Source organism: Streptomyces minutiscleroticus (assembly GCF_014650875.1).
GTDB lineage: Bacteria > Actinomycetota > Actinomycetes > Streptomycetales > Streptomycetaceae > Streptomyces > Streptomyces minutiscleroticus.
This window is the reverse complement of sequence record NZ_BMVU01000036.1, coordinates 1-57,081: the sequence shown is the minus strand read 5'-3', so window position 1 is coordinate 57,081 and position 57,081 is coordinate 1. Positions and strand designations below refer to the sequence as shown.

Sequence of the window (57,081 nt, the reverse complement as noted above, 5' to 3'; positions counted from 1 at the left end):
GTCGCCGCCGCGCGGGCGGTGTTCTCCGAAGCCGGTACGGACGTCCCCGCCGGCCGGGTCGCCCGCCGGGCCGGGGTCGGCCTCGCCACGCTCTACCGGCGGTTCCCGACCCGCGAGGACCTCGTGAACGCCGCGTTCGCCGACCAGCACGCCGAGTGCCGCAGGATGCTGGAGCACGTCGAACGGCATCCGGACCCCTGGCGGGCCCTGCGGCACGCGCTCGCACGGCTCTGCGAGGATCAGGTGCACGACAAGGGGTTCACCGCCCGGGTGCTGACGGACCGCAGCGGCGAGAACCTCGAACGGTTCCGGGACGAGATCGGCCGCATCGACGCCCTGATCGGCCGGGCCCACACCGCGGGTACGCTGCGCCGCGACGTCGGCCGGGCGGAGTTCTGCCTGCTCGTCGCGGGCAACGCCGGTGTGATCGCCGCCGCGGGACCGGCCCCGCGGGCCGCCTCCCGCCGCTACGTCGACATGGTCCTGCGGTCCTTCACGGCACCGTCCCGCTGACGGCCCTCGGCGCGGTGCCCGCCGGCGGACACACGGTGCGGGCACCGGTGATCGCCCGCACCGCCGCCGGGCACACGGGCGATCGGCCGGCGGCGGCCCGTCCGGCAGGACCCGTACCGGTCCGCCGGCGGCCCGGCGGCCGGAACCCGCCGTCCCCGGCCCGTCCCTCCCACCGCAAGGAGACCCGTGCACACCTCCCACGGCCCCGCCGGCCGGCGGGGCCGCCTGAGCGCCCTTCCCACGCCGCTCGATCCCGCGCCCCGGCCGGCCGAGGCCGTCGGGCTCGGCCCCGACGACCTCGGCCGACCGGAGGCGGTGGCCGCGGCGGAGGGCGGCGTCGGCACGTTCGAGTGGCGACGGGCCCGTGCGGCCGTGCCCGGCGGCGGGAGGTCCGGGGGCGGGGGTTCTAGCGGCAGGTCCGGCCGGTGCCCGCGTGGTGGTCGGCGGCCAGGGAGGTCAGGGTGCGGCGGCAGATCTTGCCGGTGGCGGTGAGGGGCATGTCGGCGACGGGCAGCAGGAGTTCGGGGAGCTTGCGGCGTTCCAGGCCGCGGCGGTCCTCCAGGTAGGAGGTGAGGTCCGCCAGGGCCAGGGGGCGGCTGCCGGGGACCTGGCGGACGCAGGCGCACAGGCGCTGGCCCAGGTCGGCGTCCGGGACGGGGACGCAGACGACCTCGGCGACGGCCGGGTGGGTGCCCAGCTCCCGCTCGACCTGGGCGGGGCTGATGCTGTAGCCGCCGCGGTCGACGACCTCGGCCGTACGGCCGAGCAGGTGCAGCCGGCCGCGGTCGTCGAGGCAGCCGCGGTCGCCGGTGCGGACCCAGCCGTCGGCGGTGCGCCACATGGCGTCCAGACCGGGGTCGGCGACGTAGCTGAGCGGGGTCATCGGGCCCCGGGCGCAGATCCGGCCGGGGCGGCCGGGCGGCAGTTCGCGGTCCTGGTCGTCGAGGACGCGGATGGCGGCGACCGCGGGGTCGGGGCGCCCGGTGCCGGTCCCGGGCCCGAGCCCGGTGGCGCCGGTGTGGCAGTTCACGCCGTCGGTGGACCCGTACACGGTGATCAGGGGCCGGTGGAAGCGGTCCCGGCAGGCGGCGGCGGTGGTCTCCGGCAGGGCGGTGCAGCTGGAGACGAGGGCGTGCAGGCTCCCGGCGTCCTCGCCGGGGCGCGCGGGGTGGTCGGCCAGGCGACGCAGCAGGGTGGGGACGGCGAACAGGTGGGTCGGCCGGTGCCGGGCGATGGTGTCCCAGGTGGTGGCGGGGTCGTGGGAGTCCTGCAGGATCAGGGTGCCGCCGAGGGCGGCGAGGGTGACATAGGTGCCGCAGGAGCCGTAGGAGGAGGCCAGGGGGACGAGGAGCAGATTGCGCATGGGCCCGGGACGGCGCTTCAGGGCGCGCAGGTAGTTGGCGCGGCCCCCGGCCATGGCGTTGTGGGAGTAGGCGGCCATCTTCGGCTCGGACTCGGTGCCGGAGGAGACCAGGATGCGGGCCGGGGCCTCCGGGGCGACGGGCCGGGGGCGCAGCGGCGGGCCCGGTGCGCACAGCGAGCGGACGCCGGGCCCGCGGGGGCCGAAGGAGAACACGGCCCGCAGGTCCGGCAGCCGGTGGCGCAGGGCGAGGTCGGCCGGATCGGCGAGGACGGCGCCGCGGGCGCGGGAGCGGCGCAGCAGGCTGAGGGTGTCGCGGGTGCCGGGCCCCGCGGGGTAGGGCAGGGCCACGGCGCCGAGGGCGGCCACGGCCAGTTCGGCGGCCACCGCGTCGCGGCCGTTGGGCAGGCGCAGGGCGACGACGTCGCGGTGGTCGAGGCCGGCGTCGCGCAGCCGCCCGGCGATGCGCCGCACGCACAGGTCCAGGGTCCGGTAGTCCAGGGCGCCGGACGGGTCGACGACGGCCTGGCGGCGCGGGTGGCGGCGCACGTGCTCGGCGAACAGGCTGTACAGGTCGCGGTCGGGGCAGTGGCCGCGGGCGACCCAGGCACGGCGGTCGGCGGCGGGCACCAGGTCGCGGATCGCCAGGCCGTTGTTGGAGGTCCAGACAGTGGTCATGCGAATTCCCAGGGGGCGCGGGGGACGGCGTGGTCGGCGGTGGCCAGGGCGCGGTGGAAGCGCGGGTCCTGGACCAGGGCGCGCAGGTCCGTGCAGACCGCGGTGGCGTGGAGACCGGCCTCGGCCAGCCGGTGCAGCCACAGCCGGGTGGGCCGGTTGGACAGCCGGGCCAGGACCTCGTTCGGACCGGCCGAGGCGGCGAGGCCGACGGCGTGCGCGGTGCGCTGGAGCTGGGTGCGGGCGGCCGGGCCGAGCTGGAGGTACCCGTCGAGGGTGCGGGCGGGGCGGTCCAGCGGTGTGAAACGGGGCCGCTGGGGCGGACGCGGCAGGACGGCGGCGGCGGACAGCAGGCTGGAGTCCACCCGGCAGCCGCCCCCGGTACGGGTCCGGGTGAGCAGCGCGGCCAGGATCCCGTGGCCGCAGACCAGGCCGCCCAGCAGGTCGGTGAGGGTCATCAGGGAGGGGGCGGGCGGCTCGTCGGCACAGCGCACGGCGGCGGCCAGACCGCTGTGCGCCTGGACGAGGTAGTCGGTGCCCAGCGGAGGCGGGTGGGGCATGCGGTCGCCCCACCCGGAGGCCGCCGCGTAGACCAGGCCGGGCCGGGTGGCGTGCAGGTCGTCGGCGTCCAGCCGCCAGTGCGCGGCCTTGCCCGGGGCCCAGTTGTGCAGGAAGACGTCGGCGGTGGCCACCAGGTCGTGCACGGCCCGGCGGCCGGACGCGGTGGTCAGGTCGATCTCGGTGGTGGTCTTGCCGGCGTTCAGGGCGCTGAAGCGGGCCGAGCAGCGCCCGGCGATGGGCGGGACGCCGCGCATCGGATCGCCGCCGGGGGGTTCGATGCGCAGCACGTCGGCGCCGAGCAGGTGCAGGACGTGCCCGGCCAGGGGGCCCTGCACCCGGCGGGTGGACTCGACGACCCGTACGCCCTCCAGCGGCCGGTCGGGGGTGGGGCCCGCGCTCCCGCCGCCGCGGGCGCGGGGGTCGGGGCCGGGGCCGCACCGCGCGGTGAGGGCGAACGGCGGGACGTCCGGCGGGCCCGGGTCGCCGCGCACCGCCACCACGCTGACCCCGGCCTCGTCGGCGGCCGCGCGGACGGCGGAGAAGGCGGCCCGCCCGGCGGCGGTGTGCAGGGCGGTGGGCAGCGGGCAGGTGGCGGTGGCGAAGCGCTGCTGGAAGGGCCGCCAGCCCTGGGCGGCCGCGGTCCGGTCCGCGCCGAGCCGGTCCCAGAAGCCGCGCCAGCGCAGCGGGTCGAACGTCTCGCACTCGAAGCGCACCCCGTCGGCGCTGGTGAAGGTGGCGGTGCCGCGGCCGGGCGGCTCCGCCGGGCCGTCGTCGGTGGTGGCGGCCGCCAGGTACTGGGCCAGCGCCAGCAGGGCCGCCTGCCCCACCGAGGTGCGCACCCCGTACGTCCGTGCCCCGCGGGCGCGGGCGATCAGCGCGGCGAGCACGCCCTGCGCGGCCAGCACGCCGGCGGTGGCGGTGGCGTAGTCGACGGCCAGCGGGACGGGGCGGCCCGCCGCCCGGCCGTGGACGTGCATGATGCCGCAGGCGGCCTGGACGGCCCGCTCGTCGCCCAGGGGCAGGGCGATCGGCCCGGCCCAGCCGATGTGGCAGTCGACCGCGGAGGTGTCGGCGGCGACGGGCCGCAGCAGCCGGGCGGCGACGTCGGCCGCGACGGCCGGGGCGATCACGGGGCCTCGTCCGCGCGCGGGCGACGGCCCTGGACGGAGTACAGGACGCTGGAGGCGGCGCAGAAGGACGGATGGCGCATCAGGGACCGCACCCGGTGCAGTTCGTCCTCGGTCATGCCCGCGGCGATCAGCTGCTCGCGCAGGTGGTGGGTGTGGTGCACCTGGAGCTCCAGGACGGCCGACCCGGCGCTGCGCAGCAGGATGTGCGGCTGCGGGTCGAGGTCGGTCAGGCCGGCGGCGCGCAGGGCGGCCGGGGCGTGCCGGCCCCAGTGCGGATCGCCGCCCGCCGCCCGGAACACCGCCGACCGGGCGGCCAGGAACTTCGTGTACAGGCGCGCCGCCCGCCCGTCGGGCGTGAGCAGGGGCGGCTCGTAGGAGGTGTCGAGCTCGTCGACCTGCAGCAGGCCGCCCGGCGCCAGGGCCCGGACCAGGCGGTCGAGCACCTCGAGCCGCTCGGGCAGGTGCTGCAGCAGCAGCCGGGCGACGATCAGGTCGAAGGCGGCCTCGGGCAGCGGGTCGTGCCGGATGTCGTGGGCGGCCACGGTCAGCCGCGGGTGGGGGCTCGGCGGGGGCGCGGGCGGTACGAGGTCGGTGGCCAGCACGTGGCCGGTGGGCCCGACGCGGGCGGCGAGCCAGCGGGCCACGCTGCCGCCGCCCGAGCCGGCGTCCAGGCAGCGCCAGCCGGCGGTGACGCCGGCGGCGGCCAGCCGGGGCAGCGTGATCGGGTCGTAGGCGGCGGCCAGGCAGCGGTGCTGCGCGCCGAGCAGGGCCGGGTCGTTCTCGAAGCAGTAGCGGGAAGCGGGTGCCAGGGGCTGCACGGGAATGCCTTCCGTCGCGTGTCCGTGTGTGGGGAGGGGGCGGGACCTGCCGTGACGTTCCCTCCGGCCACTCGGAGGGTGGGACAGCGGGGCCCGGGCGGGCGGCGGTCCGGTCGGGTCCACCGGCCGGATCCGCAGGTGCAGGTGTGTCCGGGGAGTTCACTGGTCGGGTCCGCCGGTGTCGGTGTGTCCGGTCAGGTCCACCGGCCGGAGCCGCAGGTGTCGGTGCGTCCGGTCAGCTGCCGCAGCAGCGCGGTGCGGCGCACCTTGCCGGTGCCGGTGCGCGGCAGTTGCGGCCAGGTGAGCACCATGGGCGGCTGCAGCGGCGGCAGGCCGGCCACCGCGCCGCGCCACCGCCCGGCGTCCAGGGCGCCGTCCTCGGTGACGACCACCGGCAGCGGCGCCTCGCCGGGCCGGGCCAGCAGGACGACCTCCAGGGCCTCCGGGAGCCGGTCCTCCAGCAGGTCCTCGGTGCGCAGGCAGCTCAGCCGCTGGGCGCGGTCCACCTCGCGGTCCAGGAGCTCGACGCTGCCGTCGCGGTGGTGGACGCCGAGGTCGCCGGTGCTCCACCAGCGGCCGACGCGCTTGGCCTCCCACCGGTCGTCCTCGCCGACGTAGCCCAGGGCGCGGGCGGGGGTGCGGGCCAGCAGCAGGCCCGGGCGGCCGCGCGGCAGCGGACGCAGGGTGTCGGGGTCGACGACCCGCAGCCGCGTCCTGCCCGGCACGGGCCGGCCCAGACCGCGCGCGTCGGCGTCGGCTCCCGGCGGGCGCAGCGAGCGGCGGGTGTGGAAGCGGAAGGTCAGCGGCCCGGTCTCGGTCTGCCCCCAGCCCTGCATCCACACCGGGGCGCGGTGCGCGCTGGCCCGAAGGTAGGCGCGCAGGGTGGGCGGATGCACGGCGTCGTAGGTGCTGACGAACAGCCGTACGTCGCGGAAGGCGTTGTCCAGGCGCCGGGTCAGCGGCCGCAGGCGCACGTAGGTGGCGGGCAGGGCCTCCACGACGGTCGGCGGGTGGGCGCGCAGCAGCGGGTCGGCGGAGTGCGGGTCGGGGCGGCTGAGGACGGTCAGGGCGCGCGGGGCCAGGCACAGCACGCTGGCGGTCCAGCAGAAGGTGCGGCCGTGGGCGAAGGAGCTGGCGTTGGCCAGGACGTCGTCGCGGCGCAGCCCGACGCGGGGATAGCGCACGGCCTCGAAGCGGGCCAGCTTGCCGATGATGGTGCGGGTGGAGTGGACCACCAGTTTGGGTACGCCGGTGGTGCCCGAGGTGTGGTTGATCACCAGCGGGGCGTCGTCGTGCCTGCGCCGGGGACCGGGCGCAGGGCGGCCGCGGACGTCGTCCGGGCCCAGGGCGCCGGGCGCCGGGCCGTCGAGGGCCAGGACGGCGCCGGTGGTGCGGGCCGGGTCGCGGTCCGCGCGGCGGCAGCGCTCCAGCAGGGCGCGGGTGGTCACCAGCAGCGCGGGCCGCAGCCGGTGCAGCAGCACGGCGAGGGTGGCGGGCGGCAGGTGCGCGGACAGCTGGGCGGGCACCGCGCCCAGCCGCACCGCCGCGCAGGCCAGCAGGTCGTAGTCCCAGTGGTTGTCCTTGACGATCGCCACCCGGTCGCCGCGGCCCGCCCCGGCGGCGGCCAGCAGGCCCGCCGCGTCCTCGACCAGCGCGGCCAGCGCGTCCACGGTGTAGTCGGTCCCGCCGTCCGGGGCGAGGTCGAAGGGCCGGTCCAGGCGGACGCGGGTGGCGGTGCCGCGCTCGGCGCACTGGTCGAACAGCACGCCCATGTCATGCGGTTTCACGGATCGACTCCTCGTCTCGCGGGATGCGCCGCCCGAGCCGGGCCAGGACGCGGGAGGCGGCCAGGGCGCCGGAGCGCACCGCGCCCTCGCTGGAGGGCCGCAGCATCACCCAGTCACCGGCGTACTCCACCGGGCGCGGGCCGCGCGCCATGAAGGCGGGCCGCAGCCGCAGCGCCCGCGCGCTCGCCTCGGGCAGGCCGTGGGTGAAGGCGTGCACGAAGTACTGCCGTCCGGCCGAGGGCAGGTCGGGGACGTAGCGCCGGGCCGCCGCGGTGAGCCGGCCGACGACCTCGGTGTGCGGGGCGCGCAGCAGGCCGGGGACGGTGCGCGGGTCGGCCATCAGGGTCAGCAGGCCCTTGCCCGCCGGTGCCCGTCCCGGGTGCTTGACGTGGTCGGCGATGACGCACGACAGCACCCGGTCCTCGGCCCGCGGGGTGAGCAGGATGTACGCAGGACGGCCGCAGGCGGGAGCGAGCGGCCGGTCCAGCAGGCAGCTGACCTTCAGTACGGGGGTGAAGGCGCAGGCGGCCAGGTAGGCGGCCTCCTCCGGGGCGGGGGCCGCGTGCAGCCGGGCGGCGACCGGGGCGGGCACGGCCAGGACCGCCGCGCGGGCGGTGACGGTCTCGTCCCCCAGGTGCAGCCGGGCGCCGTCGCGGCCGGTGGCGACCCGGTGCACGGCGCGGCCGGTGACCACGTCGAGTCCGCCGGCCAGGCGGCGGGCGAGCAGGTCCATCCCGTCGCGGCAGGTCCGCCAGCCGGCCGCGGGCCCCACCGCCAGCAACAGGCTGACCAGCGGGGCCGCGGTGGAGCGTGCGGTGTCCCAGCCGAAGAAGGCGCCGCACAGCGGCTGCAGCAGGTAGTCGTGCACGTCCCGGTGGTAGCGGGCGGCGAACTCCGCGACGGTGGCGGTGCCCAGCGGCGTCCGCTCGGGACGGTCGCCGTCGAAGCCCGCCCGGCGGCGCGCGGCCCAGGCCAGCATCCGGGCCAGGTCGGCGCGGGCGGGCGGGGACAGCCCGGCGCCGGTCAGCACCGCGCGGCGGTCCGCGACCCCGGGGTGGGCGCGGCCGGCGCGCCAGGTGGCGACACCGGCGCCGATGCGCGGCACGTCGCCGCGCGGCACACCGAGCCGGTCCAGCAGCTCCCAGGTGGCGCGGTAGCCGTGCGGCGAGATCTGCTCGGCGCCGGTGTCGACGGTCCAGCCGTCGTGACGGAAGCTGTGCATACGGCCGCCGACGTGCGGCTGCTCCTCGTAGACGCGCACCGTCAGGCCGGCGCGGCGCAGTTCGTGCGCGGTGGTCAGCCCGGCGACGCCGGCTCCGACCACGGCCACGTCCAGCTGCGGTGTCATGCGGCGCCTCCCGGTGCGGCGGCGAGGAAGGCGGCCAGCAGGTTGGCGCCGGCCAGCAGCGCGGTGGCGACGCGGTGCGCGACGAAGCCCTGCCGGCGGGCCCGCATGATGTCGCCGTGCCGGAAGCCGGTCAGGTACTGCCGTACGCGCAGCGCGGTCACCGGCGCCATCCACAGCACGAACCACCACGGGGCGAGGCCGGTCGCGGAGGCGAGCGCGCCGAGCGCGAACTCGGCGGCCGACAGGACCCCGACGAAGACGGCGTTGCCCCGGGGCGTGGCCACGGAGGCCACGGTCAGCCGCCCCGCGGCGCGGTCCCCGCCGGCGTCGTTGGTGTTGGAGTAGACCCCGAACAGCAGCGGGCCGAAGCCGAACAGGACGCCCTGCACGAGGACGAACCCGGAGAAGGAGCCGGTGACCAGGCCGTACGGCGCGACCACCAGGGCGGCGCCGAGCGCGGCCAGGAACACCTCCTGGAACCCGCGGTAGCTGATCCTGAGCCCGTAGGAGTACTGGAGGGCGGTGACGAACGTCCCCGCGACCACCGCCAGCGCCCAGAGCGGGCGGTGCGGTGCGAGCGCGGCGGCCAGGCCCCACAGCGCGGCGCCGGCCGCGGCGGTGATGCAGGCGAACCCGAGCGCCTCGCGGACGGTGAGGGTCCCCGCGACCAGCGGCTTGCGCAGCCTCTTCCGGCGGGGGTGGTCCGGGCCGTAGTTGTGGGCGTCGCTGCCGTCGCGGAAGCCGGTCACGTCGTCCAGGGCGACCATCGCCATGATCACGAAGACCTCGCCGGCCAGGAACAGCGCCAGCGGTGCGGCGGCCGCGGCCAGGTGCCCGGCGGGCAGCGCCACCGCGAAGACCACCACGGCCATACCGAGGTAGTAGTCGTACACGTCGAGCTTGCCCAGCCGGGCGTAGCTGCGGACCTTGCGCTCCGGGCGGGCGCCGCGGGGCACGGGGACCGGGGCGTGGGGGGAGTGGGTGTGGTCGGTCATGGATGCCGCCTTCCTTCGGGTGGGGTCCGGGCGGTGGCAGTACGCGCACGGGACGGTGCGCGGTCAGTGGCGGACGAAGTCCTTCACGGCGGCGACGACCCGGTTCACCTGACCGTCCGTCAGGTGCGGGTACAGGGGCAGGGAGAGCATGTGCCGGGCGGCCCGCTCGGCGTGCGGCCACCGGTCGCCCGGCGCGGTGTACGGCGCGAAGGCCGGCTGGTGGGGCAGCGGGAGCGGGTAGTACACATGGCTGTCGACGCCGTGCCGCCGCAGGTGCCGCGCCAGTCGGTCGCGGCGCTCGGCCAGCACCGTGTACACGTAGGGGCAGCCGCCCTCCCGGCCCGGTGGCGGGGTGCGGACGCCGTACGCGGCCAGCGGCGCCAGCTGCTCGGTGTAGTGCTCGGCGATGGCGGTCCTGCGCCGCAGCCGGGCGGACAGGCCGGCCAGACGGCGGCACTGGAAGGCCGCCTGGATCTCGTCGAACCTGCTGTTGTGGCCGACGAGGTGGTGCACGAACCGCCGGTGCCCGTCCTGCCCGTGGTTGCGCAGCATCCGCACCCGCCGGCCGAGGTCCGCGTCGCGGGTCACCACGGCCCCGCCCTCGCCGGGCATGCCGAAGGACTTCACCTGGACGAAGGAGTAGACGCCGGCCTCGCCCCACAGCCCCGCGGGCCGCCCGTCCAGCACCGCGCCCTGCGCGACCGCGGAGTCCTCCACCAGCCGCACGCCCCGGCGCCGGGCGAGGTCGACGAAGCGCGGCATGTCGGCCATGGCCGAGAACAGGTGCGCCGGCATGACCGCCGCGGTGCGGACGGTGATGCGCCGTTCCACCTGGCAGGGGTCGACGGTCAGGGTGTGCGGGTCGACGTCGGCGAAGACCGGGACGGCGCCCACCCCGGTCACGCAGGCGGCCAGCGGCGCGCAGCCCAGCGCCGGCACCACCACCTCGTCGCCCGCGCCGATGCCCAGGGCGCCCAGGACCAGGGTGAGCGCGGAGGTGCCGCTGCCGCAGGCCACCACGTCCGCCGCCCCGTAGCGCTCCCGCAGCAGCTCTTCGAGGCGCCGGGTGTGCTCCCCGAGGACGAAGCGCTGCTCCGGCGCGCGGCCGATGCGCTGCAGCAGGTCGAGCATGAGCCCGCGGTCGGCCGCGAACAGGTCCGGCGGGAAGAAGGGGACCTGTGGGCGGGCGGCGGTCACGACGGCCCGCCGGCGCAGAAGGCGCGGATCTCCGCGCAGACGCGGTCGACCTGATCCAGCGTCAGGTCCGGGTACAGCGGCAGCGCCAGCGCGCGTCCGGCGGCGGCCTCGGCGTGCGGGAAGTCGCCCGGGCGGTGCCCGAGCCGGGCGAAGGCGGGCTGGAGCGGCAGGGGGAAGGGGTAGTAGACCTCGGTCCCGATGCCGCGCCGGGCCAGATGCGCCGCCAGGGCGTCGCGGCGCTCGGCCTCGATCAGGTACACGTACAGCACGTCGGCGTCGTCCGGACCGCGGGCGGGCGCCCGGGGCAGCCGGGTGATGCCGGGGACGCCGGTCAGCCGGCGGCGGTAGGCCTCGCCGAGGACGGCGCGGAACGCGATGTCCCGGTCCAGGCAGGTGAGTTTGGCCAGCAGGACGGCCGCCTGGAGGTCGTCCGCCTTGCTGTTGAGGCCGGGCAGGGTGCTGACGGTGGCGATGGCGGGGAAGTCGTCCAGGGTCGGCCCCGGCCGGCCGTGGTGGCGCAGCGCGGCCACGCGCTCGGCCACCCGCGGGTCGTCGGTGAGGACGGCGCCGGCGTCGCCGAGCGCGCCGAGGGTCTTGCTGGGGAAGAAGGACAGCACCCCGCCCGCGCCGTGCAGTCCGGCGTGGCGCCCGCCCTGCCGCATGCCGATCGCCTCCGCGCTGTCCTCGACCAGGGTGAGCCCGTGGCGGGCGGCGACGGCGGCCAGCGCGCCCATGTCGGCCATCCGGCAGAACAGGTGGGCGGGCAGGACGAAGCGGCTGGCCGGGGTGACGGCCGCGGCGAGCGCGGCCGGGTCCATGGCGTAGGTGACGGGGTCGATGTCGACGAACTGCGGCCGCCCGCCCGCCAGTACGACACTGCTGGCGGTGGCGACGAAGGAGTACGCCGGCACCAGCACACCGTCTCCCGGGCGCAGTCCGCACGCGCGCAGCAGCAGCACCAGTGCGTCCGTGCCACTGTTGACCGCGACCACGTGGTCCGCGCCGGTGTAGGCGGCCAGCGCCCCCTCCAGCTCGGCCACCTGGCGCCCGTGCGAGAACTTGCCGCGGTCGAAGACCTGGTGCACCCGTGCCTCGATCAGCGGCCACAGCCGCTCGAAGGTGGCGGCCTGGGAGAAGAACGGAACGGCCGTGTCCGGGTCCCTGACGGGGGTCCCGGCGTCACCGGCCGCTGCCGTACCGGATGCGTTCGCGAGATCCTTGAGGTCTTTTTCGAGAGACAATGCCACCACGTCCCCGGATGCGTCGGCGGATTTCCTCTGTCATGGAAATCTACGGGGCCCGGGAAAAGCGGGTCAGGGCCCGTCGCTTTTCTTCACTCGTTACGGTTACGGCTTTTCACTCGTTGCGGCCGTCCTTTCCGCAAGGGGATTGACCGTGTTTCCGGCCGTGCGCCTAGAGTCGCTCACCGGGTCCCGTCCGGCGCGTCCTTCGCGCCGCTTCGGCGACTCGCGGGCCGTGTGGTTCCCGGCCCTTTTCGTACGCGACGTGGGGGAGGGACGATGCTGCAGCCCCTGGTGGTCGGACTGGGCCGCTCCGGACGGGAACTGCACCTCAAGACGCTCGCGCGGACGGCCGGTTCGCCGGACGGGCCGCTGTGCGCCGGGCCGCCGGTGGCCTGCGACCCGCGGCCCGGGGCGCGCCGGGGACTGCCCGGGGTGCGCGTCGCCTCCTCGATCGCCGAGGCCCGCGAGCTGGTGTGCCCGGCCTCCACCGTGGTGCACGTGTGCACCCCGCCGACGGCCCGCGCCGCGGTGCTCGGCGAGCTGGCCGCGCACGGGTTCGACAAGCTGCTCGTGGAGAAGCCGCTGGCGGCCGGGCGCGCGGACCTGGAGGAGATCCTCCGGCTGCGGCGGCGCCACGGCCTCGACGTACGGGTGGTCGCCCACTGGCTGGAGGCCGGGCTGACCGGCAGGCTGCGCCGCCTGGTGCGGCAGCGCACGCTCGGCCGCCTGACGGCGGTCACCGCGGTCCAGCACAAGCCCCGTTTCACCCGCTCCCTGGCCACCGCGGGGCACCCGACGGCCTTCGACGTGGAGATCCCGCACGCGCTGGGCGTGGTCCTGGACCTGGCGGGGCCCGCCGAGCTGGTCGACGCCCGCTGGTCCGACCTGCGCTGCGACGGCCGGGTGCTGCCCCGGCTGGGCGGCGCGTCCCTGACGCTGCGTCACCACTCGGGGGTGTGCAGCGAACTGGTCTCCGACCTGGCCTCGCCCGTGCGGCAGCGCAGCATCACCCTGCGGTTCGACCACGGCTCGGCCACGGGGCACTACCCGCTCGACGCGGGCGACGACCACGCCCAGTTGGTGGTCACCGGCGACCGCGACGACCACCAGGTCTTCCGCGACGACGCGCTGACGGCCTTCCTCCGCCGCGCCTACCGCGACTTCGCCGACGGCCCGCGCGCCGACCTCGCCGGACACTGCGCCGTGGTGCGCCTGCTGTGCGCGGCCAAGGAGCGCTGCGGAGCCGAGGCCGGTGCCGGTGCCGGCTCCGGCGACGGTGGTGGCGACGACGGTGGCGCCGGGGAGGGTGGCACCGGGGGCGGCGGACGGGCCGGGGACGGTGGACGGGGCCAGGACGGCGGAGGTGCCGGGGGCGGCGGACGGGCCGGGGACGGCGGACGGGCCGGGGACGGCGGACGGGCCGAGGGGCGGCATCGCGGCTCCGCCGGCCCTCCCCGGACCCGCCGGCCCGTGCCCGTCGCGTCGCAGCCCGTGCCCGTCGCGCCGGGGTCCGCGCCCTCCTTCCCCGCCCACCGGCTGGCCGGGATCGGCGACGAGGCCGCCGCCGGCCTGGACGGGCAGATCGCCGCGCTCGCCCGGCTGGGCTGGCCGGGCATCGAACTGCGTACCGTCGACGGCGTCCCGGTGGCGGAACTCGGTCCGCGGCGGTCGCGGGAGGTCGCGGACCGGCTGCGCGCGGCCGGGCTGCGCACCGTGGCGCTGGCCTCCCGCATCGGCAACTGGGCCCGCCCGGTCACCGCGCCGTTCGCGGACGACCTGGCCGAACTGGACGCTCTCACCGACCAGTGCGCCCTGCTCGGCTGCCGGTACGTGCGCATCATGTCGTACCCCGGCGACGGGCTCCCCGAGGCCGAGTGGGCCGGCCGGGTCCTGGACCGCGTCGCCTGCCTGACCGCCCGCGCGGAGCGCGCGGGCCTGACCCTGCTGCACGAGAACTGCGCGGGCTGGGCCGGCGCCGACCCCGCGCGGATGCTGCGCCTGGTGCGCGAGGCCGGCTCCCCGGCGCTGCGGCTGCTCTTCGACACCGGCAACGGCCTCGCGTACGGCTACGACGCCCATGAGGTGCTGCGCCGGGTCCTGCCGTACGTGGCGCACGTGCACGTCAAGGACGGGGTGCGCACGGCGGACGGCGTGACGTACACCCTGCCGGGCGACGGGCGGGCAGGGGTGGCCGACTGCCTGCGGACGCTGCTGGACGGCGGCTACGAGGGCGCGTTCAGCCTGGAGCCGCACCTGGCCGCGCGGCCGCACGAGGGGCTGCGGGCGGCCGGTGGCGCGGCGGAGCCGTTCGTCCGCGCCGGGCAGCGGCTGCGGGCCCTGCTCGACGGGGCGGCCCGGACGGGCGGCGCGGCCGAGGAGCGGCGGACGGGCGACGGGACCGGGGGACGGGGATGACGGGCGGGCTGCGGGGCCGAGGGGTGACCGGCGGGCGACGGGGCCGAGGGGTGACGGGGCGTGAGGCGCTGATGGGGCCCGGCGACCGTGCGCTGCTGCTGCGCCTGCTGCGCACGCCCACCGCCGGACCGCTGGAGACCGGCCCCGCCCCGGACCGGCCGTGGCGTCCCGTCCCGGGCCTGCCGTGGACCCGGCGCGGCGGCCTGTGGCGGGCGCAGCGCGCCTACGCGCGCGCCGCCCGGGCGGCGGGGATGCGGGTCGTGCACCACGCCTGCCCGCCGCCGGAGGTGCTGGACCGGGGCGACGTACCCGCCGCGGTGCGCCGGCACGCCGCGGCCGACCCCGCCTTCCTGGCGCGGCAGCCGAACCTGGTGCTGCGGCTGGGTCCGGACCTGCCGCGCGCAGCGACCGTCATGTTCAACGTGCACCTGGACACGGTGGCGGGCCCGGAGCCCGTCGGTTTCGACGGGACGCGCTTCACCGGGCGCGGCGCGATCGACGCCAAGGGCCCGGCGGTGGCCCTGCTGGCCGGGGTGCGCGCCGCGCGGGCCGCCTGCCCCGACCTCGGCCGCCGGGTGGCGGTGCTCGTCCAGGCGGTGGGCGGCGAGGAGGGCGGCGCGATGGGCGTCCACGGCACCCGGCCGCTGGTCGAGGCCGGGTTCACGGGCCGTCTGAACGTCTTCTGCGAGCCGACCGGGCTGCGCTACCTGCCCCGCGCCACCGCGGCGCTGACCGCCCGTGTCACCGTCGCCGGCGTAGGCGCCGTCGACGACCGCCCGGAGCGCGGTCACAACGCCACCGTGCTGCTCGGCTTCCTCGCCCAGCACCTGGCCGCCGCCCTGGACGGGTGGACGAGGGCCCTGGACGGGGGGACGGAGACCCCGGAGGGGCGAACCGGGGGGAGCCGGGTGTGCGTGGCCGGCCTGCACACCGGCCATCTGCACAACCGCGTCTACGGACAGGGGCAGCTGCTGCTCAACCTCCCCTACGCCACCGCCGGGCAGGGCGCCGCCCTGGAACGCGCGGTCACCGACGCCGTCGCCGACGGGCTGCGCGCGTTCACCGCGCGCTTCGCCGGCAGCCGGCAGTTCGCCCGCACCGCCGCCGACGCGGCCGCCGTCACCCGCCTGGAGTGGGACAAGCGCGGACTGCCGTGCCTGAACGGTGCCGACGCCTGGGCCGAGTCCCTGCTGCACGCCGCGGGCGCGCCCCGCCACCCGGCCGGCGAGCCCGCCTTCACCTGCGACGCCATCTGGGCGCACGGCCTGCCCGGCGCCTTCACGGCGGTGCTCGGACCGGGGCGCCTGGAGGACAACCGCGCGCACGCGGCGGGGGAGTTCGCCGACCTGGCCGACCTGGAGGCGTTCGCGGGCGTGGTGAGCCGCCTGCTGACCACGTTCGCCGAACGCGCCCCGTGAGCCGCGGAACGAGTCCTGCGAACCGCCGAACGCGCCCCGTGAGCCGCGGAACGAGTCCTGCGCATCGCCGACGAACCCCGTGAGCCGCCGTCCGAGTCCCACGAACCGCCGACGGACCCCGCGAGCCGCGAGGCCCGACCAGTCCAGCAGAGGGAGCCCCGTATGACACCGCCCGGCCCCGCACCCGTCCCCGAGTCCCCACCGGCCGTACTGGTCGGCCACGACCGGCTGCTGGCCGCCGTCACCGGGCTGTTCGCCGGGTACGGCGTCCCGCCCGCGCGCGCGGCCACCGCCGCCGCCGCGCTCTGCCACGGCGACCTGACCGGACCCGCCTCGCACGGCGTGGCCAACCTGACCCGCCTGTACCTGCCGCTGCTCGCCTGCGGCCGTGCCGATCCCGCCGCCGTCCCCGAGGTGCTCGGCGACCTGGGGGCCTGCGCCGTCGTCGACGCCCGGCGGGCGCTCGGCCTGTGGGCCGCGGCCGAGGCCATGGACGACGCGGCCGGGCGGGCCCGCCGGTACGGGGTCGGCCTGGTGGCGGTGCGCGGGGCCACCCACTTCGGCTGCGCGGGCTTCCACGCCGCCCGCGCCGCCGCCCGCGGCATGATCGGGATCGTGGCGGGCAACTGCGGCGGCCAGCGCATCGCCCGCCCGCCGCACGGGGCGCTCGCCATGCTCGGCACCAACCCGCTCGCCGTCGCCGCCCCCGCCCTGGAGGGCCATCCCTTCGTCCTGGACATGAGCACCACGGTGGTGCCCACCGGGCGCGTCCGGGCCGCAGCCCGCCGCGGCGGGTCCGTTCCGGAGGGCTGGCTGGAGGACGCGGCCGGGCGGCCGGTGACCGATCCGGCGGCCTTCGACCGCGGCACCGCCCACCTGCGCTGGCTCGGCGGCGACCCGGACACCGGCGCGTACAAGGGCTACGGGCTGGGGCTGGCGGTCGAGCTGCTGGCGGCGTTGGTGCCGGGCGCGGCCGTGGGCCCGGCACCGGCCGCGCTGGCCGGCGACGGACGGCCGCACGGCCGCGACGACGACATCGGCTTCCTGCTGCTCGCCGTCGACCCGCGCACGCTGCGCCCGGAGGCGGACTTCGCCGCCGCGGCGGAGGAGATGTTCCGTACGCTGCTGCGCTGCCCGCCCCTGGACCCGCGGACGCCCGTCCGCTATCCGGGCTGGTGGGAGGCCGAACGGGCGCGGGAGCGGCGACGGGCGGGCGTCCCGCTGGCGGCCGGCGTGCACGAGGAGCTGACCCGCCTGGGACTGGACCTGCCCGCGTGCGCGGCGGGGGCCGGGGCCGCGGCGCCGGCCGGGGAGGACCCGGCCGCGGCCGCCGCCGGGGACGGTGCGGCGTGACGCGGCCGCGCCGGGCCGGGGTCGTCGGGCTCGGCGCCGTCTCCCGGTTCCATCTCGCCGCGATCGACCGGCTGCCCGGGTGGGAGCTGGCCGCGGTGTGCGACGTACGGGAGGCCGCGCGGGCCCCTCACCGGGAGCGGGCCGCCTGCTACGCCGACCACCGCGCGCTGCTGGCGCACCCCGGTCTGGACGCCGTGGTCGTCACCGTGCCCAACGACCTGCACGCCGCCGTCTGCCGGGACGCGCTCACGGCCGGTGTGCCGGTGTGCGTGGAGAAACCGCTGGCCGTCGACCTGGCCGAGGCCCGCGCGCTGGACCGGCTGGCCCGCGACCGTGCCACGGTGCTGTTCACCGCCTTCCACCGCCGCTACAACGACCAGGTGCGCGCCCTGCGGCGCCGGCTGCCCGCCGGGGCCCGGATCGCCGCGATGCGGGTGCGCTACCTGGAGCGCATCGAGGAGCACATCGGCACCGACACCTGGTACCTCGACCCGCGCCGGTGCGGCGGCGGCTGCGTCGCCGACAACGGCCCCAACGCCTTCGACCTGGTGCGGTACTTCCTCGGCGGGGCCGCCGTGACCGCCGCCGGGATCGTCCGCGACGCGCACGGCACCGATCGGCGGGCGCTCGTCGACCTGCGCGGCACGGACGGCGGCACGGCCCGGGTCGAGCTGGACTGGTCGTACCCGGGCGAGCGCAAGGACCTGCGGCTGCTGCTGGCGGACGGCACGGTGCTGGAGGCGGACCTGCTCGCGGGCCGGCCCGGCTTCAAGGAGTCGCTGTGGCACGAGTACGCCGGTGTGCTGGACGCCTTCGGCGCGGCCCTCGACCGCGGCGCGGGGGACGGGACCGGGGCGGGCGACGGACTGGCCGCGCTGGAGCTGGTGCGGGCCGCGTACGGCCGCGAGCGGACCGTTGCGGGGACAGGGGAGGGACGATGAGCGGGCCGGGCGAGGACGGGGCGAAGCGCGAGGTGCGCGGGGTGCTGGTCAAGGTGCTGCTGCACCGCCGCACCGACCGCGGCATGACCCTGGAGCCGTGCACGAGCCGCTGCGTGCGCCGCGGCGAGCTGCACGAACTGGTCGTCACCGACCAGATCGGAGCCGTGCCGGGGGAGCGCGTCGACCGCGTGGGCTTCCTCGGCTTCGCCGAGCTGACCCGGGCGGGCGTCGTCGACCGCGGCGACGGATGCTGGATCGGCGGCGAGCGCGTGGGTACGGTGCTCGGCTTCGACGCCTGCCACTTCCCCAACCACTACAACATCGTCGTCGCCGCCGAAGGGCTGCCGACCGGCGGGAGCCTGGGGCTGCGCCCTGAGCTGCAGGTCGTCTTCACCGCCGCCCCGTCCCCGGTGCGGCCGCCGGACACGGCGTCCTGACCCGCCTGCGGCCGGCGGCCCCGTCGTACGGGACCGCCGGCCGCGGCGTTCACCTCGGGCGGACGGCCCGGGCGTTCACCTCAGGGGGTCAGCCCAGCAGCTCGACGTCGAGCCGGCCGAAGTGGTAGTTGCGGACCGCGGCGAGCAGCTCCTGCTGGGACAGCTCGCCGTCGCCGTCGGTGTCCACCTGCTGGAACACCTCCTCGGCCCGGTCCGGACCCACGCCGACCGCGGTCAGCCAGGCCGCGAACTCCCCGCCGTTGATCAGCCCGTCGTCGTTCTTGTCGCAGAGGCCGACGAGCGCCTCGATCACCGGCCCGAGGGCACGGTTGAAGTCGGCCTCGCCCTGCTGGAAGATCAGGTTCCCGGTGACGTTCAGGAACTGGTCCTCGGAGACCGATTCGGACCCGCTGGAGAGGTAGTCGAACAGGCCCTGGAAGGCGTCGTTCAGGGACTGCACCTCGGGGGAGCCCGGAGCCGCGCCGAAGTTCTGGGCGATCTTCTTGGCCTCGCCCACGAAGTCGCCGCGCTCCAGGGAGCCGCTGCCGTCGGTGTCCCACTTCTGGAAGCGCTTCCTGAGCCGGTCGTTGGCGATTTCAGTGGTCATGGATCTGCTCTCCTTCGTTTGTCGACGGCATGCGTGGAGCGATGCCGTCGGCGGTTCACGGCGTCGGGGGCTTCTCCCGCGGCGCCGTCCCGCGCCGGAATCCGGCCGGCGACCGAATTCCTCCGGAAAACCGCCGGGAGTCCGGCGCAAGAATGGAAAACTGTCGGAAAATGGGGGTGAAGGTCTGCCGAGGGCACGTCGAAGCCGTATGAACTGATTTCCCGTGGTCTTTTTCGAGGGCTGTTCCACGGCCTCGGAACCGCTGCCGCGGCCGTCCCCGCACCAGCTTTCGCGGCCGTCCCCTCATTCGTTTTCGCGGCCGTCCCGCTCCTGCTCCAGCGGGTTTCCTCACAACTGGGTGACGTGCGGCCCGGAGAGTCTTCCGCGCGTGTCGAGCACCGGGCACGGCGCACGCATCAGCAGGGAGGTGTCGTAACAGGCGTGGTCCTGGAGCAGGACCGCCAGGTCCGCGGCGGCCAGGGCCCGCGGCAGACCGGGTGCGCACGGCACCGCCGTGCCGTCCACGGTGAACTCCGGTACGTGGGGGTCGTGGTACACCACGTGCGCCCCGCGCTCGCGCAGGTGCCGCGCCACCGGGGCGGCGGGGGAGTGGCGCACGTCGCCGACGTCGGGTTTGTACGCCACCCCCAGCAGCAGGACCTCGGCCCCGGCCACGGGTTCCCCCGGGCGGGCGAGGAGCGCGGCGGCCCGGTCGGCCACGTGGCGCGGCATCCGGTCCAGCGCCGAGCGGGCGGCGGACACCAGGCCCAGCGGACGGCCCGCCGCGTCGGCGCTCGCGGCCAGGTAGTGGGGGTCGACGGGGATGCAGTGGCCGCCCACTCCGGCACCGGGGCGGAACGGCGCGTAGCCGAAGGGTTTGGTCGCGGCGCAGTGCAGCACGTCCCAGACGTCGATGCCCAGCGCGTCGCAGTACAGCGCGACCTCGTCGACCAGCGCGATGTTCACGTACCGGTAGGTGTTCTCCAGCAGCTTCGCCGCCTCCGCCTCGCGGGTGCCCTTGGCGACCACCACGGTGTCCACCAGGCGGCTGTAGAAGGCGACGGCGTGCTTGGCGCACAACGGTGTGCAGCCGCCGATCACCTTGGGGGTGTTGCGCAGGCCGAACAGCCGGTTGCCCGGGTCGATCCGCTCGGGGGAGTGGGCGAGGTGGAAGTCCTCACCGGCCCGCAGCCCGCTGACCCGCTCCAGGACGGGGCGGACGACGTCCTGGGTGGTGCCCGGGTGGCTGGTGGACTCCAGCACGACCAGCGTGCCGGGCCGCAGCGCCGCGGCCACGTCGGCGGTCGCCGCCCGCACCGCGGCCAGGTCGGGGGCCCCGTCGTCGGTCAGGCCGGTGGGCACGCAGATCACCACCGTGGCGGCGCGGCCGATCACCGACGGGTCGCGGCCGACCCGGAACCCGGCCGCCAGCATCCCGGCGACCCGGCCGTCGTCCACGTCGTCGATGTGCGACCGCCCGGCCCCGAGGCCCGCCACCACCTCGGCGTCGGTGTCGTATCCGGCGGTCGTGAGCCCCGCCTCGCAGGCGCGGGCGGCCAGCGGCAGTCCGACGTGTCCGAGACCGATCACGACGAGGTCGATCATCATGGGGACCTTCCTTGGCGGGAGGGGCGGCGTGCAGGGGTGCCTCAGACGGCGGAGAAGCTGCCGCTGCCGGGCGCGACGTGCGCGCCGTAGCCGGGCTGCACGGTCAGGCCCGGGGACACGCAGAAGGGGTCGCCGTGGATCTGCACGTCCCCGCTCGTGTCGTTGACCAGCACATGGGCGGTGAGCGGCAGCTTGTGGCAGCCGCCGGGGTCCTCGTAGACGGTCACCGGTTCCCCTTCGGTGCCGAAGACGATCACCTGGCCGACGGCCGCGTCGGCCCGCGCGCCGCCGGCGCCGACGGTGAGGAAGGCCGCCGCCAGGGCGACGAGGGGGGTACGGAAGCGACGCATGGAGGTCTCCCTCTCGAAGGGCTGTCTCTCGTTGCTCTGCTGGGGCTACTCCCCGTGCCGTACGCCCGGAATGTTCGCGTCCGTCCGAAGGGGCGGTCTTCGCCGCCCGGCCTTGCCCGGACCGGATCCGCTTGGTATGGCAACCCGTCGTCCGGCCCGGCCCGGCCCGGCCCGGTCCGGCCCGGTCCGGACGGGGCGGGTCCGGCGTGCCGGGCCCGCCGGGGGCCCGTCCGCGTCCGTGCCCGGGTGCGGGGCGCCGCCCGCAGTACCGGCCGGCCGCGCGCGACTCCCGTACGGGGAAGGTGGGTTCAGGCGCCGAGGGCCTGACGGAGGGTGGGAAAGCAGTCGATGACGGTGTCGACGCTGATGAGGCGCAAGGTGTGCAGGACGGAACCGGCCGCACCGGCCAGGCGCAGCCGTCCCTGGGCCCGCTGGATGTCGTGGTGCGCGCTCATGAGGGTGCGGACGCCGGTGGAGTCCAGGAAGGTCGCCGCGCTGAGGTCGAGCACGATCCGCGGCCGCGTCGCGCCGTCGGGCGGGGCGAGGGCCCGGCCGAGGAGGTCGGCGCTGTCGTAGTCGATGTCGCCGTGCGTGGCGACGACGGTGACGCCGTCGACGGTGGTACGGGTGATCCGCAGATGACTGGAGTCCGTTGCTTTCCGGATGTCGGTCACTCGCCCCTCGACAGCACTCGCCGGTGTCCCGGCCGCCGCTCGGCCTTCGATGCCAGGATGCCCCAGGATGCTACGGGCGACGCGTCCCGATGGCTCCGGCACCGGTCTTCGCGGCCGCTCCGCGTAGGGCCGCGAGGGGACGCCGCGTGCGGCGGACGCCTCCCGCCGGCCGCCTTCCGGCCCGCCCCGGACTCCGTTTCCCTCCGGCCGGCCGGGCGGCAGGGGCCACTCGTGCGTCGATCTCCCGGGCGGTGTCCGTGCGCCGCCGCGGACGGTGCGGGACGGCCTCCGGCAGCGGGGCCGTCCCCGCGGCCGTGTCCGTCACCGGCCCACCGGAGAACACGCGATGACCGCCCGGCAGCCCCCCGTCCACGACGCGTTCCTCGCACGCGCCGCCGCCCCCGCCGTCGCGGCCCCGTCATCGAGGGGCTCGACGGGGAAAACCGCCCGGATCCTGGCGGACGAGGCGCGCCGGGACTCCCGTACGTGGCTCGGCGCCTACGCCGGAACTTCCTCCACCGCTCCGTGGAGAACGCCCGCGACGGCCACGCGCTCGCCGCCCGCCCCGACGCCGCCGACAGCGCCGGGTTCCTGCTGGAGCCGCTCTACGACCGGCCGCCGCCGTCGGTCAGTGGTCGTCCCAGTGGCCCTCGTGGGCGGCGTGGCGGTGCCCGTCGTGGATGTAGTCCACGTGGTCGCCGTGGGGCACCGCGACATGGCCGCAGCCGACCCGGTGCTCGTGGTCGTGCCGCTCGTGGACGGTGTGACCGGTGGGCTCGCACTCGTCGGCGTGGTCCTCGTGCGCGCGGTGCAGATGCCCGTCGTGCACGTAGTCGACGTGGTCGAGGTGCGGCACTTCCACGTGACCGCAGCCGCCGCGGTGCTCGTGGGGGTGGCCGGTGTGCGGAGCGTGCGCAGTGACAGCCATGACGGTGCCTCCTCGTGCCCTGTGCCGTCGTCCGTCAGGGGCCAGTCTGCCGCTTCGCGCCGGGCCCGTACCGTCCCGATCCGGCCGGGTGCGCCGGATCCGACCGGTGTGACGCGACGGCCGGGCTCACCGCGCGGCGCGGGCCGGGAGGCACTTCCGCGGGACCGCCGCCCCCGCCCGTAGCAGAACCCGTACGAGCAGCACGTTCAGGAACCCGCCGACCGCGGCGTACCCGAAGTCCACCACGAACTGCGCCGCGGCCGAAGGCACGCCGAGGAACGCCAGAAGGGGCGCGACGCCGTAGAAGAGCACTCCCGCGGTGAAGAGGGAGCACGGCAGGGTCAGGGCGAGGCAGAGCGCGAACATGACGTCCGGGTCGACCACCCCGACGGCGTTGACCAGGCCGAGTACGACGACGGCCAGGAGATAGGCCCTCTTCAGGACGGTGGACACGTGCGGCTCCTCTGGTGCTGTGTGCTCCGGCACACCCAGTATGGGACCGGCCGCGGGCGTCCGCGCAGGCGTCCCGCGCGGACGCCCGGCGCAGGCCCCGCCGGGCCGTCGCGTGCTCCCTCTCCCGGATGATTTCTTTGCTTCCGCTTTGCCGTGCGGGAACCCGGCCGCTCCCGGAGGCGTTGACCTGACGGACCGCGGAGAACGCGACCGACGACCGAACACGGACAGGCAGCAGAAGCCGAGGTGGCACCAGTGGCGATGTGGGACCGGATCAAGGATCAGGCCAAGAATCTCCAGCAGTCCCAGGGTTCCCGGGGTGCGGGCGGGCACGGACAGGGGAACAGCCCCTACGGACAGGGGAACAGCCCTTACGGACAGGGGCAGCACGGCGGTCACGGGTCGGGCTCGTCCTCCGGCGGCTCCAGGGCCCAGCTGATCGGACTGCTCAAGTCCCAGCTCGCCGCGGCGAAGACCGAGCTGAAGAGCGGCGCCTACCGGGACGCCAGCATGGCGATGTGCGCCCTGGTGGCCGCGGCCGACGGGCACGTGGAGCCGGCGGAGCGCCAGCGCGTCGAGGAGCTGATCGTCACCAACGAGGTGCTGCAGAACTTCCCCGCCGACCAGCTCCGCCAGCGGTTCAACCGGCACGTGGACCGGCTCGTCGCCAACTTCGAGCTGGGCAAGGCCGAGGTGCTCCAGGAGATCGCCAAGGCCGCCAAGAAGCCGGCGGAGGCCCGCGCGGTCATCCAGACCGGCATCGTCGTCGCCGGTGCGGACGGGCACTTCGAGATGTCCGAGCAGTACGCCGTCCGTGAGGCATGCGCGGCCCTCGGTGTCCCGCCCGCGGAGTTCGGCATCTGACAGGCGGACCGCCCCGCCCCGTGCGGCCGCGGCGCCGACGGCGAACCGCTGCCGCGGCTCCGCCGCACCGTCCCCGGGGCACACGGCGGGCGACGGGCGGCCATGCCCGTCGCCCTTCCCGCGGAGAGCAAGGGGGCGGTGCGGCGGAGAGCCGGCCGCATCCGGGGAGGACGTGTCCGGGAGGGTGCGCGGTCAGGGCACCAGCGGACCGTCCAGTACGCGTTGCCCCGCCTGCCGGTCGCCTTCCCACACGAGGGAGCCGCCCGCGCCCGGCAGCCGCCCCCACAGGGTCAGCAGGAGGTCCTCGGCGGTGCCGCTGAGCACGGCGACGGGGGCGCCCGGGCCGTACGTCCAGCTCTCTCCGGTGTCCGTGGCGGTCAGCCGGAGCGCGACCCGCGGGACGGTCGCACGGCCCCGGACCACCTGCCGCGGCGCCATGGTGTCGAAGACCTCGGCGATGCCCTCACCGGCCAGTTCGGCGTCGAGCGGCTCCGGTGTACCGAGCGCGTGCTGGGCGTCCCAGCGGTGCACGAGCGTCTCCAGGCAGCGCCGCCGCTGCCAGAAACCCACCGTGTGCGGCGGGTGGAACGTCCACGCCTCAGTGGCCGGATCGGTGTCCAGGGCCCGCAGCAGCGTCGCGGACGTGGTGTCGAACCACCGTGTCAGCGCTGCCCGTTCCCGCGGAGCCGCGGGGGACGCGTCGTCGCCGTGCCCGTGGGTGACCGCGGTCGCCGCCCAGAGGTTCTCTCTCCCCAGGTGGTCCGCGAGGTCGTACAGGGTCCAGTCGCCGCAGTGCTCCACCGGTGCGGTCACGTCACCGCTCAGGCAGTCCCGGAAGGCGGTCAACTCGCTGCGCAGATGAAGGAGGAGGGTCGCGGAGTCCATACCGCGAAGGTAGCCGAGCGCTCGGGCACGGGGGTACGGATATACGGCACCGGTCGGCGGAGGACGGTGTGTTCGGCCCGCCGCCCGGAGTCGGGGAGGGCCGTTCGGCGCTCGGGGCGGTCGCCGTCGCGGTCGCCGTGGCGGTCCGCCGGTGCCGGCCGGGGCGGTCAGTCGAGGCCGTCGAGGAGGGCGATGCGCGCGGTGATCCGCTTGCCCGTCGGCCCCCGGTGCGCCTGGAAGCTCTCCACCACCGCCATCACGATCTCCAGGCCGTGCTGGCCCACCCGGCCGGGGTCGGCCACCCGGGCCATCGGCAGCACCGGGTTGCTGTCCCAGATGGTGACCTCTATCAGGTCGACCCAGATGCGCAGCTGCAGAAGGATCGGACCGGGCGCGTACTTGAGCGCGTTGGTGACGAGTTCGCTCACCACCAGCTGTGTCAGGTCCATGGCCCGTGCGGAGACCGGCAGACCGTACTCGCCCTGCACCCGGGTGAGGAACTCCGTGGCCAGGTCCCGGGCCTGGGCGATACACCCCCCGTCACCGTCCAGACTCGCCGTGACCTCAGGAGGAGTGACGCCGGGTACGGAATCCTCCTCGCGCGAGACCGGTTCCATCCAAACCACCTTCGTGACCCCGTTCATACTTTCCGCCCTTACCCCCGAAGTCCTCTCCCATGCCCTCCGTTTTCCCGCGGCGGACAAACCCGGTGCGCGCACCGGGCGAAGACCCCTGTGAGCCGGTCCTACGCGCACTCGCCGAACGCCTGCGGAACGTGCCCGCTCAGGGGGTGCCCCGGCCGCGGACGCCCTCCCCGCGGCCCGACGCCTTTCGCCGCCCTTTCCGGCAACCGGATTACGGTACAATGTGTCCGGGCTTTTGCTCATTCGAGGTATCGGCTGTCCCCCGGCGCCAGGTGTGTCGCCGGGTGTTCGGCAGCCGGTCGGCCGACGTCACGGGGGGCACGGCATGGAGCGGATCATCCATCTGCGCGCCGCCCTCCGTGCGCGCACCGGCGGCAGTGCCCGCGACGCCGTCCCCGATACCGACGGCGCCGGCCCGGTTCCCCCTTCCTCCCGCTGATCCATGACGCCGCCCGGCGGGGCCGGTCCGGTCCGTGAGGGGCGTGACGGCACCGGACGGGCCCTTCGGTCCCGCCCCGCGGACAGGCGCCACGGCGGTGACACCGTCGCGCCGCACCGTTCGGCGAGCCGCCCCACCCGGCTCCCGCGGTCGCCCGCACGGCCGCGCGGACCGAGGGGACGGCCGTCGCCGGCGAGGACGGACACCCGATCGGCACCCGCTCCGGTCCCCGGCGCCCGCACAGGCGCTGACGCAGCCCGTACCGACCAACGCAACGGAGGTGTGACGCCCGTGCGAACGGCCGACCCCAGGAGAAACAGCCTCGCACGTGCGGCCGCGAGCGGATCCCGGTCCGCCGTGGACCCTGTCCCGGGCCCGGACCCGGACCCGTTCCGCACTGCGGCCGCACGGACGGAGGCAGGCACGCCCGCGTCCCTCCCCGGGGCCCCCGTCACCGAGGCGTTCCTGGAGGGCTTCGAGGAGATCCTCGCGGACGCCGCCGCCACGGGACGCCGTCTGAACCGCGACGAGATCGAGTCCCGCAGGGCCCTGGGCGCCCGGGCGGCCGAGGCCGGGCAGGGCTGGCGCGCCCTGGTGCGCGCGCACCTCGCGGCGGGGCGCCGCAGCAGACCCGCGGGCAGTGACCCGGACAGCGTCCTGACCGTGATCGAGCAGGCGGTCGACGCCTTCGCCGACGGCTACGAGCGCGCGCAGCGGCTCGTGGTCCGCAAGGAGGAGGCGGCCCGGCGCGAGTTCGTCGACGACCTGCTGCACGGGCGCGGGGACCCGGGGCGCCTCGCCTCGCGGTGCGAGCGCTTCGGGCTGCGCCTGTCGCGCGCCCACGCCGTCGCGGTGGCCGAGGGGCCGGAGAAGTACGACGAGGCCGACTCCGTGCCCCGGCAGGTGTCCGGGGAGCTGTTCGCGCGCTTCGAGAACCGCCGCATCCTGTTCACCACCAAGGACGGGCGGATGGTGTGCATCGCCCCGGGCGACCAGGACGAGGTGCTCACCCACTTCGCCAAGCTGGTGTACGCCGCCACCGGCGACAGCCAGGTCGCCGTCGGACGGCCCCGGGAGGGGGTCGTCGGCATCGGGCACAGCTATGAAGAGGCCCTCAACGCGCTGGACGTGGCCCAGCGCATGGGCCTGGACGATCCCGTCCTGCGCGCCGCCGACCTGCTGGTCTTCCCCGTCCTCGCCCGGGACCGGCAGGCGCTGGTGGACCTGGTGCGCTACACGCTGGGCCCGCTGGAGCAGGCGCGCGGCGGGGCGCAGCCGCTGCTGGACACCCTCACGGCGTACTTCGACGCGGGCTGCGTGGCCGCCGCGGCCGCGCGGGAGCTGTCGCTCAGCGTGCGCGCACTCACCTACCGGCTGGAGCGCATCCACACCCTGACCGGCTGCGACCCCGCCGACCCCGCCCACCGCTACGCCCTGCAGACCGCGGTGCTCGGCGCGCGCCTGCTCGCCTGGCCGGGCCGGCCGTTGTGAGGCGCACCGGCGGCCGCGCCGCGGCGGCCGGACGCCGCGGCGCGCCCGTCACCGGTGGCGGTCGCCGGACACACTGTTGGGCGGCGCGGGTGTGACACCGTGTGCACCCGCCGCCCGGATCACGCGTCCGCCTCCCCGACGATGCGCCGGAGCAGGGCGGGCAGGGCGAGCAGGGCGAGCAGGGTCGAGCGGTCCGCGTCGGACAGGGGCGCGAAGTGCGCCGCGAGCACCTGGTCGGAGACCTTGTGACCGGCGGCAGGCCGTCCGGCAGGCCGACATGGAAACCCTGTGCGTCCTCACCGGGGACCCCCGCATGCACGATTCCGAGCTGCTGCGCCGACTGGGGCGCGTCGCTGTGCCCACCCCCTGACCCGGGGGGAGAGCGACCGCATCGTCACCCCCGCCTACGGCGCGGCGTACGCCGACGCGCTGGGCCGCGGGCGGCCGGAGATCGTCCCAGAGGCGGGGCACCTGCCGCAGACCGAGCAGCCGGAGGCCACCTTCGCCCTGATCGACACCGATCTGCGGGAGACGGGCGCCGGCTCCTCCCGGACGCTGTGACCGTCGCGCGCCCCGGCCGTCCGCCCGCGGCGGACTCCCGCGCCCGCCGTCCCGGGCGCGGCTACGACTCGGACGCGGCCGCGCGGGGAGCGGGCACCGCGCCGGACGGGCGCGGGACGCGGCGGCGGCACGGGGCGTCGGCCAGGGACCGGCCGGTGAAGAAGCGCGCCGCGAGATCGGCGACGTCGTGCGGGCGCTGCAGCACGACCCAGTGGTCGCTGTCGGGAATGGTGAGGAACCGGCTGTCGGCGATGGTGCCGGCGAAGGCGCGCTGGCGGTCGGGCGAGGTGACGGTGTCGTGCTCCCCGCAGAAGACCAGGGCCGGTACACCGGTGAGGCCACCGGTGTAGTCGGTCCGCTCGGTCACCGCGCGGCGCAGCGACTCCGCGGCGTGCGGGGAGTGGCGGACGGTGTGCGCGAGGGTGCGCCGTACGTAGCGGTGGGCGAGGTCGCGGCGGGCGATGTAGCGGCCGCTGTCGGTGCACAGCAGGCTGTCGGCCACGAGGGCCGCGAAGGTGCGGACGTCGCCGCGGTCGAGGTGGGCCTCGGCGCGGTGCAGGGCGGCGGCCTGGGCGTCGGAGACGTGCGCGGGGACGCCGCCGAGGGCCAGGCGGGCGACGCGGTGCGGGAAGCGGCGGGTGAAGCCGTAGGCCAGGTCGGCCCCGTAGGAGAAGCCGAAGAGGTTGACGCGCGGGACGCGCAGGTCGTCCAGGATCTGCGCGATCGCGGTGTACGCCAGGGGCAGGGCCGGGCCGTCGGGCAGCGGGTCGGCGCTGGCCATGCCGGGCAGGTCGGCGGTGACGACGTCGGCCAGCGGGCCGAGCGCGTCGTCCATGTACGGCCAGCCGTGCATCCCCTGCTGGACCCCGCCGAGCACGAGGACGGGCTCGATGACGGGCGGCCCCTGGCGCAGGAGCCGGTAGGAGTACCTGACGCGGCCCGCCGTGAGGGAGCGGACGACCTCGTGGGTCACGGGCTGTTTCCTTTCCGGGGCCTCGGCCCCCGGTGGGCGGCCGCCGTGCGCGGTCGCCCGCCCGGGGCCGGGCGGTCGTTCAGGCGCGGGTCAGGACCAGGGCGGCGTTGTGGCCGCCGAAGCCCATCGAGGTCTTGACCGCGCAGGTCATGGCGGTGGGGCGGGCGGCGTCCCGCACGATGTCCAGGCCCGGGGGCAGCCGCGGGTCCGGCAGGGTGAGGTTGGCGGTCGGCGGGACCAGTTGCTGCTCCAGTGCGAGGACGGTGAACGCGGTCTCGATGGCCCCCGCCGCGCCGAGCGTGTGCCCGGTCATGGCCTTGGTCGAGGTGACCGCGGGACGGTCGCCGAGGGTCCTGTTCAGCGCTCCGGCCTCGACCAGGTCGTTGAGCTCGGTCCCGGTGCCGTGGGCGTTGACGTGCCCGACCTCGTCCGGGGCCACGTCCGCGTCGGCGAGGGCGGTGCGCAGGGCCTGTTCGACGCCGGCGCCGTCGGGGTGGGGCGCCACCGCCGCGTAGGCGTCGTTGGAGGCGCCGTAGCCGCGGACGAGGGCGCGGACCGCGGCGCCCCGCCCGCGCGCGTGCTCGGGCCGTTCGAGGACCAGGACGCCGGCGCCCTCGCCGACGACGAAGCCGTCGCGTCCGGCGTCGAAGGGCCGGCAGGCGGTCAGGGGGTCGTCCCGGCGGGTGGAGACCGCCTTCAGCCGGCAGGCGCTGGCGATCATCAGCCGGGACAGGACGGACTCCGCGCCGCCGGCGATCGCGATGTCGCACGCGTTCGCCCGCAGCATCTGGTGGGCGGTGCCCACCGCGACGGTCCCGGAGGCGCAGGCGGTCGACACCGCCAGGCTCGGGCCGCGCGCGCCCAGGTCCGCGCAGACGCTGCCGGCCGGGGCGCTGACCATGGTGACCGGGGCCAGCTTCGGCGAGACGCGCCGGGCGCCGCGCGTCAGCATCGTGGTGTGCTGCTCGTCGTAGAACGGCAGGCCGCCGTGGACGCAGCCGATCACCACGGCCACCCGGCTGCCGTCCCACACGGCCGGGTCCAGACCGGCGTCGGCGACCGCCTCCCGCGCGGCGACGACCGCGAGGCGCGCGAAGCGGTCCGTCAGGCGCAGCTGGGTCGCGTTCAGGACGGCCTCGGCGTCCAGGCCCTTGACGGTGTACATGAAGTCGCACGGCAGGTCGGCGAGTTCGGGGTGGCGGTCGACCCTTCCGGGTCTGGCGGTCCCGGTGACGGCGTGCCAGGTGGCCTTCACCCCCACCCCGGCGGCGGTCACCAGGCCGAGTCCCGTCACCGCGGCCTCGAAGGGCCGCGGGCCGCGCGTCACGCCGCCGCTTCGTGCTCGACGGCCGCCATGAGCCGCCCCACGGTGTCCCGCGAGGTCAGGACGATGTCGTCCAGGTCGACGTCCAGTGTGTCCTCGAGCATGACGCGCAGTTCCTCCAGTGCCAGCGAGTCCAGGCGCAGCCGGTACAGCGGCGTCTCGTCGGCGAGTTCGCTCGCGGCGACACCGAAACGCTGTGCGAGCAGCGAACTCACCACTTCAGCGGTGGACAACGGACCCTCCAGTAGGTCGGCGACGTCGCACAGGCCCGGCCCGGGCGTCCGGACGGAGCCGCCGCACCCACGGGCGCCTGTGCGTCCCCTTTCCTACCGCGTGGGCCGTTCGGCCCCTTCGCATTCACTCTCCCGCGTCGTGTCGGCGGCAGCCCGGTTGCCCGAACGGCACGTCCGGTTGACGCCCGCGCGGCCATCCGCGCGGTCACCCGAGCGCCGGAGCGCGCCCGGGTCGTACCACTTCATGCCGCTCGCGCCGGGCGCGCACCCGTACCCGTGCGCAAGAAGGCGACGCATTGGCCCGATGTACGCAAAAGATGACGAATCACATGTACGGTGAAGTCCCGTTCCCTGCGGCGGAAGCGGCTGGGCGCGGCGGCGGAGCGGAGACCGTGCATGCTGACGGCGGAGGTGGACGAGGATGTCCTTGCGTGGGCCGTGGACCGCGCGCGGCGAAGGCGGGGCCGCCATGGCCGACGGCACCGCGGCACCCCTGGTGTCGCCGGTCGGCTCGCACAACGAGTGGGACCCCCTGGAGGAGATCGTCGTCGGGCGTCTCGACAACGCCACGATCCCCTCCGACCACCCGGTCGTGACCTGCAACATCCCGCCCTGGGCGGCCCGGCTGCAGGGGCTCGCCGCGGGTTTCAAGTACCCGCGTGTGCTGATCGAGCGGGCACAGGAGGAGCTCGACCGGTTCGTCGCCCTGCTGGAGTCGCTCGACGTCACGGTCACGCGGCCGGACCCGGTCGACCACAAGCGGCGTTTCGGCACCCCCGACTGGTCCTCGCGCGGCTTCTGCAACACCTGCCCGCGCGACAGCATGCTCGTGATCGGTGACGAGATCATCGAGACCCCGATGGCATGGCCGTGCCGGTACTTCGAGACCCACTCCTACCGCACGGTCCTCAAGGACTACTTCCGGCGCGGCGCGCGCTGGACGTCGGCGCCGAAGCCGCAGCTCACCGACGAGCTGTTCGACGGCGACTTCCGCATCCCCGGGCCCGGTGAGCCCATGCGGTACATCCTCACCGAGTTCGAGCCGGTGTTCGACGCGGCGGACTTCGTACGGGCGGGACGCGACCTGTTCGTCACCCGGAGCAACGTCACCAACGCCATGGGCATCGAGTGGCTGCGCCGCCACCTCGGGCCCGGCTACCGCATCCACGAGATCGAGAGCCGCTGCCGCACGCCCATGCACATCGACACGACCTTCATGCTGCTGGCGCCCGGCAAGGCGCTGGTCAACCCCGACTACGTCGACGTCGACCGGCTGCCCGCCGTCCTGGACTCCTGGGACATCCTGGTCGCCCCCGAGCCCGACCCGATCCGCGAGAGCCTGCTCAAGGTGACCTCGATGTGCGGCAAGTGGCTCAGCATGAACATCCTGATGGTCGACGAGAAGCGGGTCATCGCGGACCGGCACCACACCGGCATGCTGCGCGCGCTCGAAGGATGGGGCTTCGAGCCGATCCCGTGCGACCTGCTGCACTACGCGCCGTTCGGCGGCTCGTTCCACTGCGCGACCCTCGACGTCCGGCGCCGCGGCACGCTGGAGTCCTACTTCCCCTGACCGGCCCGCCGGGGCGCCGGCCCGCGCCACCCGCGGCAGTGGGATGATGTGCGGCCGTGTCCGGCCGGGCCCGGGGCCGCCGAGGAAAGAGGGTTCGACGATGGAGGGCCAGTGGCTGTCGGAGCGGGCGCGGGCCGCCGAGAGCGCCGCGGCGGGCGGCTTCGACCTCACGCAGTGCGTGCGTGAGCCGATCCACCTGCTCGGCGGGGTCCAGTCCTACGGCTCCCTGGTGGCGGTCGACCCGGACAGCGGACTGGTGGAGGTCGCCGCCCGCAACACCGGGGAGGTGCTCGGCGTCGAGGCGGACGCCCTCGTGGGCACGCCGGTCACCCGGGTCGTGCCGGCCGGCGCCTACGGCGAGGCGCTGGAGGCGACGTCCGGCGAGGAGGCGGCACCGGCCGCGCTGTCCGTCGTGGCGGGCGCGGACGGCGCGGACCGCCTCTTCGACGTGTCGGCGCACCGCAGGGACGGGCTGCTGGTGCTGGAGTTCGAGCCCCGGGAGGGCGACGCGTCCGCGTCCGCCGGCTTCCACCAGGGAGTGCGCCGGGCGCTGGGCCGGCTGCGCTCGGCGGCCACGGTCGCGGACTGCTGCCGGGTGGCGGTGCGCGAGGTGCGGGCGCTGACCGGGTACGAGCGCGTGGTCGCCTACCGCTTCGACGGCGAGGACGGCCCCGGAGAGGTGCTGGCCGAGGACGTCGTCGGGGGGTGGGAGCCGTGGCTGGGGCTGTGGTTCCCCGCGACGGACATCCCGCCGCAGGCCAGACGGCTGTACCGGGAGAACTGGATCCGGGTGATCGCCGACGTGGACGACGCCACCGTAGGGCTGCTCCCGGCCGTGCGGCCCGCCACCGGTGCGCCGCTGGACCTGTCGCGGGCGGCGCTGCGCACGGTCTCCGGCTTCCACCTGGAGTACCTGCGCAACATCGGCGTCCGCTCCTCCATGTCGGTGTCGGTGCTGCGCGAGGGGCGGCTGTGGGGGCTGATCGCCTGCCACGGGGCGCGCCCGTCCCGGCCGGCCCCCGAGGTGCGGGCGGCGTGCGAGACGTTCGGCGCGGCCTTCTCGCTCCAGCTGGCCGCGATCGAGGAGCGCGAGCGCGCCGACGCGCTCGACGCGTCGGGCGCTCGGACGGCCGCGGTGGCGGCGCTGCTGGCGGACGGCCTGGAGAAGCGCCTGGCCGAGGACGGCGGCCCGGTCCTCGAACTGCTGGCCGCCGACGGCGTCGTGGCCGGCCGCTCCGGCCGCACGGCCGGTTTCGGCGAACCGTTCCCGCCAGAGCTGTGCGCGGCGCTGGAGCGGCGGGCGCGCACGCTGACGCCGGGCTCGCTGTGGGACACCGACCGGCTGTCCGAACTCGGTGACGAGGAGCTGGGGTACCGGCCGCCGGACCCCGGCCGGGGCCCCGCCGGGGTCCTGATGGTGCCGCTGTCGGACTCGGGGGACTTCCTCGCGTGGTGCAGGCGCGAGCGTCCCGCCCCGCGGCGGTGGGCGGCCGATCCGGCGGCGCCGGTCCGGGTGGGGCCCCGCGGCGAGCGGCTGACCCCGCGCGGGTCGGGGGCGGTGTTCCGGTCCACGGTCCGCGGGCGGAGCCTGCCCTGGACGACCCGGGACCGGGTGGCCGCCCGCGAGCTGTGGCGGCTGCTGACCGGCCTCGTCCTGCGCCACGCCGACCACCTGGACCGGCTCAACGAAGAGCTGCGCATGACAAACGACGACCTGGACTCCTTCGCCCACGCGGCCGCCCACGACCTCAAGGAACCGCTGCGCGGCATCTCCAACGCGGCGACCTTCGCGATCGAGGACGCGGCGACCGGCCTGGACGCGACGACGCTGCGGCGGCTGCACACCATGCAGCGCCTCGCCGGCCGGATGGACGAACTGCTCGACTCGCTGCTGCACTACGCCCGCCTCGGCCGCGCCGGCCTCCGGGTGCGGGAGCTGGACCTGGGCGCGGCGCTCGACGCGGCCCTGGAGGTGGCCGGGCCGCGCCTGGCCGAGCAGGGGGTCGAGGTGGTGCGCGGGGAGCTGCCGCCGGTGCGCGCCGACGCCGACCGCCTCTACGAGGTCCTGGTCAACCTCCTGGTCAACGCGGCCAAGTACGCCCGCGACGGAGCGGAGCGCCGGGTGGAGGTGGCCGTGGAGCGCCACCCCGTCCCGGCCGGGGCGGACACCGTGGTGGCGGGGGCGGAGCCCGCACCCGGCGCCGAGGAGTGCGTGCTCGTCGTCCGGGACAACGGCATCGGCATCGCGCCGGAGCAGCAGCGGGAGGTGTTCGACCTGTTCCGCAGGCTGCACGGGCCCGGCGAGCGCGGCGGCGGCACGGGGGTGGGCCTGGCCCTGGTCAAGCGCATCGTCGAGCGGCACGGGGGCCGGCTGTGGCTGCGCAGCACCCCCGGCGAGGGGACGGCGTTCTACATCGGGCTCGGGGGCCCGCCGGACGCGGACCGGGACTCCAGCCAGTAGTCGACCGCACCCTTGAGGACCGTCTGGAACAGGGTGAAGTTCACCGTCTTGTAGACGTAGCTGTCGGCGCCCGCCGCGTAGCAGGCGTCGACCTCCGCGGGCGCCGTGGAGGAGGTGAACACCACCACGGTGACCCCGCTCAGCTCCGGCCGGGCGCGGACGGCGGTGAGCACGGCGTGCCCGCTCAGCCCGGGCATGTTGAGGTCGAGCAGGATCAGCCCGGGCAGCCGCCCGCGCGCGAGCAGGTCGTCGACGAGGCCGTCGCCGCGGTCGGCGAACTCCAGCTCCAGCTCGGGGTGGGTGCGGCTCAGGGCCCGCTCGATCGCCTCCGCGTCCTCCGGGCTGTCCTCCACGACCAGGACGCTGCCGTGGTCGACGCGGTCCTCGCCACCGTCTGTCACCTTCACCGGTCTCCCTTCACGTGCGCGACCAGTACGGCGGTGTCGTCGTCCCCCAGGGCGCGGAACCGCGACGCCCGGGCGATCAGCGCGGCTGCCGCGTCGTCGTCGCCGCGGCAGCAGTCCCGTACCGCCTGCGGCAGCAGCTCCTCGAACATGGTCCCGTCGGCGCTGCGGGCCTCGGTGAGCCCGTCGGTGAACAGCGCCAGCGAGTCGCCGGCCGCCAGGGGGACCGTCACCGGCTCGTAGCGGGTCTCGCCCAGGACGCCCAGGAGCAGGCCGGACACCCCGACCTCCGTCACCCGCCCGTCCGCGCGGCGGACCAACGGGCGCGGGTGGCCGGCGGAGGCCGCCTCCAAGGTGCGGCCCGCGCTCTCCGGGGTGATCACGGCGGCCAGCGCGGTGACGAAGCGCGGGGTCGACTGGGCGACCAGCACCGCGTTCAGACGGCTCAGGGCGTCCGCCGGCGACGCCCCGTCCTCCAGCAGGACGCGCAGGGTGTGGCGGGCCAGCCCGGTGAGGGCGGCGGCCTCCGCTCCGCGGCCGCAGACGTCCCCGATGAACAGGGCGAGGCCGCCGTCGCGGCGCACCACGGCGTCGTAGAAGTCGCCGCCGACCTCCAGGGAGTCGTCGGCCACCTCGTAGGCCGCGCTCAGGCTCACACCCGGCCATTCGGGCAGCGTGCCGGGCAGGAGGTGGCGCTGCAGCTGCTCCGCGTTGCGGCGGCGCTGCTCGTAGGCGGCCGTGGTGTCGATGGCCAGCGCGGCCCGCTGGGCCAGGTCGTCCAGGAGCCGCCGGCTCGGCAGGTCCCGCGCGTCCCGGTGGTGGACGAAGGCGAGGGTTCCCAGCACCTTGCCCCGGGCGCGCAGGGGAGTGACGCTGACCGCCCGTACGGCCCGGCCAGGGCCCCCGGCGCGGGGGCCGAAGGGGGAGCCGGCCAGGTCGCCGCCCGAGACGACCGACCCGAGGCGCCGGTCGGCGGCGGCACGGATGCGGTCCTCCAGCCAGGCGTCGTGCGCCACGCCGACGAGCCAGGGCTGCGCGGCCGCGGCCACGTGGGCGGACGCCACCAGGGACAGTCTGCCCTCCTGGAACAGGTGCACCACGCAGCCCTCCGCCAGCGCGGGCACGGCGAGGCGGGCGATGCGCCCCAGGGTCTCCTGGACGTCCAGACTGGCGTCCATCTGCAGCGACGCCTCGGCGAGGAAGGCGTCCTCGATCTGCTGGCGCTCGTGCGCGCGGTGGTCCAGGACGCGCCGGTTGCTGGCGACGAGCACCTCGGCGAGCTGGGTCAGCCGGGTCGCGAGCCCGGGAGCCGCGTCCTGTGGGCGCTCGAGACCGACGGAGAAGGCGGCCCAGTCGCCGTCCCCGTCGCCCTCCCCGAACGAGAACCTGACCTCCAGCGCGTGCCGGGCCCCGGCCTCGACGAAGAGGGCGTGCTCCGGGGCGAAGCCGTCGTCCGGCCCGGTCAGGTCGTGGTGGAGGACGGCCGGTCCGTCCCCCTCGTGACCCGCCCCCGGCTTCGGCGCCGTCCGCCCCGGCCCCGCGACGACCGCGCCGGGACCGGCCCTCCTGGTCCTGAGCACGGGCCGGCCGCCGTCGGGCGTCATGTGGCGCACGTAGCGCAGTTCACCGCCGTCCCACCGGCTGCCGACGACCGCCACCACGCCCGGCTCGTCCAGCATGAGCGCGTAGATATGGCGCGACATCTTCTCGACGGCCTCGACGTCCAGGGCCGCCCGCCACAGTCCGTGCAGACGCGCGGACCAGTCGTCCGCCGGGGTCCGGCCGCCGTCCGAACGTGCCACTGGACCGCTCACCGCCTCCACACCGTCCGCGGACGCCCGAGGAACGCCGTCGGGCGCGAAGCGGGCACCAATTCCGGAGGCTACACCATGTGTTCCGCCGGCGCGGCCCGCCGCCACCGGTGCGACCTGCGGCCGTGCGCGTGCGCCCGACGGCGGGCGCGGGCCGCCCGCCGTCCGGCCCGCCCGCGGTACAACCTTCCGGTGCGCCGGGCCATCTCACCCAGTGACGGCCTTCGCGCCGGGCGGAGGCCGCACACGACGGCCGAGGGGGACACCATGCGGAAGAACGGGGTGGCCGTGGCGCTGGTGCTGGCGACGGGCGCACTGGGGACGACGGCGGTCCCCGCCGCGGCGGCCGGCACGGCGCGGACGGCGGCCTGCCCGACGGGCTGGGGCAGCGGGATCAAGAGCGGCACGGGGACCGGCACCGCTCCGCTCGGGAACATCACGACGGGACGGCACGACTGCTTCGACCGGATGGTGCTGAGCGCGCCCGGCGCGGGGGAGAAGGACATCGGCTACCACGTCCAGTACGTCAGGCGTCTGCACCAGGACGGCTCGGGACGGTACATCCCGGTCGGCGGGGGCGCGGTGATCGAGGTGCGCGTCGGCGCGCCGAGCTACGACCCGCAGACCGGCTCGCCGACCTACCCCGGGCGGGTGGCGAAGCCGCTGCCCGGGGTCGACGTCACCGGCTACAGGACCTTCAGGGACACCCGGTTCGCCGGCAGCTTCGAGGGGGACACCCAGGTCGGCCTCGGGGTGCGCACCCGGCTGCCGTTCCGGGTGACGCAACTGCCCGACAGGATCGTGGTGGACGTCGCCCACAGCTGGTGAGCGGCGCCGCCCCGGCCCGGCGGTGTCCCAGCGGCGCCGCCCCGGCCCGGCGGTGTCCCAGCGGCGCCGCCCCGGCCCGGCGGTGTCCCGGCGTCCGGTCCCCGGAGCCGGCCGGCTCCGGGGACCGGACGCCATGTCCCTTCGCGGCCGGCCCGGGACACCGGGGACGGGGTCTACTCCGCGGGCTCGTCCCCGAGCAGGTAGCGGGCGCCCCGGCCCTTGCCGGCCGCCGCGTCGTCCGGGTTGTACAGGCCGCACTTGCGCAGCGAGAGGCAGCCGCAGCCGATGCAGCCGGACAGTCTGCGCTTCAGACGCTGGAGTTCGGCGATCCGGTCGTCGATGCGCCGGTTCCAGGTGCGGGCCACGGCGTTCCACTCGGCGGCCGTCGGCGCGTGGTCCTCGGGGAGCCGGGCGAGCGCGGCGCCGGCCTCCTCCAGCGACAGCCCCACGCGCTGGGCGGCGCGGACGAAGGCGACCCGGCGCAGCGTGCTGCGCGCGAAGCGGCGCTGCCCGCCGGGGGTGCGGTCGGCGCGGATCAGGCCGATCTCCTCGTAGTAGCGCAGGGCCGAGGTGGCGACACCGCTGCGGGCGGCGAGTTCGCCGATGGTGAGGCGGTCGTGGCGCGACAGGGAGCGATGCATGAGGACGACGATAGCGCTTGACTTCAAGTCGACTTGAAGTCGCAGACTCGCCACATGACGCTCACCGGCACGGATTCCGCGTACGACTACACCGATCTGCCACGGCTGATGTCGCTCATGACCGGCGACGAGAAGCACGGTCCGGCGGCCACCTCCACCCTCGACGCGCTGTGGGTGCTCTACGACCGCGTGCTGCGGGTGACGCCCGCGACCGCCGAGGCGCCCGACCGGGACCGCTTCCTGCTGTCCAAGGGGCACGGGCCCATGGCGTACTACGCCGTGCTCACCGCCAAGGGGTTCGTCCCCGAGGAGTGGCTGGCCGGCTTCGGCTCCTTCGACTCGCCCCTCGGCCACCACCCGGACCGCACCCTGGTCCCCGGAGCGGAGATCGGCTCGGGCTCCCTGGGGCACGGGCTCCCGCTCGCCGTGGGCACCGCGCTGGGGCTGCGCGCACAGGGGCTCACCGGGCCCGCGGTGTGGGTCCTGGTCGGGGACGCCGAGATGGACGAGGGCAGCAACGGCGAGGCGCTCGCCTTCGCGGGAGCGGTCGGCCTGGAGAACCTGCACGTGGTCGTGGTCGACAACGACTCGGCCACGTTCGGCCGGCGCGGCGGTCCCGCCGCGCGCTTCGCCGTCGAGGGCTGGTCGACGGCCACCGTGGACGGACGCGACCACGAAGCCCTGTACCAGGCGTTCACCGCACCGCACCCCGGACGGCCGCACTGCGTCGTCGCGCGGGTGGAGTCCAAGGACTGACACAGCCGCCGAGGCCGGTACCGACACAGCCGCCGAGGCCGGGCGCGGGCACCGGAGGACCGGTGCGGGCCCCCGGGCCGGCGCCGAAAGGAAGGAACGCCCCCATGGACACGATGCGAGAACGCTTCGCGGCCGTCACCACCCGCCTGCTCGACGAGGACCCCCGGCTCGCCGTCCTCCTGGCCGTCATCTCGGCCGACCGCTTCGCGGAGGCCGCCCGCGCCCACCCCCGCCGCGTCATCGACGTGGGCATCCGCGAGCAGCTCCTCGTCGGCGCCGCCGGCGGCCTCGCCCTCACCGGGATGCGCCCGATCGTCCACACCTTCGCGAGCTTCCTCGTGGAGCGCCCCTTCGAGCAGGTCAAACTGGATCTCAACCACCAGGAGGCGGAGGCGGTGCTGGTCAGCTCCGGCGCCTCGTACGACATCGCCGCCGGCGGACGCACCCACCAGGCCCCCGCCGACCTCGCCCTCCTCGACACCCTGGGAGGCTGGACCGTCCACGTGCCCGGCCACCCGGACGAGGCCGAGGCGCTGGTCCGGCACGCCGCCGCCGAGCGCGGCACACGGGTGTACGTACGGCTGAGCGAGCAGTCCAACCGCACCGCCCGGCCGGTCACGCCGGGCCGGTTCCAGGTGCTGCGCGAGGGCCGCGCCGGAGTGGTCGTCGCGGTCGGCCCCCTGCTCGACGCGGTGCTGGAGGCGACCCGGGACAGGGACGTGACCGTGCTGTACGCCTCCACGGTCCGCCCCTTCGACGCGGCCGGGCTGCGCGAGGCCGTGGCCGGGACCGACGCGGCCGACGTGGTGCTGGTGGAGCCCTACCTGACGGGCACCTCCGTGCCCTTCGCCGCGGACGCCCTGCGCGACGTCCCCCATCGCGTCCTCCCGCTGGGCACCGCACGCGAGGAGGTGCGCCGCTACGGCACCTGGCGCGAGCACGTGCGCGCGCACGGCCTGGACCCGGCGGGGCTGCGGGAGCGGATCGACGCCTTCCTCGGCTGACGCGGCCGGACACTCACCGGGGTGCCGGTACGGCGGCATGGCGATGGCTGTACGGCGGCGCGTCGGAGGCGTCCGGCCGCCGGAGCGCCGGGGTTCCGGCGGCCGTCGTACGGCACCGGGGCGGGGGCCGCCGTGCGGCCCCCGCCCTTTCGACGTGCCGGTGTGTGTCAAGTGGCGCAGTCTGGTTACGCGGATCCCACCGAAGCGCGCGACTTCGCCGCGCCACGTCCCGCGACGAAAGGCACAGGACGCCATGGACGGCCCGCACCACTCCACCGCCACCCGCGACGACGTCCGCCACGGCAGAGCGGCCGCCCGGCCGGCGGCGGACGGCGCCGGCGGCGCACCGGGGGACGGCCACAGCTCCACGACGACGATCGAGGTCAACGGCGTCCCGCACACCCTCGCCGTCGACAACCGCCGCGTCCTGCTGGACCTGCTGCGCGAGGACCTCGGCCTCACCGGCGCCAAGAAGGGCTGCGACCAGGGCCAGTGCGGCGCCTGCACGGTCCTCGTCGACGGACGCCGCGTCAACAGCTGTCTGCTGCCGGCGGTCGCCCTGGACGGCAGCGCGGTGACCACCGTCGAGGGACTCGCCGACGGCGACGAAGGCACGGACGGCGACGGGCTCCACCCGCTCCAGCGCGCCTTCCTCGACCGCGACGCCTTCCAGTGCGGCTACTGCACCCCCGGGCAGATCTGCTCCGCCCTCGGCGCGATCGGGGAGGCCGCCGCGGGACACCCCTCGCACGTCACCGACCCCGGGGCCCCGCCGGGCCGGCCGGTGCCCCTGACCCGGGACGAGATCAGGGAGCGGCTCAGCGGCAACCTGTGCCGCTGCGGCGCCTACCCGCACATCGTCGAGGCCGTGGAGGACGTCCTGCCGTGAAACCCTTCGCCTACGTACGCGCCGGCAGCCTGCAGGAGGCGGCCGACGCCTTCACGGCCCGGCCCGGCGCCCGCTACCTGGCCGGCGGCACCAACCTGATGGACCTGATGAAGCTGGGCGTCGAGCAGCCCGAGGCCCTCATCGACGTGAGCCGGCTGCCGCTGGACACCGTCGAGGAGCTGCCCGACGGCTCCCTGCGCGTCGGCGCCACCGTCCGCAACAGCGACCTCGCGGCCCACCCCGTCGTCCGCGACCGCTACCCGGCGCTGTCCCGGGCACTGCTCGCCGGCGCCTCGGGGCAGCTGCGCAACGTCGCCACCACCGGCGGCAACCTGCTGCAGCGCACCCGCTGCCCGTACTTCCAGGACGTCACCAAGCCCTGCAACAAGCGGTCGCCCGGCAGCGGCTGCGGAGCCCTGGAGGGCGTGCACCGCGACCACGCGGTCCTCGGCCACTCCGAGCACTGCGTCGCCACCCACCCCTCGGACATGGCGGTGGCCCTGGCAGCCCTGGACGCCCGGGTCGAGCTGTACGGCCCCGGCGGCGCGCGGACCGTCCCCGCGGCCCGTTTCCACCGGCTGCCCGGCGACCACCCGGAGCGGGACACCGAGATCCTCCCCGGCGAGCTGGTCACCGGCGTGGTCCTGCCCGCGCTCACCGCAGGACTGCCCTCCGCCTACCGCAAGGCCCGCGACCGCGCCTCCTACGCCTTCGCGCTCGCCTCGACGGCCGCCGTCCTGGAGGTGACGGACGGCGCGGTCAGCCACGCCGGGATCGCGTTCGGCGGGGTGGCCCACCGGCCGTGGCGGGCCCGGCGCGCCGAGGAGGCGCTGCTGGGCGCCACGCCCACCAGGGCCGCGTTCGAGGAGGCGGTCGACCTGGAGCTGTCCGCCGCCCGCCCCCTGCGCGACAACGCCTACAAGGTGGACCTGGTCCGCAACGTCGCCGTGGACGTCCTGGCCGGCCTGGCGTCGCGCACCCCGGACCGGGTCTGACACCGGCACCCCGGGCCCGGCGCCGGCGTGCGGACCGCCGGCCCGGGGCCCGCACCCGGGCCGCCCGCGGCCCCCGCACCCGTCAGGTCCGGACCGGGACCGCACCAGCTTCGACACAGGAGAGACCCATGGCAACCACGGCCGACACCGGCATCGCCCCCGCAGATCCCGGCAGTGCCGTCGGCGCCCCGGCCGAGCGGCGCGAGGGGCGGCAGAAGGTCACCGGCCGGGCCCGCTACGCCGCCGAGCACCACCTCCCCGGCCGCGCCCACGCCTGGCCGGTGGCCGCCTCCGTCGCCCGCGGCCGCGTCCGGTCCGTCGACGCCTCGGCCGCCCTGGACCTCCCCGGGGTGATCGACGTCCTCACCCACGGCAACGCCCCGCGGCTCGCCGCACCGGACGACCCCGTGCTCGCCGTGCTGCAGGACGACCGCGTGCCGCACCGCGGCTGGTTCGTCGCCCTGGTCGTCGGCGAGACCCTGGAGGCGGCCCGCGCCGGCGCCGCCGCCGTCCGGGTGGCGTACGAGACCGAGGAGCACGACGTGACGCTCGACGCCGGCCACCCCGGCGCCCACGTCCCCGAGGAGGCCAACGGCGGCCACCCGGCCCGCCGCGAACAGGGCGACCCCGAGGGCGCGTTCGCCGCCTCCGCCGTCCGCGTGGACACCGGCTACCGGGTGCCGCCCCTGCACAACCACCCGATGGAGCCGCACTCCTCCACCGCCCACTGGGACGGGGACCGCCTCGTGGTCCACACCTCCAGCCAGGGGACCACGCCCGTACGGACCACGCTCGCGGCGATGTTCGAGGTGCCCGAGGAACGGATCACCGTCACCGCGGAACACGTCGGCGGCGGCTTCGGCTCCAAGGGCACCCCGCGCCCCGACGTGGTGCTCGCCGTCATGGCCGCGCGGCACACCGGGCGCCCCGTCACCGTCGCCCTGCACCGCCGCATGCTGCCGTCCGTCGTCGGCCACCGCGCGCCCACGCTGCACCGGGTCCGCCTCGGCGCCGGCGAGGACGGCCGGCTGACCGGCGTCCTGCACGAGGTGGTCACCCACACCTCCCGGATCAAGGAGTTCGTGGAGCAGGCCGCGGTGCCGGCGCGCGTCATGTACGCCGTGACGGACAGCCTCACCGAGCACCGCGTCGCCCCCCTCGACGTGCCCACCCCGTCCTGGATGCGCGCCCCCGGCGAGGCGCCCGGCATGTACGCGCTGGAGTCCGCCATGGACGAGCTCGCCGAGGCGCTGGACATGGACCCGATCGAGCTGCGGATCGCCAACGAGCCGGACACCGAGCCCGACAGCGGCAAGCCGTTCAGCAGCCGGCACCTCGTCGAGTGCCTGCGCGAGGGCGCCCGGCGCTTCGGCTGGTCCCGGCGCGATCCGCGCCCCCGCTCCCGGCGCGAGGGGCCGCTGCTGGTGGGCACGGGCGTGGCCGCCGCCACCTACCCCGTCCTGGTGTCGCCCTCCACCGCGAGCGCGCACGCCCTGCCGGACGGCTCCTTCGCCGTACGCGTCAACGCCACCGACATCGGCACGGGCGCCCGCACGGTCCTCGCCCAGATCGCCGCCGACGCCCTGGGCGTTCCGCTGGACCGGGTACGGATCGAGATCGGCAGCACGGAGCTGCCGGCCGCCCCGCTGGCCGGCGGCTCCTCGGGCAGCGCGTCCTGGGGCTGGTCGGTGCACGACGCGTGCACCCGGCTGACGGCCCGTCTGGCCGGGCACACCGGGCCGCTCCCGGAGGGAGGGCTGAGCGCCCGCGCCGACACCACCGGCACGGCGGACGCCGACAGCCCCTACGCGCGCCACGCCTTCGGCGCGCACTTCGCCGAGGTCGCCGTGGACACCGTCACCGGGGAGACCCGGGTCCGCCGGATGCTCGGCGTGTTCGCCGCCGGACGCATCCTCAACGCCCGCACGGCGCGGTCGCAGCTCATCGGCGGCATGACGATGGGCCTCGGCATGGCGCTGACGGAGGGCAGCACGATGGACGCCGCGTTCGGCGACTTCGCCGAGTCCGACCTGGCCGCGTACCACGTGCCCGTCCACGCCGACGTGCCGGACGTCGAGGCCCACTGGATCGACGAGGACGACCCGCACCTCAACCCGATGGGCAGCAAGGGGGTCGGCGAGATCGGCATCGTCGGCTCGGCGGCCGCCGTCGGCAACGCGGTCCACCACGCCACGGGCGTCCGCTTCCGCGAACTGCCCCTCACCCCGGACCGGGTACTGGCCGGGCTGCGGGAGGCCGGGGTCTGACGATCCGGCGGGCGGCGGACCGGGGGCGGCGGCTCGGCGCGGAGGGCGCGGTCTCCGCCCCGGCACACCAGGGCGTACCGGGTGCGCCGGGACTCACCCGTCCCCGCCGCCCGCCCCGACCTCCCGCAGCCGCCCGCCGTCGTCCAGGCGCGCCGTGACACGCACGGTCCCCTCCTCAGGCGCGCGGACGGCGAGCGTCCGGCCGTCGCGCGCGGTGCCGACCGCCCCGTCCGCCTCGACGCGGACGACGGCCCGGCTCCCCACGGCGAGGAAGTACCGGTGACCCCGCGGCGACCTCCGCCGGGCGCCGGCCACCACGTCCCGGCCGAAACGGCTGCACGCCGCGGTGGCGCGGGCCCGGCCGACCAACCGTCCCGGCGCGGCGGCGGACGAGCGGTCCGTGCGCAGCAGGAGCGTTACGGCGCCGGGGCCGCGCCAGGTGGAGGCGCGGACACAGGACCACACCGCGTGCCCGCCGCCCTCGGGGAGGTCCTGCTCGGCGAAGTCCCAGGCGTTGACCGCCCGTACGGCGCCGCCCTCCCACCCGGACAGGCGGCAGGCGGTGTGCGCCCAGGCGAGCAGTGCCCGGGCGCCGGTGGCCTCCCGCGGCTGGCGGGCCGGGGGCGCGCCGTGCCCCGGCGGCGGCGTGTAGGTGAGGTGCACCGGCGACAGCGGCCGGAGCGCCCGACAGGGCCTGGCCCAGGGCGATCTCCTCGGCTCCACCGGCCCGCGGGAACATCCGCAGCCCCACACGAACGGCGGCCGGGGCACCAGCGACCGGGGCGGCGGCAGGGCGGCGGGCCAGCCCCGCGGGCGCCGCTCGTGGGCGAGGGCGGCCCGCAGGACCCGTATGCGCAGCGCGTCCCCGGCCGGAGCGGCGGGCGGCGCGGTGCGCGGACCGGGCACGCGTACGGCGCGCGCGCCGGGTAGCGCGCCCTGCGCCGCGGCGTGGGCCAGCAGGACCCTGCGGTGCCGGGACAGGCGCGTCGGCAGCGTCAGGCAGGCCAGGCGGACGAGACCGGTGTACTGGTCGAGCAGGGCGGCCTCGGCCTGTTCCGAGCCATCCGGGCACGGCGCTGCGGACGGCGCCGACGGAGGGCGGGCATGGGGACACGGCCTCTCGCGACGGACGACGGGGGGGGGGATTGCCTCGCCCCTTCAACGACCGCGCCGTACGACAGTCACACCGTGCCCCGTCCTGGACGCCCGGGAGGACGGCCCCACCTGCGGGAACAGGAACGCGGGGGGCGAGCGTTGACCGTGCGGACCGCAGACGCGAGAGCAAGGTGGATCGCCATGCACGGCGAGTACAAGGTGCCCGGGGGCAAGCTGGTGGTCGTCGACCTCGACGACGACGGGGGAGTCCTGCGCAACGTCCGGCTCGCCGGCGACTTCTTCCTGGAACCAGACGACGCGCTGCCCGCCATGAACAGCGCCCTCGAAGGCCTGCCCGCCACCACGGACGCCGCCGAGCTGGCCGCGCGCGTCGAGGCGGGGCTGCCGCAGGGCACGGTCATGTACGGCCTCACCGCGGAGGGCGTCGCGATCGCCGTCCGCCGGGCGCTCGCCCAGGCGACCGACTGGACCGACTACGACTGGCAGCTCGTCCACGAGCCGCCCCAGCCGCCCGCGCTGCACATGGCGCTCGACGAGGTGCTCACCGCGGAGGTCGCGGCCGGGCGCCGGCCGCCCACCCTGCGGGTGTGGGAGTGGGGCGGCCCGGCCGTCGTCATCGGCAGCTTCCAGTCCCTGGCCAACGAGGTCGACCAGGAGGCGGCCCGGCGCCACGGGATGACCGTGGTGCGGCGGATCTCCGGGGGCGGCGCCATGTTCGTGGAGCCGGGCAACACCATCACGTACTCCCTGTCCGTCCCCGCCTCCCTGGTCTCCGGGCTGTCGTTCGCCGACTCCTACGCCTACCTCGACGACTGGGTGCTGGGCGCCCTCGACGACATGGGCGTCAAGGCCTGGTACCAGCCCCTGAACGACATCGCCACCGACGCCGGCAAGATCGCCGGAGCCGCGCAGAAGCGCGTGGTCGGGCCCGACGGCGGCCCGGGCGCGGTCCTGCACCACGTGACGATGTCCTACGACATCGACGCCGACAAGATGACCGAGGTGCTCCGCATCGGCCGGGAGAAGCTGTCCGGCAAGGGCGTCGGCAGCGCCAAGAAGCGCGTCGACCCGCTCAGGCGCCAGACCGGCCTGACCCGTGAGGCCGTCATCGACCGCATGATCCAGTCGTTCCGAGCCCGCTACGGTCTCACCGCCGGCCACCTCACCGGCCGCGAGACCGAGCGCGCCGAGGAGCTGGTCGCCACGAAGTTCACCGACCCGGAGTGGACCGCCCGCGTGCCGTAGGGGCGACAGCGGCTTCCCGCGCCGCCCCGCGCCGCACACTGTTCAGGTACACACTGTCCGGACGCACACTGTTCTGGCGCGCGGCGCGGGCGCCGGGACAGGAGCGCCGACGAGGGCACAGGTGCGGGTACGGGTGCGGGCACGACGAGCGTCACACCGTCGGTCCGTCACATCGTCGGTCCGTGACACCGCCGGTCCGTCACGCCGTCGGTCCGTGACACCGTCGGTCCGTGACGCCGTCACGACGGGAGTGGCACCCTCGGCCCGTCACCCCGCGTCGGACCGCGGGACCGCCAGGTGCGCCAGCACCGAGCGCATCGCGCGGTCCACGGGCTCGCGCCACTCGTCGGCCGGGTCGACGGTCTCGAAGCCGTGGTGCCCGTTCGGCACGTCGACCACCTCGACGTCCGCCCCGCAGTCCTTGCCCGCGGCCAGGAACCCCTCGACGGTGGCGGCGATCCCGGGACTCTCCAGCCCCGCCCGGGTGAGCACGACGGGCAGGGCGCCCGCGCGGGCCACCGCGTCCGCCGGGCGGAAGCGGCCGCCGGCGAGCCCCCAGTTCGGCAGCGGCGCCAGGACCGGGTAGGTGGCTGACAGGCAGCGCAGCCACGCCGGGGGCGCAGCCAGCCAGTCCGCCATGAGCAGTCCGCCGCCCGAGAAGAACCACAGCGCGACCCGGTCCGCGTCCACCCGAGGGTCGGCCCGCACCAGCTCCGCCGCCGCGGCCACGTCCGCGGCGGCGCGCGCGTAGTCGGCCACGTCGTGCAGCCGGTGGTCGAGGGTCGCGCCCACCGCGCCCCGCCCGGCCGCGTACCGCGCGTACCCCACCAGGGTCGGCCACTCCCGCGGGGTCGGCCGGGCCCCGGCGGGCACCGGGCCGCCGTGCACGAACAGCACCGCGGGGCGCGGGCCCCCGGCACCGGGCGGCAGGTACAGGTCCACGTGCTCCCGCCGCTCACGGGGGAGTTCGGGCACCTCCAGGGGGAACGGCCGCAGGTGGGCGGGCGGTTCCGCGGCGGCGGCCGGCTCCAGTCGGTGCCCCTCGCCGGCCGCGGCCCGCAGCAGGACCTCCGCCAGCTCGCCGGGACAGGACAGCATCGGCCAGTGCCCGGTGGGGAGTTCGAAGAAGGTCACCCGTGGGTCGGTCAGGGCCTGGAGGGCGGGGTCGCCGAAGTCCACCAGTCTGCGCACCATCTCGATGCTCGCGCCGTTGGCGGTGCACAGCACGCCGGTGGTGGGCACCGCGGCCACCGCGCCGGTCAGGCGCAGCGGCTGGAGCAGGGTGCCCAGCGGCTGCGGCGCGGCGAGCGCGGTGAGCCGGTCGAGCGCGGCGCCGGGCACTCCCTCGGTGCTGCCCCACCGCCGCCACCCGTCACGGGCCGGAGGCGCCAGTTCCCCGCCCGCTCCCTCCGCTCCGGCGCGTCCGGCCAGCTGCTCGCGCAGTGCCTGGTCGGGCACCGCCGCCAGGGCCGGGACGCCGTCCCGCGGCATCCCCGCGTCCAGGTACACGACGCGGGCGACGCGCTCCGCCCGCCGGTCCGCGGCGCCCAGCGCCGGGTGGATGCCGTAGTCGTGCCCGACCAGGACGATCTCCCGGTCGGCGCCCCCCTCCGCGGAGCCGGTCACCGTGCCCACCGAGTCGATCGCCGCGACGACGTCCGCGATGTGCGTCTCCAGGGCGACGCCGGACGGCGCGGAACCCGGGGACCCCGCCGGACCGTGTGATCCGCCGAGTCCCGTGAGGGCGACCGCGTGCACCTCGGCCCCCGCCCCGGTCAGCCGCGCGGCCGTCTCCTCCCACACGTGGGCGCCGGTGAACACACCCGGCACCAGGATGAACGCGGTCATGGCCCTCTCCTCCGTACGCGGTCGTCCGCGGACCGGCCCGTACGCCCGGCCCGCGCTCGCCGGTACGGTAGGAACTCCCCCTGAGGGAGGTTCAAGTGCCCGCGTCCCACGACGGCCTGTGGAGCATCGGCGAACTCGCCGGGCACGCGGGCGTCACCGTCAAGACCGTCCGCTTCTACTCCGACCGCGGCCTGCTGCCGGAGGCCTCCCGCAGCGCGGGCGGGCACCGCCGGTACGGGCCCGACGCGCTGGACCGGCTGCGCCTGATCCGCTCCCTGCGCGCCCTGGACCTCCCGGTCCCCGAGGTGCGCCGCGTCCTGGACGAGGAGGACGCCTGGGGCGCCGCGCTGGAGGACGCCGTCGCCGGACGGCTGCGCGCCCTCGGCTCCCAGCTCAGGGCGCTGCGCTGGCGGGAGGCCGCGCTGCGCCTGGTGCGGGAGTGCCCGCCCGGGGAGCGGGCCGCCCGGCTGCGGCTGCTCGGCGCGGTGGACACCCCGCCCAGCACGGCCCCGCTGGCCCGGTTCTGGCGCGCCTGGCTGCCGCCGCGGATGCCGGCCCGGTCGACCGCCGCGTTCCTGGAGGCGACGGTCCCGCAGCCGCCCGACGACCCGGAGCCGGCCCAGGTGCTCGCCTTCGCCCGGTTGCACGCCCTCGTCACCCGTCCCTGCCCGGCCGGCGAGCAGCCCCAGCCCGAGGCGCACCGGACCGCGGGGGCCCGCGGGGCGGCCGTGCTGTACGCGGCTCTCGCCGAGGCGTACGAGCTGGCGGGCCCGCACCTGCGCCGGGAGCGGGAGCCGCACGCCGGCGAGGCGCTGGACGGCTTCGTGGCCGCGTACGCGAGCGCGTACGGCACCCGGGACACCCCGGGCTTCCGCCGCCTGCTGGCCGGGCAGCTCGCGGCCGACCCGCGGCTCGACCGGTACTGGGAGCTGGTGGCCGTGCTGAACACCCCGCCGGGCGGCCGTCCCGGGCCGACGCCGGGGTCCGCGCACGACTGGCTGCTCGCGGCCCTGCGGGCGCAGATCGCCGAGGCGGCCTGAGCCCGCGCCGGACGGGCGGGCGTCCGGCCTCCGGTCCTGCCCGTCCGGCCCTCGGTCCTGCCGTCCGGGGCCCGGTGCACGAGGGTCGGGGCCGGTACTCGTACGAACGCCGGGCCCCGGTGTCCGAAGGGCTTCCTCGGTCCGCCCGCCGTTCGGCGGGACACGGTGTGCGATATCGGCGGTGCGCGTGGAGGCGGGTCCGCGTCACAGTGTTCCGGCGGCTGCCGCCGGCGCGGTTCAGCCGTTCTTGCGGGCGACGCCCCCGTAGAAGCCGATCTCGGCGGAGCGCGGCGGGGGAGGGGCGTCCGGGCGCCAGAACGGGACCTGGGCCAGGCCGGGCTCGACCAGGTCGAAGCCGTCGAAGAACCGCTCGACCTCGGCGCGGTTCCGCAGACTCATGGTGGCGGTGGCGTCGTTGTAGACGGCCTGGGCCCCGCTGCGGTCGGCGAAGTCGCCCGTGGCGTGCGAGAGCACCAGGAAGCTGCCGGCCGGCAGCGCGTCGCGCAGGGTGGCGACGACCCGCTCGGGCTCGTCCGCCTCGCTGAGGAAGTGGAGGATGGCGACCAGGAGCAGGGCGACCGGCTCGTCGAAGTCGATGACCCGGCGGACGTCGGGGTGGTCCAGGACGGCTCGCGGGTCGCGCAGGTCGGCCAGCACGATGCTGGTCGCGGAGGAGTCGCCGAGGAGCGCGTCGGCGTGCGTCTTCACGATCGGGTCGTTGTCGACGTACGCGACGCGCACGTCCGGCGCCGTCTCCCGGGCGATCTCGTGCACGTTGGGCGAGGTGGGCAGCCCGGTGCCGATGTCGAGGATCTGACGGACGCCGCTGCCGACGACGTGGCGGACGGCACGCCGCATGAAGGCGCGGTTGGCCTGCACGCCGATCCGCGCCTCGGGGGCCACGGAGGCGAGTCTCTCGGCGGCCTGCCGGTCCACCTCGTAGTTGTCCTTGCCGCCCAGCAGGTAGTCGTAGATCCGCGCAGGATGCGGTCTGCTGGTGTCGATCTCCTCGGCGCGGAAGCCGTCCCGTGTCACGCTGAGCTCCTCTCCCCGGCCGCTCCGGTCCCTCGTCCGTGTGCGGCCGATCACAGCTTTCCACATCAAGTCGTGCGCACGCGAGCGGAGTTGGCGCGCCGGTGACAGGCCGGGGGGTGACACCGTCCGACGGTGCCGCCGGCCCGTCGGGGACGCCTCGGGGCCATGACCCGCCGACTCACCGACTCAGTGTCCGACCGACTCACCGACTCAGTGACTCAGTGACCCACCGACCCACTGACTCACCGGCTCAGTGGCTCGTCCGCCGGAGTTCGGACGGTCGGGGCCGACCGCCCTGCCGGGACGGTGGGACGGAGTGCCCCGCCGGGACGGTCAGGAACGGAGTGCCCTACCGGGACCCGTCGGCCGCACCGCCCGTGGGCGTTCCGGAAGTGCTGTAGAAGACGGAGCGACCCTGCTTGGTGCGCTGGGCGCGGTTCCTGGCGACCAGTCCTTCGAGCGTGGTGCGTACGACGGTGGTCTTGATGCCGCGGTCGGGGTGGGCCTTGCCCAGTGCGGTGGCGACCTCGGCCGCCGAGCGCGGTTCGCCCTGCTCGGTGAGGTGGCGGCGGATGAGTTCGACCAGGGTCGGCTGCGACGGTGCGGACTTGGAGGCCGTGCCGCCGGCAGTGGTCCCCTCCTTGGTGGCGGTCTTCTTCGCCGAGGACTTCCTGGCCGCGGCCTTCCTGGCGGGGGCGCCGTTCCTGGCGGAGGCCTTCTTCGCCGGCGTCGGCCTGCCGCGCCCCTGGGAGGCGGGGGCCTTCTCACCGGAGCCGGCCGCGCCGGTGCGCTCGGGCGCGGGAGCGGGCTGCGCGGGCGCCGGACCGCCGAGCGCCTGCTGCACGTTCACCAGGACGGAGTGCTCGTGCTGGAGCGTGGTGAGTTGCTCCTGGAGCGCGGCGATCTCGGAGGTGAGACGCTCCTGCTCCTTGGTGTTGTTCTCCAGGTCGGTGTCGACCTGCGAACGGTACTGGCTGGTGAGGTCGGTCGCGGCCGTGTTCGCGGCTGTCTTCTCGGGCATGACCTGTGATCCTCCTGTGGCTGTCGGCCGCGGTAGGGCAGCCGTGCCGGGCATGGGTGGCGGCTGCGGTGTCGTCGGGGGTGCGACGGCGGGCGTGTGACCGTTGCTGAGGGTCTCTGTGTAGGGATAGTACGGATGGGTGAGGTCCGTTGCTCCTCCTGAGCGATGTTTCGTGCTCAACCTCGGTCCGGGACGTCGGTGTGCCGGACCGTGCGGGCACCGACGAACGGGTGAGGAGCGGCGGACGCGCCTCGTCCCGCGCGGAGCCGGGCACCTTCGTGACCAGGGGCCGGGCGCTCCGCCGCGCCGGACTCACGCCGCGGGGCACCGGGTCGCGGGAACGGGCGCGGGGCCGGTGCCGGGACCGGGGGCGGGGTGCTCGGGTGGTGTGCAGTAGGGCAGGCCGTCCAGAGGGAGGTCGTGCAGAAAGCGGAGGACGAGTTCGGCGTATTCCGTGTCACGTTCCAGATGGGCCATGTGGTCCGCCTCGCGGAGGAACAACAGGGTCGAGTCCGCGATGGTGGCGGCGACGTCCCGGTTCTGCCGGGCCGTGGTGGTGTGGTCGTGCTCCCCGGTGAAGACCAGGGTGGTGACGCCGCGGATGCCGCCGGGCGGCAGCAGTTCCCCGTCGAGCAGACGCCTGTGGCAGGCCGCGTTGCGCAGGGCCTCCCGGCGTGTGATGCGCAGGCACTGCCGGGTCAGCAGGCGCCGTACCGCCGCCGACTGCCTGACGCGGTGCTGCTCGTCCCTGTTGACCAGGCAGTCGGCGAGACGGTCGGCGTAGTCACCCGGGCCGGGCCACAGGTCGGCCGGGGAGTCACCCGGTCCGGCGGATGAGTCACCTGGTCCGGCCGGTGAGTCACCCGGATGTGCGGACGCCGACTCCAGGTGCTGGACGGTGTCCCTCATGAGGGCGGCCATGGGGTCGTTGACACGGTGGGCGGCCCCGGCGAGCAGCAGGCGTGCGACGCGTTCGGGGTGCCGCTGGGCGATCCGGTAGGCGATCGGTGCGCCGTAGGAGGCGCCCAGCAGGTTGACCCGGCGCAGGCCCAAGTGGTCGAGGGCATGGACGGCCGCCTGGGCCAGGACGTCGAAGCCCTGCTCGGCGGGCAGGTCGTCGGCGGTGCCCGAGCCCGGGAGGTCGATCAGGACGAGCCGTGTACGGGAGGCGATCCGACGTTCCAGCCGGGGCCAGGAGTACATGTCCTGCAGGGCGCCGCCCAGCAGCAGGAGCGGCTCCGTGGTGGCCGTGTCCGCGGTGGGGCCGTCCCCGACGGCGGCCGTGCCGCCGACGACGCGGCAGGCGTAGCGCAGGCCGTGCCGGCGCAGTTCGACGTACTCGTCGGCATACTCGTCGGCTCCGCCCGGCGCGGCGGCCGGGCCGGGACGGGTCACCACGCGGGTCATGCGCGGGCCTCCGCGCGCCGGTCCACCAACTCGGCCAGCTCGCGGACGCAGGCGGCCGCGGCCAGGTCGTCCTCGCTGATCTCCAGCCCCAGCCGGTCCTCCAGCTGCAGGGAGAGGACGACGAGGGCCATGGAGTCGACCCCCGCGTCCGGCAGTGAGGCCTCCGGGGTGATCGGGACGGCGGGGAGGCCGCCGGCGGTCGTGAGGATGTCCTTGACTTGTTCGAACGTCATCTGCGGCTCCGTGGGGAGGGAGGAGAGGGGGACAGGGGGAGGAGAGACGGCGTGGAGCGGAGTGCTGCCGCAGGCGGTGGGGAGCGGGAAGCCGTCACAGGTGGGAGGGGCGGTCGGAAGCCCTCACAGGTGGGAGGGGGGCAGTCGGAAGCCGTCGTGGGCGGGAAGGGCGGTCGGAAGCCGTCGCGGGTGGGAGGGGCCGACAGCCGTCACCGACGGGGCGAGAGGCCCGACGGCCACACGAGTGTGGTGGCCGCCCAGGCCAGGCCGCTGCCGAAGGCGACCAGGAGGACCTTGTGACCGGGTTTCAGGTCCCCTCGGTCGGCGGCGTCCGCCAGCAGCAGGGGGAGGGAGGCGGCGGCCGTGTTGCCCACCTCGTGGATGTTCGAGGGAGCGTCGCCGCGCGGAATGCCGAGGGCGTCGGCGACGGCGGCGTTGATGCGGTGGTTGGCCTGGTGGGCGATCAGCCGGTCCACCTCGGACAGCTCCCAGCCGGCCGCGGCGGCCGCGTCACGGGCCGCACGCGTCATACGGCGCACCGCGTGCCGGAAGACCTCGTTGCCCCGCATGCGCACGTACACGTCACCGGGTGACACCGGCCGCCGGTGGCGCTCCCGCGTACCGCCGGCCGGCACCACGATCGCGTCGGCCAGTGACCCGTCACTGCCCCACACCACGGGGCCGAGGGCGCCGTCGAGCCGCCGCGGCCCCGCTTCGAGGACGGCCGCACCCGCTCCGTCGCCGAAGATCGGCGCGGTCGCGCGGTCGTCGGGGTCGATGACGGCGGACATCGTCTCGGCGCCCACCACCAGCACACGTCGTGCCGTGCCCGCGGCGAGCAGTCCGGCGGCGACGGCACCGGCGTGCAGGAACCCGGAACAGCCGGCGGTGACGTCGAAGGCCGCCACCGGCCCCAGACCCAGCCGGTGGGCGACCCAGGGGGCGGTGGCGGGGCAGCGGTGGTCCGGGGTGGTGGTGGCCAGCAGCACCGCGTCCACGTGTGCCACCCCCGCGGAGGCCATGGCCCGGCTCGCGGCCTCCACGGCCATGTCACCGGTGGACACCGCCGGGTCGGCGCGCCGGCGCTCGACGATGCCGATGCGCTCGCGGATCCACTCGTCCGAGGTGTCGAGACGGTCGCACAGGTCGCCGTTGGTGACACGGTGCGGCGGCAGCCAGGTGCCGAGTCCGGTCAGCACCGCCGCGGCACCGGCCCCCGGGCCGGCCGAAGGGTTGAGGACCTGCCGCATGAAGACTCCCTGCTGACTGCTGACTGCTGACTGCTGACTGGCGACTGATGGCTGGTGATTGGTGATTGGTGACTGGTGACTGGTGACTGGTGACTCACGACGAACGCACCGGCTGCCCACGGATCCAAACACCTTCCGTCCGGCTCGTCCCTGCACGGTGCGCCGGAAAACCGGCAGTTCACCCGATCGAAAGTCCCGCCCGCGGCTTGTTCGGTTCCTGGTCGAGCCGGACACTGTGTCCGGCCGGGCGGGCCACCGACGGGCTGCCGGTGGTCGGTGGTCAGCGGCCAGTGATTCGGTGTCAGCGTCAATGTGGATGGCAGTGGCAGTGGCAGTGGCCGACGGGCGGAGGCCGGAGGCCGGGAGCGTGCGGGACGCGGGGCAGACGACCGGGAGGGCGGGAGGGCGCCGGACGAGGCGGGCCGGTGCGCGTCGCGTAGCACGCTTCGGATCCGGCCCCCGGGCTTTCGGTCCCGTTCCCGCCACCTGACGGGGCGTCCGCGGTCGGGCGGCCGGACCACGCACTCCGGCTGTCCGGAAAACACGGTCCGGTCGGCCGGAGGACGTGGGCGGGTGACGGATGGTGCTCACCGTGTCCCGTTCGTCAGCGTGAAGACATGACACAACAAGCACCACTGCACGTTCCGGTCCGTGACGCGCCGGCGACCGCCCGGCCGTCGGCACGGCTGGCCGGACTCGACCTCGCCCGTGGACTCGCGGTCCTGGGCATGTACATCGCCCACCTGGGGCCCGATCCGTCCGGGAACGGCGTCGCCCCGGTCCTGCTGGAACTCACCCACGGGCGCTCCTCGGCGCTGTTCGCCCTGCTGGCCGGGGTGTCCCTGGTCATCATCGCCGGACGCGACGCCACCGGCGCGAGCCGGTCGGGCCGCTCCGTCACGGCTCGCATCGCCGTACGGGCGGGGGTGCTGGTGGCCCTCGGCACCGTACTGACCGCCCTGGACACGTCGATCGACGTCATCCTCGCCTCCTACGGCCTGTACTTCCTCCTCGCCCTGCCCCTGCTCCGGCTGCGCGCGGGCGCTCTGGCGGCCCTCGCCGCGGTATGGGCGCTGATCGGCCCGCAACTGCTTCACGTCCTGCGGGACCCGCTGTACGACAGCGGCGTGGTGGACGGCTCCCAGGCGCTGGACCCGCTGGCCCGAGTGAGCGGCGAGGGCCTGGTCGACCTGCTGGTCACCGGTTCCTACCCGGCTCTGGCCTGGATGCCGCTGGTCCTGGCCGGCATGGCCGTCGGCCGTCTCGACCTGCGCTCGGATGCCGTCCGGCGCCGGCTGGCGGTGCTGGGTCCCGCCCTGGTGGTCCTGGGGTACGGCACCTCCTGGCTGGCGCTGCGGACGGTCCCGCAGGCCGGTTCGCCGCAGGGGTGGTGGTCCGACACCGGCGACTACAGCGACGGGCCGGCGGGGCTGCTGGTCGCCGTCCCGCACAGCCAGACCACCCTGTCGGTCGTGGGCAACGCCGGAGTCGCGATCACAGTGCTGGCCGTCGCCCTGACGGTGGTCGACCGGCTGCCCGCGGTGCGCCGGGCGCTCCGGCCGGTGATCGCGGTCGGCACGATGTCGCTGAGCGCGTACGTCGCGCACATCGTCGCCCTCTACCTCCTGGGGATGGGCGACCTGGAGGACCCGTCGCCCGGACGCACACTGTCGCTCTTCGTCGTCGGGGTGCTGATGTGGGCGGTGTTGTGGAAGTGCTTCTTCCGGCGCGGCCCGCTGGAGTACGTCGTGCACCGTGTCAGCGCGGGGCCGGACCGCCGCTGATCCGGCGGAGCGGCTTCGACCGGCGGCCCGGACCGTCGCTGATCCGGCGGAGAGGTCCGGCCGGGCGGTCCGGACCGCTCCCTCCCCACCCCGCCGGGTGGCGTGGAGAGTCCAGCCGGTCGGCGGACGGATCTGGCCACCCGGTGGAAGTTCTCCGGAAAACTGCCGGGTGTCCGGCGGGATGCCGTCCCCCGATCCTGGAGGGCATGGCACACCCCGCGGCATCGGCCGCACTCCGGTCGTCCCCGGAACGGCGACGACAGTCCCCGACGGCCTCGCGGCCCTCCTCGGCCTGACGGTGAGAGAAGGGGCCGCGCCGGCACGGCGGATCGCCGGAGCGACTCCGTCGCCCGCGTCCGCACGGCGGCACACTGCCCGGACCGTGTGGACCAGGAGGCATGTCGCACACCGTGTGACGGGTGTGCCCTCCGGCCGGAGACCGGAACCGGCACCGTGCCGCCGGTCGCAGGCAATCGGCCACGGCTCCCCGGTACCACCCGCCGCAGGCCGCCTCGCGCACCTCGGTGGCCCTCTCCCGCCCCCGGAGAGGGTCACCGAGGTACTTCACCGGCCCGGCCGGTGCACGGAACCGGGCGCGGCCCGGTTCCAGGTCCTGCCGGCACGTCCCCTGTGCCGCAGCCGCCCCCGTGACCCCACGTACACCACAGCAACGATCAAGGAGTTCATTTCGTGGTCAATGTCGACGAAACCTCGACCGCCGAGGTGAAGCGCGGTGCGTCGCCGCCCGGGCGGACGGCTCCGGCGGCACCGGCCGAGAAGGCCCTCGCCGAGGTGCTGGCCGGCGTGGTCCGCGCCGAGCGGGTACCGGTCGACGGTGACTTCTTCGACGATCTGGGGGCCGACTCGCTGGTCATGGCGCAGTTCTGCGCCCGGGTCAGGAAGCGGGACGACCTGCCGGCGGTGTCGATGAAGGACATCTACCGGCACCGGACGGTCCGCGACCTCGCGGCGGCGCTCACGCGGACCGCGCCCGTGTCGTCCACCGGCCCGCCCACCGATCCGTCCACCGATCCGTCCGCAAAGGCGTCCATTCCGGCACCGGAGCCGTCGCCGCTCGACACGGTGGCACCGGCACGGGCGGGCACGGCGGCGTACGTGCTGTGCGGTGTGGCGCAGTTGCTGCTGTTCCTCGGCTACGTCTACGGGACCGCGGTCGTCGTCGGCCTCGGCTACGACTGGATCGGGGCCGGTTCGGGGCTGTGGGAGAGCTATCTGCGGGCCGTGGT

At 75.9% G+C, this 57,081-nt stretch carries 50 protein-coding genes (1 of these 50 only partly in view); 21 read left to right on the top strand and 29 right to left on the bottom strand.

Features of this window, described 5'->3' with window-relative positions; all coding sequences use genetic code 11:
- A protein-coding gene (locus IE271_RS28215; RefSeq protein WP_190193277.1) for a TetR/AcrR family transcriptional regulator crosses the window boundary here: on the top strand, positions 1–513 show its 3' portion. Its footprint begins 63 nt before the window's first position; 513 of the gene's 576 nt are visible here — the last part of the coding sequence; the start codon falls outside the window, past its left edge; its stop codon occupies positions 511–513.
- A gap of 406 nt (positions 514–919) precedes the next feature.
- On the opposite strand, the gene IE271_RS28210 is transcribed toward IE271_RS28215, so the two are convergent.
- From IE271_RS28210 to IE271_RS28175, 8 genes are all read right to left on the bottom strand, one after another.
- The gene (locus IE271_RS28210) at positions 920–2,551 is read right to left on the bottom strand and encodes a class I adenylate-forming enzyme family protein (RefSeq protein WP_190193276.1); all 1,632 of its coding nucleotides are present in this window, start codon (positions 2,549–2,551) and stop codon (positions 920–922) included.
- Positions 2,548–4,239: a CoA transferase gene (locus IE271_RS28205; protein ID WP_190193275.1), complete on the bottom strand. Its 1,692-nt coding sequence runs from the start codon at positions 4,237–4,239 to the stop codon at positions 2,548–2,550. The genes IE271_RS28210 and IE271_RS28205 overlap by 4 nt, the downstream gene beginning before the upstream one ends.
- Positions 4,236–5,057, bottom strand: a complete 822-nt coding sequence (locus tag IE271_RS28200; RefSeq protein ID WP_190193274.1) for a class I SAM-dependent methyltransferase — start codon at positions 5,055–5,057, stop codon at positions 4,236–4,238. Before IE271_RS28200 ends, IE271_RS28205 begins: the two co-directional genes overlap by 4 nt.
- Before the next feature lie 194 nt (positions 5,058–5,251).
- A complete protein-coding gene (locus IE271_RS28195) occupies positions 5,252–6,844 on the bottom strand; it encodes an AMP-binding protein (RefSeq protein ID WP_229919603.1) in 1,593 nt (530 codons plus the stop codon).
- Entirely contained in the window at positions 6,831–8,192 is a 1,362-nt protein-coding gene (locus tag IE271_RS28190; RefSeq protein WP_190193273.1) for an NAD(P)/FAD-dependent oxidoreductase, read from the bottom strand. Before IE271_RS28190 ends, IE271_RS28195 begins: the two co-directional genes overlap by 14 nt.
- Positions 8,189–9,187: a UbiA family prenyltransferase gene (locus tag IE271_RS28185; RefSeq protein WP_190193272.1), complete on the bottom strand. Its 999-nt coding sequence runs from the start codon at positions 9,185–9,187 to the stop codon at positions 8,189–8,191. The genes IE271_RS28190 and IE271_RS28185 overlap by 4 nt, the downstream gene beginning before the upstream one ends.
- Before the next feature lie 63 nt (positions 9,188–9,250).
- Positions 9,251–10,384, bottom strand: coding sequence for a DegT/DnrJ/EryC1/StrS family aminotransferase (locus IE271_RS28180; protein ID WP_308435221.1), 1,134 nt, complete (start codon positions 10,382–10,384; stop codon positions 9,251–9,253).
- Positions 10,381–11,625, bottom strand: a complete 1,245-nt coding sequence (locus IE271_RS28175; protein WP_190193271.1) for a DegT/DnrJ/EryC1/StrS family aminotransferase — start codon at positions 11,623–11,625, stop codon at positions 10,381–10,383. Before IE271_RS28175 ends, IE271_RS28180 begins: the two co-directional genes overlap by 4 nt.
- A gap of 279 nt (positions 11,626–11,904) precedes the next feature.
- Here IE271_RS28175 and IE271_RS43410 point away from each other — a divergent pair, with 279 nt between their 5' ends.
- The 5 genes from IE271_RS43410 (at position 11,905) to IE271_RS28150 (ending at position 18,192) form a co-directional block, all read left to right on the top strand.
- On the top strand, positions 11,905–14,043 hold the full coding sequence (locus tag IE271_RS43410; RefSeq protein ID WP_268256224.1) for a TIM barrel protein: 2,139 nt from the start codon (positions 11,905–11,907) through the stop codon (positions 14,041–14,043).
- A gap of 50 nt (positions 14,044–14,093) precedes the next feature.
- A complete protein-coding gene (locus tag IE271_RS28165) occupies positions 14,094–15,461 on the top strand; it encodes a M20/M25/M40 family metallo-hydrolase (protein ID WP_373308851.1) in 1,368 nt (455 codons plus the stop codon).
- A 162-nt stretch (positions 15,462–15,623) separates the two neighbouring features.
- The gene (locus IE271_RS28160; RefSeq protein ID WP_190193270.1) at positions 15,624–16,814 is read left to right on the top strand and encodes an Ldh family oxidoreductase; all 1,191 of its coding nucleotides are present in this window, start codon (positions 15,624–15,626) and stop codon (positions 16,812–16,814) included.
- Entirely contained in the window at positions 16,811–17,755 is a 945-nt protein-coding gene (locus tag IE271_RS28155; RefSeq protein ID WP_190193269.1) for a Gfo/Idh/MocA family protein, read from the top strand. The genes IE271_RS28160 and IE271_RS28155 overlap by 4 nt, the downstream gene beginning before the upstream one ends.
- On the top strand, positions 17,752–18,192 hold the full coding sequence (locus IE271_RS28150; protein WP_190193268.1) for a DUF6917 domain-containing protein: 441 nt from the start codon (positions 17,752–17,754) through the stop codon (positions 18,190–18,192). The genes IE271_RS28155 and IE271_RS28150 overlap by 4 nt, the downstream gene beginning before the upstream one ends.
- Before the next feature lie 88 nt (positions 18,193–18,280).
- Here the strand turns inward: IE271_RS28150 and IE271_RS28145 are convergent, their stop codons facing one another.
- From IE271_RS28145 to IE271_RS28120, 6 genes are all read right to left on the bottom strand, one after another.
- A complete protein-coding gene (locus tag IE271_RS28145) occupies positions 18,281–18,799 on the bottom strand; it encodes an EF-hand domain-containing protein (protein ID WP_190193267.1) in 519 nt (172 codons plus the stop codon).
- Positions 18,800–19,147: 348 nt separating this feature from the next.
- The gene (locus IE271_RS28140) at positions 19,148–20,407 is read right to left on the bottom strand and encodes a nucleotide sugar dehydrogenase (RefSeq protein WP_190193266.1); all 1,260 of its coding nucleotides are present in this window, start codon (positions 20,405–20,407) and stop codon (positions 19,148–19,150) included.
- Positions 20,408–20,448: 41 nt separating this feature from the next.
- Entirely contained in the window at positions 20,449–20,757 is a 309-nt protein-coding gene (locus IE271_RS28135) for a hypothetical protein (protein ID WP_229919601.1), read from the bottom strand.
- Positions 20,758–21,065: 308 nt separating this feature from the next.
- The gene (locus tag IE271_RS28130; protein WP_229919600.1) at positions 21,066–21,431 is read right to left on the bottom strand and encodes an STAS domain-containing protein; all 366 of its coding nucleotides are present in this window, start codon (positions 21,429–21,431) and stop codon (positions 21,066–21,068) included.
- Between the two features lie 628 nt (positions 21,432–22,059).
- Positions 22,060–22,359, bottom strand: a complete 300-nt coding sequence (locus tag IE271_RS28125; RefSeq protein ID WP_190193265.1) for a hypothetical protein — start codon at positions 22,357–22,359, stop codon at positions 22,060–22,062.
- Positions 22,360–22,485: 126 nt separating this feature from the next.
- A complete protein-coding gene (locus IE271_RS28120) occupies positions 22,486–22,812 on the bottom strand; it encodes a hypothetical protein (protein WP_190193264.1) in 327 nt (108 codons plus the stop codon).
- 255 nt (positions 22,813–23,067) lie between these two features.
- Between IE271_RS28120 and IE271_RS28115 the strand changes: the two genes are divergently transcribed.
- Positions 23,068–23,676, top strand: a complete 609-nt coding sequence (locus IE271_RS28115) for a tellurite resistance TerB family protein (RefSeq protein WP_190193263.1) — start codon at positions 23,068–23,070, stop codon at positions 23,674–23,676.
- 192 nt (positions 23,677–23,868) lie between these two features.
- On the opposite strand, the gene IE271_RS28110 is transcribed toward IE271_RS28115, so the two are convergent.
- Positions 23,869–24,561: a maleylpyruvate isomerase family mycothiol-dependent enzyme gene (locus IE271_RS28110; protein WP_190193262.1), complete on the bottom strand. Its 693-nt coding sequence runs from the start codon at positions 24,559–24,561 to the stop codon at positions 23,869–23,871.
- Positions 24,562–24,728: 167 nt separating this feature from the next.
- Positions 24,729–25,178, bottom strand: a complete 450-nt coding sequence (locus IE271_RS28105; protein ID WP_190193261.1) for an ATP-binding protein — start codon at positions 25,176–25,178, stop codon at positions 24,729–24,731.
- Positions 25,179–26,109: 931 nt separating this feature from the next.
- Here IE271_RS28105 and IE271_RS28100 point away from each other — a divergent pair.
- Positions 26,110–27,135, top strand: a complete 1,026-nt coding sequence (locus IE271_RS28100; RefSeq protein ID WP_229919605.1) for a PucR family transcriptional regulator — start codon at positions 26,110–26,112, stop codon at positions 27,133–27,135.
- Between the two features lie 288 nt (positions 27,136–27,423).
- Positions 27,424–27,696: an alpha/beta fold hydrolase gene (locus IE271_RS28095; RefSeq protein ID WP_190193259.1), complete on the top strand. Its 273-nt coding sequence runs from the start codon at positions 27,424–27,426 to the stop codon at positions 27,694–27,696.
- A 61-nt stretch (positions 27,697–27,757) separates the two neighbouring features.
- Here the strand turns inward: IE271_RS28095 and IE271_RS28090 are convergent, their stop codons facing one another.
- The 3 genes from IE271_RS28090 to IE271_RS28080 all read right to left on the bottom strand — a co-directional run bounded on the left by IE271_RS28090 (position 27,758) and on the right by IE271_RS28080 (position 30,226).
- On the bottom strand, positions 27,758–28,669 hold the full coding sequence (locus tag IE271_RS28090; protein WP_190193258.1) for an alpha/beta fold hydrolase: 912 nt from the start codon (positions 28,667–28,669) through the stop codon (positions 27,758–27,760).
- 79 nt (positions 28,670–28,748) lie between these two features.
- Positions 28,749–29,996 carry a beta-ketoacyl-[acyl-carrier-protein] synthase family protein gene (locus tag IE271_RS28085; protein ID WP_190193257.1) on the bottom strand — a complete coding sequence of 416 codons (1,248 nt, stop codon included), beginning with the start codon at positions 29,994–29,996 and terminating at the stop codon, positions 28,749–28,751.
- Positions 29,993–30,226: an acyl carrier protein gene (locus tag IE271_RS28080; protein WP_190193256.1), complete on the bottom strand. Its 234-nt coding sequence runs from the start codon at positions 30,224–30,226 to the stop codon at positions 29,993–29,995. The genes IE271_RS28085 and IE271_RS28080 overlap by 4 nt, the downstream gene beginning before the upstream one ends.
- 469 nt (positions 30,227–30,695) lie before the next feature.
- Here IE271_RS28080 and IE271_RS28075 point away from each other — a divergent pair, with 469 nt between their 5' ends.
- Positions 30,696–31,799 carry an amidinotransferase gene (locus IE271_RS28075; protein WP_190193255.1) on the top strand — a complete coding sequence of 368 codons (1,104 nt, stop codon included), beginning with the start codon at positions 30,696–30,698 and terminating at the stop codon, positions 31,797–31,799.
- Between the two features lie 100 nt (positions 31,800–31,899).
- Complete coding sequence (locus IE271_RS28070) at positions 31,900–34,260, top strand: ATP-binding protein (RefSeq protein WP_190193254.1); 2,361 nt, start codon at positions 31,900–31,902, stop codon at positions 34,258–34,260.
- Here the strand turns inward: IE271_RS28070 and IE271_RS28065 are convergent.
- Positions 34,209–34,661, bottom strand: a complete 453-nt coding sequence (locus IE271_RS28065) for a response regulator (protein ID WP_373308853.1) — start codon at positions 34,659–34,661, stop codon at positions 34,209–34,211. The genes IE271_RS28070 and IE271_RS28065 overlap by 52 nt on opposite strands.
- A gap of 2 nt (positions 34,662–34,663) precedes the next feature.
- The gene (locus tag IE271_RS28060) at positions 34,664–36,466 is read right to left on the bottom strand and encodes a PP2C family protein-serine/threonine phosphatase (protein WP_229919599.1); all 1,803 of its coding nucleotides are present in this window, start codon (positions 36,464–36,466) and stop codon (positions 34,664–34,666) included.
- Positions 36,467–36,742: 276 nt separating this feature from the next.
- Here IE271_RS28060 and IE271_RS28055 point away from each other — a divergent pair, with 276 nt between their 5' ends.
- A complete protein-coding gene (locus IE271_RS28055) occupies positions 36,743–37,303 on the top strand; it encodes an AMIN-like domain-containing (lipo)protein (RefSeq protein WP_190193252.1) in 561 nt (186 codons plus the stop codon).
- Positions 37,304–37,476: 173 nt separating this feature from the next.
- On the opposite strand, the gene soxR is transcribed toward IE271_RS28055, so the two are convergent.
- Positions 37,477–37,944: a redox-sensitive transcriptional activator SoxR gene (soxR, locus tag IE271_RS28050; RefSeq protein WP_190193251.1), complete on the bottom strand. Its 468-nt coding sequence runs from the start codon at positions 37,942–37,944 to the stop codon at positions 37,477–37,479.
- A 54-nt stretch (positions 37,945–37,998) separates the two neighbouring features.
- On the opposite strand from soxR, the gene IE271_RS28045 reads away from it, so the two are divergent.
- From IE271_RS28045 to IE271_RS28025, 5 genes are all read left to right on the top strand, one after another.
- Complete coding sequence (locus IE271_RS28045; RefSeq protein WP_190193250.1) at positions 37,999–38,700, top strand: thiamine pyrophosphate-binding protein; 702 nt, start codon at positions 37,999–38,001, stop codon at positions 38,698–38,700.
- A 104-nt stretch (positions 38,701–38,804) separates the two neighbouring features.
- Positions 38,805–39,704, top strand: a complete 900-nt coding sequence (locus tag IE271_RS28040; RefSeq protein ID WP_190193249.1) for a transketolase family protein — start codon at positions 38,805–38,807, stop codon at positions 39,702–39,704.
- 253 nt (positions 39,705–39,957) lie between these two features.
- Positions 39,958–40,593, top strand: a complete 636-nt coding sequence (locus IE271_RS28035; RefSeq protein WP_190193248.1) for a (2Fe-2S)-binding protein — start codon at positions 39,958–39,960, stop codon at positions 40,591–40,593.
- A complete protein-coding gene (locus IE271_RS28030; protein ID WP_190193247.1) occupies positions 40,590–41,588 on the top strand; it encodes an FAD binding domain-containing protein in 999 nt (332 codons plus the stop codon). Before IE271_RS28035 ends, IE271_RS28030 begins: the two co-directional genes overlap by 4 nt.
- Positions 41,589–41,716: 128 nt before the next feature.
- Positions 41,717–43,855, top strand: a complete 2,139-nt coding sequence (locus IE271_RS28025) for a xanthine dehydrogenase family protein molybdopterin-binding subunit (protein ID WP_190193246.1) — start codon at positions 41,717–41,719, stop codon at positions 43,853–43,855.
- Between the two features lie 93 nt (positions 43,856–43,948).
- Here IE271_RS28025 and IE271_RS28020 read toward each other — a convergent pair whose 3' ends face one another.
- Positions 43,949–44,761 (bottom strand): hypothetical protein, encoded by an 813-nt coding sequence (locus IE271_RS28020; RefSeq protein WP_190193245.1) that lies wholly within the window; start codon positions 44,759–44,761, stop codon positions 43,949–43,951.
- Between the two features lie 390 nt (positions 44,762–45,151).
- Between IE271_RS28020 and lplAB the strand changes: the two genes are divergently transcribed.
- On the top strand, positions 45,152–46,216 hold the full coding sequence (lplAB, locus tag IE271_RS28015; protein ID WP_190193244.1) for a lipoate-protein ligase LplAB: 1,065 nt from the start codon (positions 45,152–45,154) through the stop codon (positions 46,214–46,216).
- Between the two features lie 267 nt (positions 46,217–46,483).
- Here lplAB and IE271_RS28010 read toward each other — a convergent pair whose 3' ends face one another.
- Entirely contained in the window at positions 46,484–48,064 is a 1,581-nt protein-coding gene (locus IE271_RS28010; protein WP_190193243.1) for an alpha/beta hydrolase, read from the bottom strand.
- A gap of 95 nt (positions 48,065–48,159) precedes the next feature.
- Here IE271_RS28010 and IE271_RS28005 point away from each other — a divergent pair, with 95 nt between their 5' ends.
- Complete coding sequence (locus tag IE271_RS28005; protein WP_190193242.1) at positions 48,160–49,104, top strand: helix-turn-helix domain-containing protein; 945 nt, start codon at positions 48,160–48,162, stop codon at positions 49,102–49,104.
- 237 nt (positions 49,105–49,341) lie between these two features.
- Here the strand turns inward: IE271_RS28005 and IE271_RS28000 are convergent, their stop codons facing one another.
- The 5 genes from IE271_RS28000 to IE271_RS27980 form a co-directional block, all read right to left on the bottom strand.
- Entirely contained in the window at positions 49,342–50,139 is a 798-nt protein-coding gene (locus IE271_RS28000) for an SAM-dependent methyltransferase (protein WP_190193241.1), read from the bottom strand.
- A 349-nt stretch (positions 50,140–50,488) separates the two neighbouring features.
- On the bottom strand, positions 50,489–51,160 hold the full coding sequence (locus tag IE271_RS27995; protein WP_190193240.1) for a hypothetical protein: 672 nt from the start codon (positions 51,158–51,160) through the stop codon (positions 50,489–50,491).
- A gap of 312 nt (positions 51,161–51,472) precedes the next feature.
- Positions 51,473–52,567, bottom strand: a complete 1,095-nt coding sequence (locus IE271_RS27990; protein ID WP_190193239.1) for an alpha/beta fold hydrolase — start codon at positions 52,565–52,567, stop codon at positions 51,473–51,475.
- Complete coding sequence (locus tag IE271_RS27985; protein ID WP_190193238.1) at positions 52,564–52,800, bottom strand: acyl carrier protein; 237 nt, start codon at positions 52,798–52,800, stop codon at positions 52,564–52,566. Before IE271_RS27985 ends, IE271_RS27990 begins: the two co-directional genes overlap by 4 nt.
- Positions 52,801–53,009: 209 nt before the next feature.
- On the bottom strand, positions 53,010–54,050 hold the full coding sequence (locus IE271_RS27980) for a beta-ketoacyl-ACP synthase 3 (RefSeq protein WP_190193237.1): 1,041 nt from the start codon (positions 54,048–54,050) through the stop codon (positions 53,010–53,012).
- 617 nt (positions 54,051–54,667) lie between these two features.
- Between IE271_RS27980 and IE271_RS27975 the strand changes: the two genes are divergently transcribed.
- Both IE271_RS27975 and IE271_RS27970 read left to right on the top strand, forming a co-directional pair.
- Positions 54,668–55,834 (top strand): heparan-alpha-glucosaminide N-acetyltransferase domain-containing protein, encoded by a 1,167-nt coding sequence (locus IE271_RS27975; protein WP_190193236.1) that lies wholly within the window; start codon positions 54,668–54,670, stop codon positions 55,832–55,834.
- Between the two features lie 690 nt (positions 55,835–56,524).
- A partial coding sequence (locus IE271_RS27970) for an acyl carrier protein (protein WP_229919598.1) occupies positions 56,525–57,081 on the top strand: 557 nt, incomplete at its 3' end.

Coding starts and splice junctions, on each gene's coding strand:
- IE271_RS28185 (WP_190193272.1), bottom strand. CDS start 9,187: ATGACCGACCACACCCACTCCCCCCACGCCCCGGTCCCCGTGCCCCGC.
- IE271_RS28045 (WP_190193250.1), top strand. CDS start 37,999: ATGACGCTCACCGGCACGGATTCCGCGTACGACTACACCGATCTGCCA.
- IE271_RS27990 (WP_190193239.1), bottom strand. CDS start 52,567: ATGACCCGCGTGGTGACCCGTCCCGGCCCGGCCGCCGCGCCGGGCGGA.
- IE271_RS27995 (WP_190193240.1), bottom strand. CDS start 51,160: ATGCCCGAGAAGACAGCCGCGAACACGGCCGCGACCGACCTCACCAGC.
- IE271_RS27975 (WP_190193236.1), top strand. CDS start 54,668: ATGACACAACAAGCACCACTGCACGTTCCGGTCCGTGACGCGCCGGCG.
- IE271_RS28110 (WP_190193262.1), bottom strand. CDS start 24,561: ATGGACTCCGCGACCCTCCTCCTTCATCTGCGCAGCGAGTTGACCGCC.
- IE271_RS28070 (WP_190193254.1), top strand. CDS start 31,900: ATGGAGGGCCAGTGGCTGTCGGAGCGGGCGCGGGCCGCCGAGAGCGCC.
- IE271_RS28075 (WP_190193255.1), top strand. CDS start 30,696: ATGGCCGACGGCACCGCGGCACCCCTGGTGTCGCCGGTCGGCTCGCAC.
- soxR (WP_190193251.1), bottom strand. CDS start 37,944: ATGCATCGCTCCCTGTCGCGCCACGACCGCCTCACCATCGGCGAACTC.
- IE271_RS28010 (WP_190193243.1), bottom strand. CDS start 48,064: ATGACCGCGTTCATCCTGGTGCCGGGTGTGTTCACCGGCGCCCACGTG.
- IE271_RS28125 (WP_190193265.1), bottom strand. CDS start 22,359: ATGGCTGTCACTGCGCACGCTCCGCACACCGGCCACCCCCACGAGCAC.
- IE271_RS28160 (WP_190193270.1), top strand. CDS start 15,624: ATGACACCGCCCGGCCCCGCACCCGTCCCCGAGTCCCCACCGGCCGTA.
- IE271_RS28035 (WP_190193248.1), top strand. CDS start 39,958: ATGGACGGCCCGCACCACTCCACCGCCACCCGCGACGACGTCCGCCAC.
- IE271_RS28210 (WP_190193276.1), bottom strand. CDS start 2,551: ATGACCACTGTCTGGACCTCCAACAACGGCCTGGCGATCCGCGACCTG.
- IE271_RS28190 (WP_190193273.1), bottom strand. CDS start 8,192: ATGACACCGCAGCTGGACGTGGCCGTGGTCGGAGCCGGCGTCGCCGGG.
- lplAB (WP_190193244.1), top strand. CDS start 45,152: ATGCACGGCGAGTACAAGGTGCCCGGGGGCAAGCTGGTGGTCGTCGAC.
- IE271_RS28135 (WP_229919601.1), bottom strand. CDS start 20,757: ATGCGTCGCTTCCGTACCCCCCTCGTCGCCCTGGCGGCGGCCTTCCTC.
- IE271_RS28055 (WP_190193252.1), top strand. CDS start 36,743: ATGCGGAAGAACGGGGTGGCCGTGGCGCTGGTGCTGGCGACGGGCGCA.
- IE271_RS27980 (WP_190193237.1), bottom strand. CDS start 54,050: ATGCGGCAGGTCCTCAACCCTTCGGCCGGCCCGGGGGCCGGTGCCGCG.
- IE271_RS28145 (WP_190193267.1), bottom strand. CDS start 18,799: ATGACCACTGAAATCGCCAACGACCGGCTCAGGAAGCGCTTCCAGAAG.
- IE271_RS27985 (WP_190193238.1), bottom strand. CDS start 52,800: ATGACGTTCGAACAAGTCAAGGACATCCTCACGACCGCCGGCGGCCTC.
- IE271_RS43410 (WP_268256224.1), top strand. CDS start 11,905: ATGCTGCAGCCCCTGGTGGTCGGACTGGGCCGCTCCGGACGGGAACTG.
- IE271_RS28105 (WP_190193261.1), bottom strand. CDS start 25,178: ATGGAACCGGTCTCGCGCGAGGAGGATTCCGTACCCGGCGTCACTCCT.
- IE271_RS28140 (WP_190193266.1), bottom strand. CDS start 20,407: ATGATGATCGACCTCGTCGTGATCGGTCTCGGACACGTCGGACTGCCG.
- IE271_RS28150 (WP_190193268.1), top strand. CDS start 17,752: ATGAGCGGGCCGGGCGAGGACGGGGCGAAGCGCGAGGTGCGCGGGGTG.
- IE271_RS28040 (WP_190193249.1), top strand. CDS start 38,805: ATGGACACGATGCGAGAACGCTTCGCGGCCGTCACCACCCGCCTGCTC.
- IE271_RS28025 (WP_190193246.1), top strand. CDS start 41,717: ATGGCAACCACGGCCGACACCGGCATCGCCCCCGCAGATCCCGGCAGT.